This window comes from Streptomyces sp. NPDC057474, assembly GCF_042802555.1.
Lineage (GTDB): Bacteria > Actinomycetota > Actinomycetes > Streptomycetales > Streptomycetaceae > Streptomyces.
In genome coordinates, this window is the sequence record NZ_JBHVDX010000069.1 from 1 (window position 1) to 42,433 (window position 42,433).

The window sequence follows — 42,433 nt, forward strand, 5'->3', positions numbered from 1 at the left end:
GGCGGCCGCCCGGGCCCCGGCCCGGGCGGCGTCCACGACCTGGATCTGCGCGCAGGCGGCGAACAGGGCCCACACCAGCGCCGTCGCGAACAGCAGCATCACGGGCAGGACCATGGCCGCCTCGGCCGTCACGAACCCGCCGTCGCCGCCCAGCACCCCGCGACGCAGCCGTGACCGGCGTGGCTCACGCCCCGCCATTGAGGGCCCGCCCGACGATCTGCTGCAGCTCCGCCTGGACCTGGCCGCTGGTCACCACCTTGTAGAGCACCGCGGCGAAGGCCACCGCCGCGATGATCCCCACCGCGTACTCGGAGGTCACCATCCCCGCGTCCCTCCGCGCCGCCCGCACCCGGCACATCACGGCACACACCACCCGAACCCACACCGCTTCCCGTACCACCTTCACTGCCTTGTACATCTCAACCCCCGTGAGGCTCTGTTCCATCGACTACTGCTGGCTGCTGTCAGCCACTGATTGCTGTCACCACTGATCGCCGGCCGCCGTTGGTCGTCGGCCGCTTCCGGTCATCACCGGTCGGGACCGCGCACCGCTCGTTCAAGTCCGCCCCGTCATCCCCCACCCCCTCCCAACAAGCCGTCCGCCAGCCCGATCACCACCGGCAGCACGCCCACCGCGATGAAGGCGGGCAGGAAGCACAGTCCCACCGGGGCGGTGACCATCACGGCGGCCCGACGGGCTCGCTCCGTCGCAGAACGGCCCCACTCGGCGCGGGCCTCGGCGGCGAGGCGGGCGACAGGGGAGGCGGCCGGCACGCCGGACTCGTCGGCGCGTTCCAGAAGCCGTGCCAGAGCTCCGGCGCCGGGGAGGGTCGCCAACGCGCGCCACGCCTCAGCCGGTTCGCCCCCGAGCCGTGCCTCCGCCGCGCCTCTGGCCAGCCGGGCGCCGACCGGTCCGCCCAGAGCCTCGCCCACGGCCTGCGCGGCCGCCACAGGGCTCGCTCCGGCCGTGATGCAGGCGGCCAGCAGGTCGGCGGAGAGAGGCAGTTGGCGTGCGGCTGCTGCGGCGTCGTACGCCTCTGTCGGTTCGCCGCCCGCGCGCCGAGCCCTCCGCAGCCATAACCAGGCCCCGACGCCGGCAGCCGGCCCCAACAGCAACCCCAGGAAGCCGCCGACGAGCACCCACCCGGCGCAGACCGCCCCGGCGACCGGCAGCCATCGCCGTACGGCACCCCGTGGCACGAGGTTCCGCCGTGGCGGTTCGGCGGTGAGGACGAGCACCTTGGCCAGCCGGGCGCGCAGCCTTCGTTCACGCCGCGCGGTGTCGAGCGACCGGGCCAGCCACCACAGTCCCACAAGCGCGCAGACGACCACCCCCAGCCTGTGGACAACCTCGCCGCTCACGCCGCCTCAGCTCCCCGTACGATCCGCAGCGCCCACCACAGGCCGCCGCCCTCCAGCACCGCACCGACGAGCAGACAGCCCAGTCCGGCCGTGCTGTGCAGCACCACGTGCAGGGGATCGGCGCCGAGCGCGGTGCCCAGCAGGAGGCCCAGGACCGGGAGCCCGGCGAGCATCACCGCCGTCGACCGGGCGCCGGCCAACTGGGCGCGCAGGTCGGCCCGCTGGTCCCGCTCGGCGCGCAGGGCGCCCTCCAGCCGGTCCAGCCCGGCGGCGAGGCCCGCGCCCCGGTCGACGGCCACCTGCCAGCACGCGGCCAGCCCCAGCAGCCCGTCGGCGCCCGGCTGCCGTGCCGCGTCCGCCAGGGCACCCGGTACGTCCCCGCCGAACCGCGCCGCCGCCAGCACCACGGCCTCGGCCTCCCCGAGCCCTCCAGAGTCCCGCGCGGCCCGCGACAGTGCCTCACCCGGCTGCCGCCCGGCCCGCACCTCCCCGGCGAGCGCCGAGCACAGCGCGACCACGGCATCGCCCCGCCTCTCCCGGGCCCGGCGTTCCTCCGCCGCCCGCCGCACCCGCCTCAGCAACGGCACCGCGGCCGCCCCCGCGAGGGCCGGCAGCACCGAGGCTCCCAGCACCGCGATCACCGACCCGGCCACCGGCGCCCACCACTCGGCCCCCAGCCGCCGCACCCGGCCGACCACCCGTTCCCAGGGCGAAGGCCCCACCGCCCCGCCGCCCACCAGCAACAACCGCGCCCGCCGAACCCCGGCGCCGCGCCCGTCACCCGACATCCAGGCCGCCGCCCCGGCGCACGCCACGGCCACCACCCCGACCGACATCTCCCCGACCCCCGTCACTGCCGCCCACTCCCTTCCAGCCCTTCCAGCCCTTCCAGCCCTTCCAGCCCTTCCAGCCCCTCCAGAAACCCCTCGCCGAGCCCCGCCGACGGCCCGTTCCCGAACCCGAACGGCCCCCTGTTCCCCGACTCACCCGGCCCTCCTCCCGCAGGCCGACCCCGAAGCCCGTCGCCTCCACCATGGCCCCCGTCCCGAAGCCCGCCGCCCCGGCCCTGAAGCCCCTCCGGGACCCCGTCGCCCCGGCCGTGCAGCCCGTCCCGAAGCAGCCCCCGCAGCCGCTCCCAGCCCCGCTCGTACACGAACGCCTCCTCGCTCCAGCGAAGCGCCGGCACGGTCACCACCAGCCCCGACCCGTCCCGCTCAAGCACATGTACCTCGGCGATCCGCCGTCGCCCGTCCCGGTCCCGTACGAGGTGCAGGACAACGGACAGCGCGGCCGCCAACTGGCTGTGCAGCGCGGCCCGGTCGAGCCCGGCCGCCGTACCGAGCGCCTCCAGACGGGCCGGCACCTGTCCCGCGGCATTGGCGTGGAGCGTCCCGCAGCCGCCCAGATGAACCGCTTAACCGTCCATGTAGGTTGGTCGGGCGCCAGACGAGAGGGGACAACAGTGCCGACAGTGGTCATCTATGACCGGCTGAGCAGGCTCTTTGCCGAAGAGGCGCCAGACCATCGCATCAGCGAGTGCCGCGCCTACGCCGAGCGCCGGGGCTGGAAAGTCGTCCACGTAGCCACGGACACGAACGTCAGCGGGGCAAGCAAGCTGGAAGATCGACCCGGTATGCGGGAAGTGCTCTCTTGGCTCCCTCGCGCAGACTACGTGCTGGCCGCCAAGCTCGACCGCTACGCGCGCAGTGTGCTGGAGTTTCAGCGGCTACTCGATGCCGCCAAGGCAACCCGCGCGACTGTGGTCACCGCTGACGGAGTTGTGTCGCCGGAAAACTCTTCGATCATCGTCAACGTCCTCGCGAGCTTCGCGGAGTATGAGCGGGAAGTGATCACGGCCCGCATCGTGGCCAGTAAGGAACACTTTCGCCAGCGCGGAAACCATTTGGGCGGTATTGCGCCGTACGGGTACGCCGTAGCCGGGCCAGTGAATGACAAACGCTGGGTGATCGACGAGAGCGCCGCCAGCATCCTGCGTGAGTGCGTAGACAAGCTCGTAAATCACGGTGCGTCGCTGACGGGCCTCACTCGGGAACTGAACGAGCGCGGAGTCCTACCCCCTGCCGAACATGCCCGACAGCGAGACGGCCGGAAGGCACGTGGCCAGCGCTGGCACACCACAACCCTGCGAGACGCGCTGTACACCCCTGCCCTACGTGGCTGGCTCGTACAGGCCACCCCCGGAACCCGTCGCAGCGCGCTGACCAATCAGCCAGTACTCGACGGTACGGGCAACCCTGTGAGCGCCGGACCGCCCATTCTGGACGCGCAGACATGGTCAGCCGTGCGCGCACTGCTGGACGAGCGTGCGATAGGCCGTGGGGCTGAACGCGCGGGCAAGGCTCTGCTACTCCACATCGTCCGCTGTGGCGTCTGCAAGGGCCCCATGTACAAACAGCGCCGAACCGTGGACGGAGCCGACTACAGCCCGTACGTATGCCGCAAAGGCGTGGGCAAGCACGGCGAGCACCGGCCCACCGTGATCACCGGTCGTCACCTCGAAGAGCTTGTGACTGCCGACTTTCTGAAGCGGTTTGGGACCTTCGCGCTTGAACGCTGGGTGGAACCCGACGGGAGCGCAGTGCTTCAACTCTCCGACGTCACGGCGCAGTTGGACAACCTGACAGGGAATCTCGCGCACCTACCGGCGGGCGGGCGAGCGGCGCAGCGTGTCACAGCACAGATCACCGCCCTTGAACAGCGCGTAACAGAGCTTGAGGCCGAAGCTGCGCACGCCGTTGGTCGCTGGGAAGCCACGGGGTCCACCATCGGCGACGCATGGGCGCAGCGGGACGAAGAGGGGCGCCGAAGCCTGCTGCTGGACCTGGGCGCCAGCGTGGAAATCCAACCGCCCGTACCAGGGTCGCCCCGCCGGTTCAACGCGGATCGGGTGGCTGTGCATTTCGCTGGACCCGCATGGTGGCGAGATGCCCACCCGGCTGAGGCGACTTCAGAGTCCGTGCTACTCGAAGAGGCATTGCACAACGCTGAGCGCTAGAAACCACAGATGGGCCATTGGCACGGGAAGTGCCGGACGCCAATCACGAACACTTCCCGTGTCCTTCAACAGAAGGAGCCACCAAGTGTACGACGCGAAAACCCCCCGCGCTGTCGGCAAGGCACTGCGAGAGACCTGCGGTAAGCGCAGGCCTGGTTGGGAAAGCGGCCCGGCCATCGGCCGGCATCGCCAACCGTGTGTTCGCTCCGAGCAGCACAGCGGCGACCACCGTGACGGACTCGGGCAGACGTGGGCCCAGTGCCACACGCAGCCCATACCGGCGGAAGAGCCGATCAGCGAAGCCCGCGCAACGTTCCTGGCCGAGTGCGCCGAGTTCGAGGCAACACTGTTGCGGAAAGCCGAGTGGCGGGCCATCGACGCGAAGCTGACGGCATTGCTCAGGCGCCAACACGACGGCGACACAAGCGAACTCACGAGGCAACGCGTACAGAGATTGGAAGCCTTGCAGGCTGCCCTCTGCGGCTCGCCTGAGGCGCTGGCAGGCGTGGCGCCATCGGTCCGTCCGCTGCGCGCGTAAGCGAGGCCCTGAGCGCCCGCTGAAGCACCTTCCGGCCCCGTCTGGTCCCTGTGACCGGGCGGGGCTGTTTCATGCCCGCTGGAGACCACTCAGAGCCCCGTTATCAATCCGTTACCTTGACCCGCTGACCTGCATGTTTTCCCTTCGCGTTCACCACTCAACAGTTCATCTGTGGAGACGCACAGCGCTTCGCGTCCATGACTCGACAGATACATGGTGAGTGAGCGATCAGCGCTCCCAACCTGCACCACCCGACGGACGGCGAATCTTCCGGGTGGCAGCAATGCGCGGCACATGCCCGCACCCATACTCAGAGCCCCCGGCTCACGTTTCAGCAGCTACAGCGGATTCGCCGTCCGCGCTGTGGTTGCAGACGTGAGCCGGGGGTTTTCTGTTTTCAGCGAAAAGGACGGCGACCCTTGAGCATTGACCTCGACACGTACCGCCCGAAAGTCAGGGCCTTTCTCGTCGACACGAAGTATCCCGATGGCCGGCTGGCAGGGCAAAGCCGAGTAATCTCGTGCCCGTTCTGCGAGCGTGAGCATTCGCACGGCGAGACTCTGGGTGGTCGCACGGCGCATTGCCTGCCAGCGCTGCCCACGCGCGGAGGACATCTCAAGCCTTCAGACGCGTACGGCAACCCCGGATACGAGCTGTGCGACCCGGACGACGCCAGCGTGAATTGGGATCTGGAATTCCTCTACGCGCAGCTCTGGGTGACCCGCAGCAAGTACAGGCGCTTGCGTGCCGAGCATGACCGCATGGACCCTTGGTCAGCGCGAGAGAAGCGCGTGAAGCAGACGCTCGCTGCGCAGGCTGACGAACTCGGCGCCGTTCTGCGCGCTGCTGGGGTGGCTGCCTGATGGAACTGTCTCAGGAAAACCTTGCGCAGCTACTTGCAGCACTACAGAAAGCTCATGGCGCGCCGGAAGCCGACGATATCGGCACGATGAGTGATGACGATCTCGCCATTCACGCGCTGGGCAGTCGCTTCAATGGGTCGCTGGCTCACAGCCGTGCGCGAGGCTGGTTCACGTTCCCCGAAGGGGCGCACCACTGGCACAGCGACAGCGAGGGCGACGACGTAACAGCCACTGTGCAAACCATGCTGCGCGACCTACGGCGCGACGAGAAAGATCAGCGACGCTCGCAGTACCTAGGCAGCAAGCAACGGCGAGACAACGTCGTAGAGATGCTGAAAGGTCTGCCTGAGGCGCGCTACAGCGGCGAGTGGGACGTTGACCCATGGCTACTGGCTGCGCCAAACGGCGTGATTGATCTGCGAACCGGCGCGATGAGCGATGGCACGCCAGACCAGCGGATCACGAAGTCTGTGCGCGTGCCGTACGACGCTGACGCTGAGTGCCCCCGCTGGCTGCGCTTCCTTGACGAAGTCTTCGCGCACGATCCGGAGCTACCGGCCTACGTTCAGCGGCTGTTGGGCTACGGAATTACCGGCAGCACGAAAGAGCAGTGTTTCGCAGTTCTCTATGGCGCAGGGTCTAACGGAAAATCGACGCTGCTGACTACGCTGCGGGAGCTACTCGGCGACCACGCTGCGACCGTGCCATTCGACGCTTTCACGACCAGCGGTAAGGCGCGGGGCGGACCTGAGGCCGAATTGCTCGTAGGCGCACGGCTGGCACTGGCGTCGGAGACTAACCGGTCAGCCGTGCTGGATTCCGCAGCGATCAAGAATGCGACCGGCGGCGAAGAGATCACGGTTAACCCGAAGTACCGGAAGCCTTATGCGTTCAAGCCTCAGGCGCTCATTCTGCTCGCCAGCAACTACAAGCCGATCGTCCGCGAGCAAGACACAGGCACGTGGCGCCGGGTGAAGCTCATCCCCTTCATGCAGCGCTTCGATGGCGCAGCGAAGGACTTGCACCTTGAAGACACGCTGAGAGCCGAAATGCCGGGCATTCTCGCTTGGTTGGTCCGTGGCGCTGTCGACTGGCATGCCTACGGGCTGAGCGATCCGGCCAGCGTGAAGGCTGCTGTCGAGGAATACCGCGAGGAGTCAGACACGCTCGCCGGCTTCTTTCCTGGCGTGGTTGTCGCAGACGTGCAGGGGCGCATTACCGGCGCTGACCTCTGGCAGGCGTACAGCGCATGGGCGGAGTCCGAAGGTATGGATGCCTTCAGAACGAAGCGCTCACTCACAACGGCGCTGAAGGAACGGTGTCAGGGCATGGGCACATTCAACTCTCGCGGGGCGCGTGGATTCACGGGTATTCGGCTCGCTGCTCAGCCCGACTACTCGGGGACGCCGGAGTTGTTCCGCCCGTGAGTTGCTCTGTTGTGGCATGTGTTGCCGCTGCGTACCCCTTCTGACCTGGGAAAAGCAACAGAGCAACAGACGAAACAGAGCAAACAGAAACATCTAACTAGTCACCTGACATGGCATTTGGAACTTTGGGCTGGCAACGGTTGTGAGTGTTGCTCCGTTGCCCCCGCCCCTCGACCGCTGTGTCCCGTCCCCAGCCCGTCACATACGAATTTTCTCATGTGCTTGCGAGGCAACCCGTGACCGACGACATTGCACACGCGCTGACTGCGGTCCTTGACCCGGCGCCCGGAGCAACCGTTCCCATACCCGCCATCCATCGCGCCGTGCTGGCTCACCTGGGCACGTCCCACGGGGTGTCGTACAAGGCCCTGAAGGACGTTCTCAGAGCCGTAGGTGTGGTCGTGACAGGCCGAACCGGCAGCACCGAGACGTACGCGCATGGCGTGACCCTGACTTCCGAGCTGCGCAATCCGCGCCGTTCGGCCAGCAACTAGCCTGAAAGGCACATCAGATGACCAACACTCCCGTTGAATTCACCGGTTCTGGCACCGAGGACGACCCCCTACGGTTCGACGCCATGCGCAAGTCAGCGCCCGACCCGGTTGACGTCGCCGTTGCTGGCCTCGCGCGGACTACCCAGGACCATGCGGCTGCGTTCGGCTCGGCTGCTGTCGGTCTGCCCGCTGATCTGCGCGAGATCGTCGGCAACGCGTCCAGCGCCATCACGTCGACGCTGAGCACCGCCGCTAACGCGAGGGCTGAGGCAAACGGCTTCCTGGCTGACGTCAGGATGTACCCGGAGGGCCGCAAGACACTCGCTGGCCAGGCGATCAAGGCAGCAACGGACAAGGTCACAGTGTCGCTGGAAGCGGCTGACGCGCTGATCGACGTTGCGTACGCGGAGACCTACGAAGGTGCCCGTCCGCGCGTCGCACCCGCTGAGGCCATGACCGCCCGCGCTGATCTCCAGATGGCCACACAGCGCCATGTCGGCAGCCCTGGGGCCCTGATCGACACGCTGAAGCGCCTGGCCCAGCGGAGCGACAGCGTGGGCGCGCTGGTGGCGGATCCGACCTATCTCGGAGACTTCCTGAGTGCCAACGGGGTCGAGGCCGAGACGCGCGAAGCGGCGCTGACCCTCGTACGCAGTGAGGTCGTGAAGGCTGCGGCACAGAGCGGCGACCAGAACCGCGCGGTGGCGGGCAAGGCCAACTTGGCGCTGATCGAGCTGAAGAAGGCTCGTATCGCTGCCACGTCGTACACGCGCCACGTGCTCGGCCGCTGACGCTGCGATTGGGGGCCTGAGCATCGATGCTCAGGCCCCTCGCGGAAGGGAGCAAACCCATGCGCCTTCGAGTCGCTTTCGGCAGACGGTTCGAATTGGCCGGCGAGACCTATTACAGCGGCGATGACATCGAGTTGGCGGATGACGTGGCGTTGACGCTGATGCGAAGCGGCCTAGCTGTCCCCGCTGACGGCATATACCCGGACGGCTGGCACACAGCCCCTGAGCCTGTCTCCGCGCCAGCGGCCAAGCCTGGTGAGTTCGTGCCACATGCGCCGTGTGAGCCTGGCGAACATCCCACGGGCAAGCGGTCAGCGATGGCGGTCTGTCCCACGGTCGGATGTCCATGCCAGACATGGAACGGCCCCTGTGTCGAGTGCAAGCGGGCGCGTGGCAGACAGCGCAACAGCTCGGCACACCAGCGCGCTTACCGGGAGAAGAGATGGCAGGACACGCGCCGTGCCTTCCTGCGTGAGCATCCGCTGTGTGAGTGCGAGGAATGCACGCAGATCGCCGAGCCACTGCGCCCCGCTGCTCAGGTCGTTGACCACATCGACGGACTAGGGCCGCTGGGTCCGCGAGCACACGACTGGGCCAACCTGCGCAGCATGACAACTGCGCACCACAACCGACGAACGGCACGAGATCAGGGCAACAGAATGTAACCATCGACGTTCACCGTGAGTGTCGACCCGTCACAGAGGGTGGGGGGTGGACCCGAGTGCCCCGGACCGCTGAGGCGCGGGGGAGGTCGTTCGGAGGTCCGCTCGGGCGGGAATTCGGAGACGCGTTCAAAACCGCCTCCCGTTACCACTCCGTAATCAAGCGAAGGTGACTCACCGTGAATACCGAGAATCTGCGGCGGGGCCGTTCACGCCCAGGTGCAGCGCGCACGATCCTACCCGCTGGGTGCGACCTACCAGCGCCCATGCCGCCCGCCCGCGCGGAAGACTGGACCGACGATCAGCTAAAGCGCTGGCTCGAACTGTGGCAGGGGCCGAGCGCGAACCTCTGGGACGATTCGGCGCGGGGAATGGTCGCGCTGCTGATCGAACTGGAAGCGCTCGGCACAGGCGTAAATGCTGCGCAGCTCACCGAAGTTCGCCGCATATCCGAGACGCTACTTCTCACGCCCGGTTCGCTGGCCGCCGCTGGCTACGCGCTCCCTGGGTGGCCAACATGAGTGCGCGTCGCCGGGCAATAGCCGCGCGGAATGCTCAGCCGGCCAAGGACTCCGGGGCGCCGAGCCACGGCCCCTGGAATGAGCGCGATCCGTCGGACTGGAAAGTGTGCGAAACCCACGACCAAGGGATTCAGCCTGGCACTCGCTGCCTGCGTTGCCGTCTCGCTGCGATGGACTGAGCGCGCTGCGCAAGAATCCGTACCTGATGGGCCCCGGTTGTGAATCAGCTGGGGCCCATTCATATCTGAAAGAGCGTCAGATGCCGAAGAACAGAGACTTACTCGGGTCGGCTGCGCTGCTCGCTGCACTGGTCGCCACGGCTTCCGCCGAGTACGAGTTGGCGCGCGCAGTCGGGTACGGCGAATGGGTCGCGGGATGCGTGCCTGCGGCCCTAGATGTGTATGCGCTGCGTGCATTCGCTGTGCGTCGCGATGTACCCGCTGTGGTCTGCGCGCTGATTCTGACGAATGCGCTGGCGCACTTGGTCAGTTCGGGCATGCTGCCGGTCGGTGTCCCGCTGGTCGTGGCGGTGTCCGCCGTAGCTCCGCTCGTACTCTGGCGCGTGAAGGCTCTGAGCGCCCCGCTGGCGCCCCAGGAAGCCGTTCCGGTAGCTCCGGAGCCTGTGAAGCCTGAACGCCCCACAGAGAGCCCCACAGCCGATCCGCTGCTAGCGCAAGCGCGCGCATTCGCCGAGCAATCGCAGCGGGCAACCGGCAAGCCTCCCTCGCTGCGGGAGTTGCAGGCGCAGTTTCGTATCGGACAGTCCCGCGCCCAGCGCATTCGCACCGCACTCGCTGCCACCCCATGACCCATGCCCCTGCACTCGCTGCCGCAACGGTGGTCGGTGCGGGGGCTTCCTATGTTGGTCATACGTATAACGTCAGGCGGCCGAAGGGTCGCGCAAGTTTGTGCAAGTTGGTGGCGCTGAGAGGTTATTCGGCGCAAGCTCGGTCATGTCGATCGCCACCGATGACGCGGGAGGACACCATGACGCTGCACCGACTCGGCAAGGACCCCGACAGCCCCAACAACGGCTCACCGACTGTCTACTTTGACGACGAGACGGGGCACTACATCCTGCAAGGCTGGCGGGTCACGGACGCTGAGCGGCTGGCTCAGATGAACATCCCGGATCATGAGACCGTGATCGAGTTCCCCAGGCGCATGATGCAGTTCTTCCCGGAGGTGACAGGTGACGACGTTTGAGGGTCTGTTCCGCGCTGCTCAACACAGCGCCGTTCACTTGGAGTTGAGGGATGTGTACGGCCTTGACGACGACTACCGAGAGTGGACAGCGGGCAACCGGTTCGATCCGGCGGAGCGCTGGCCATGGTGGATCGATCTCGTCTCAGCGTCCGTGGCCCGTGGCGTGGCTGTGCACCGTGCGCGCGTCGTCTCGGAACCGATCTCCCCGTACGTGCGGTACGAGTACGAGCTGACCAGCGGCCACAACGTCAAGGCCGGCGAACGCGTGCGCTGGCTGCCCCGCAGGCAGGCTTCCGGGATCGCCCTGCCTGGTAACGACTTTTGGCTGTTCGACGGCACATCGGTTCTGTTCAACCACTTCGCTGGCGACGGAACGATGACCGGCGAAGAACTGGTCACCGACCCTGCCGTCGTGAAGCTGTGCGCGTCCGCATTCGCTGCTGTCTGGGATCGCGCGATTCCGCATGAGGATTACCGGCCGGTCTGAACGTGACTTCGTCCAGCGTTCAGCAAGCCCGAGAGGCACTAGGCAAGCGGCTGCGAGAGATCCGGCAAGACTCGGGTCTGACAGCTCGCGAGCTTGCCTCTCGGGCCGGTTGGCATGAGAGCAAGTGCAGCCGCATCGAGAACGGGCGCACGGCCCCGTCAGACGACGACCTACGCACGTACACGCTGCACTGCGACGCTGCGGCCCAGACAGACGACCTGATCGCCACAGCGCGGAATATCAGCGGCGCGTACGTCGAATACCGGCGCATGGAACGCTCAGGCCTGCGCCGAGCCCAAGAGTCGGTCATTCCGCTGTGGGAGCGCACGCGACACTTCCGGGCCTACTCGTCGTGGCTCATCCCTGGGCCGTTCCAGACTCGCGCGTACATCGAAGCGATACTCAGGGCGATTCGCGACCGGCGCGCGCTGCCCGATGACCTGAGCGAAGCAGTGCAAGTACGCGTCGACAAGCAACGTGTCCTGCACGAGGGGCCACGGCGCTTTGCTGTACTGCTCGAAGAAAGCGCGCTGCGGCACCGAATCGGCGGGGCTGACACCATGGCTGGCCAACTTGGTCATCTGCTCTCGCTGGCGACGCTCCCGAACGTCAGCCTGGGAGTTATCCCGCTGAGCGCCGATCGCACCGCGCTGTGGCCCGTCGAAGACTTTTGGATCTTTGACGATGCTCAGGTCAATGTCGAACTGGTCTCTGCGTTCCTGACGATTACGCAGCCGCATGAGGTCGGTGTGTATGCGCAAACCTTCGCCGACTTGGCCGAGTTGGCTGTTTACGGGGCGCCCGCTCGCTCGCTGATCACGGCAGCCATTGACTCTCTCGGGTGATGCTGCGCAAGTTCGTGCAAGGTGCTGTGAGTCCGCGTGTCGCGGTTCTTAGCGTGGTTGGCCGGAACCACGTAAAGGGGACGGCATGGCGACGAGACAGCTCAGCGAGACAGGCGCCCTACTCGAACCGGTCGGCGTGCAGGGTTGCGCCACATGCTCCGCGCTGGCTGAGTCACGGGAAATCGCCCGGAGCGCCAGCGACATTGCAGCAGTGCGGAGCGCCAGCGACGAGATTGCCGAACATCCGCATGCCGCTGTGGCTGCTCGGCGCCCGCGTGTCTGGGGTGTGGTCTCGTGAATCGGTACCCCGAGCCGCCGGTTGTGCTGCCGATCGACGGATGGCTCTTCGAAGCGAAGCCGCAAGCTGGCTGTGTCACGTGCCAGAGCGCCGCCAGAGCCATGCGCAGCGCGAAACAGCGTGGCGACGTCAGAGCGAGGGCAGAGGCCGCGCGCAAGATCAGGGCTCACCCGCACTGATGCCCGCCCCGAAGCCCCGCGCCGGCCGCAGACCGTTCGACCCTGCGCCCCCGCCGACCGTGCTCGACCTCTTGGCGGAGCTGTCTTCCCACTGCGGCACATGCATCGGCAAGCGCGCTGTCTGGTGCCCAAGCTGCGGGGGGTTCGGAGGATGCATCACCTGCGCGCAGACCGGTGAAGTGGCGTGCCCCGCGTGCGCTGGGGGTGACCTCGAACCGTTCCACTGGTGAAGACCGCCCCACTCGTCTGCTCTCCCCCGTACTGGCAGACGAGTGGGGCTTCACGCTGCCATCTATGTATGTTTTACTCGTTCACGCGCCCTCGTGGCCGGTGTTCAGGGCGGCCAGCAGGGACACGACCTCGGGCCCCCGCACCTCGCCGACCACCAGCCGGTCCGGGCGCATCCGCAGCGCCTGGCGCACCAGGTCCTGCAGTTCGACGAGGCCCACACCCTCCTGGTTGGCCGGTCTGCCCTCCAGCCGCACCACATGCGGATGGTCGGGCCGCAGCTCCGCCGAGTCCTCGGCCAGCACGATCCGCTCACCGGGGTCGACCAGGCCGAGCAGCGCGCTCAGCAGCGTGGTCTTGCCGGTCCCGGTCCCGCCGCTGATGACGTACGACAACCGGGAGCGGATCAGCGCCCGCAGCACGCGGTCTCCGCCGGGCGGCACCGTGCCCGCCGCCGCCAGTTCGGCGAGGGTGAAGGCCCGGGGCCGTACGACCCGCAGGGACAGGCAGGTGGAGCCGACGGCCACCGGAGGGAGCACCGCGTGGAGCCGGGTGCCGTCCGGAAGCCGGGCGTCCACCCAGGGCCGGGCGTCGTCCAGTCGGCGTCCGGCGACGGCCGCCAGGCGCTGCGCGAGCCGTCGTACGGCTGCGGCATCCGGGAAGGAGATCCCGGTCAGCTCCAGGCCGCCGCCCCGGTCCACCCACACCCGGTCCGGCGCCGACACCAGCACATCGGTGACCGACGGGTCGGCGAGCAGCGGCTCCAACGGCCCGCTCCCCACCAGCTCCGACCGCAACCGCTCGGCCGCCCCGAGCACCTCGGCGTCCCCGAGCACCCGCCCCCGCTCCCGCAGCGCCTGCGCCACCCGCGCGGGCGTCGGCTCGGCCCCGCTCTCGACGAGCCACTGCCGAACCCCGTCCAACAGGCCGTCGTCGGGCATTCCGTTCATACGGCCTCGCCCCCGATCGGAAACCGCCCGCAAGTCCCGTCTCGCCAAGGCATTTCGCCGCCCGGCAGCCCGTTGCAACGCACCCGGTTCACGCCGTCTCACCCCTGACCGCCACCCGCTCCCAGAAGCCTTCGCAGAACCGCGCGAGTGGTCCGCGTGGGATGCCTCCCGGTGGTTTGCCGCCGTCCCGCAGCCCGACCTCGGTGGGTACTTCGCCCGCGAGCGGCAGCCCCAGCAGGCGGGCCACCTCATGGTCGTCGAGACCGGGGGAGTACGGCCCCCGCACCGCGACGCGGAGGTCACGGAGGACCATCCCCAAGGCGGAGGCGACGCGGGAGGCGGCGGCGACGGCGCGCAGTTCGGCGGGGACGACCAGAAGTCCGAGGTCGAGCTGGGCGAGGGCCTCGGCGACGGCTTCGTCGATGCGGCGCGGCAGGTCGACGACGACCGCGCCGCCGCGCCGCCGACCCGCGGCCAGGACCGCGCGCACGGCCTGGGGCGGGACGACGACAGCGTCGCCGCGGTCCCAGCTGAGGACGCGCAGGGAGTGCAGTTCGGGCAGCGACTCCTCCAGGGCGCCGCCGCCGACCCGGCCGCGCGAGGCGGCGAAGGCCGGCCAGCGCAGTCCGTCGGCGCTCTCGCCGCCGAGGAGGACGTCCAGGCCGCCACCCAGCGGATCGGCGTCCACGAGAAGGGTGCGCGTGCCCTGTCGCGCGGAGGTGACGGCGAGAGCGCAGGCCAGTGTGGACGCGCCGGCGCCGCCTCGGCCGCCGATCACACCGACGGTGAGCGCGGGCCTGCCGACCCCTTCCGCCACGTCGGCGATGCGGTCGACGAGCCACTGCTCGCCGTCCGGCAGCATCAGGACGTGGTCGGCGCCGATCTCCACGGCCCGCTGCCAAACTCCGGAGTCGTCCTGGTCCTTGCCGACGAGCACCACTCCTCGTCTGCGCGCGGCCCCGCGCAGCCGCCGCGCCGCATCGTCCCCGACGAGCACGAGCGGCGCCGTCTCCCACCGGCCCCGGCCCTCCGGCACACCGTGGTGGACCTCCGGCCGGGCGCCCGCGGCCGCGCACAGGCGCAGCAGGTCGTCCAGCAGTTCCACGTCCTCGGTGACGATCAACGGCCTGCCCTGCCGCCCCTCGGCGGCGGACGGCCGGTCGTTGGTGATGGCTCCCGCCACGATCTCCAGCCCCCTTCGCTGCGTTCACACGGGCGCCCGGCGTTCCGGGCGCCCGTGTGCAAGTCCTGTGTGTGGACCGGCGACGGCCGCCATATGGGCGGCCGACGGAAACCGGCCCTACGCATCCGGCAAACAGAACCGGCCACGAACTCGCCGCCGTCGGGACGCGCTGGAATCACGGTGCAGCGATCCCGGAAATCGTGTGGATCTTGGTCGATTACTGTGGACAACTCGACGCTTGTGGATATCGCCGTCACCCGCACAGGCGACACCTGTGCGACTTCCGCAGCGCAGCCCGCCGACTACGGGCGGTGACGGATCCTGTGCCGGGGCAGAGGAAAGCCCACGAGGGCCAGGAAGCGCCTCGCGGGCTGGGGAGAAGTGGGGAAAATGCACCCGGACATGCGACGACCCCCACCGGGGGGGAGAGTGGGGGTCGTCTCCACGGCCGACTCGGGGGGGGGAGGAGCCGGACCGCGTTAGCACGGTCGCGAACGATCCGTGACTTCCATGGTGTACCCGAGAGGCCTCTCAGGCAAACCCACACGCCCCACACTAGCCCGAATGGCGGGCGCATATGCTCGGCCTCGTGGAAAACCACTCCTTGCCCCGCACAGCGGCCTTCTTCGACCTGGACAAGACGGTCATTGCGAAGTCGAGCACGCTCACGTTCAGCAAGTCGTTCTACCAAGGTGGCCTGATCAACCGCAGGGCTGCCTTGCGGACGGCGTACACCCAGTTCGTGTTCCTGGCGGGCGGCGCCGACCACGACCAGATGGAGCGGATGCGGAAGTACCTTTCCGCGCTGTGCCGGGGCTGGAACGTCCAACAGGTGAAGGACATCGTCGCCGAGACCCTTCACGACCTGATCGACCCGATCATCTACGACGAGGCCGCCTCCCTCATCGAGGAGCACCACATCGCCGGGCGGGACGTCGTCATCGTCTCCACCTCCGGCGCCGAGGTGGTCGAGCCGATCGGCGAACTCCTCGGCGCGGACCGGGTGGTGGCGACCCGGATGGTCGTCGGCGACGACGGCTGTTTCACCGGCGAGGTGGAGTACTACGCCTACGGTCCGACGAAGGCCGAGGCGATCCGGGAGCTGGCCGAGTTCGAGGAGTACGACCTCGCGCACTGCTACGCGTACAGCGACTCGGCGACCGACCTGCCGATGCTGGAGGCCGTGGGGCACCCGCACGCGGTGAACCCGGACCGGACGCTGCGCAAGGAGGCCCTCGCGCGCGGGTGGCCCATTCTCGACTTCCACCGCCCGGTGCGCCTCAAGCAGCGACTGGCCGTACGGCCGCGGCCCGCCCTTCTCGCGGCCGCCGCCATAGGCGCCGCGGCGGCCACCGCGGGGCTCGTCTGGTACGCGAGCCGGCGCCGGGTGGCGACCGCCTGACCTGGGGTCGATACATCGACGGCCGATTCACCCTCTTTGAACCTAAAAGTAAAGAAGCACATCAAGGGGTTCCGCTTGCCCCGGTCCTGGAGTAGAAAGGATTCAAGGCCCGCGAGACCAAAGGACATCCGAGAGGATCACCTTTAAAACTCATTTTGGCCCCACGGACCCAGCATGAACACCGGGCACCCACGCGACGTCGACCCGTCGATTACGGGCCAGCCGCACCAGGTCACGGGCCACAGTTCCCGGCCTGATGGGCATATATCGAGGACGCTTGGTAACCGGGTGGACATGCCAGCGGCGGTACGAATTCTCGTACCGCCGCAACCCTTTTCCGGGGGTTCTTCGCCGCCAGACTTCTCACCCGACTTCTCAGGCTCCTACGCCGCCCCGCGCTGCAGCGCCTCGCACACCGCCGTCGACTCGCGCGCGCCCAGTTCGATCGCTCTGCCGCAGTGGGCGATCCAGGCGGCCATGCCCTCCGGGGTACCGGAGACATAGCCGTCGAGGGCGGCCAGATAGGCGGCGCGGCCGAGCTCCGCGTGACCGACCTCCGCCGGGCAGACCGACTTGGGGTCGAGGCCACTGCCGATCAGGACGATCCGCTCGGCCGCGCGCGCGACGAGGCCGTTGTGGAAGCCGAAGGGCCGCAGGGCGAGCAGCTCGCCGTGGACGACGGCGGCGGTCACCAGGGCGGGGGCCGAACTGCCCTTGATGATCAGCTCGGAGAGGCCGTCGAGACGGCCGGCGACCTCGGCGGCGCCCGGTAGAGGCAGCTCGACGAGCGGCTCGTCGACGGGCTCCCCGTCCTGTCGGGGCCGTCCCACGCGCGCGTCGTCATGGCCGGCCGCCACCAGGTGCAGCCGGGCCAGTACCCGCAGGGGCGACTGCCGCCAGATGGACAGCAACTGGCCCGCCTCGGCGGTCAGCCGAAGCGCAGCCCCCATGGCGTGCGCCTCGTCGTCGCCGTCCTGGCCGCTGAAATCCGAACGACGGCGCACCTCTTCGAGGGCCCAGTCGGCGCCGGACAGCGCCGCCGAGCCGCGCGCGCCGCGCAGGGCCGCCTCGGAGGTGACCGCGTTGCTGCGGCGCCGCATGACGCGGTGGCCGTAGACCCGGTCCACGGCCCTGCGCACGGACTCCACGGACTCGGCCACACCGGGAAGCTCTCCCAGGGCCGCGAGCGGATCGGCGGCCGCACCAGTCGTACTCATGAGTACGACCCTACGCGCGCCCGCCCGTCGCCCGACCGCCACCCCTCATCGAGCTGACGCGCCCCTTCCTTTGACCGACCCCTCGAAGGAGTGGTCTTCCACCGCCGCATGAACACCACCGGCACTCGCCCCACTACCGTTAGTGAACATGAAAATTGCTTTCGTCGGGAAGGGCGGGAGTGGCAAGACCACACTGTCCTCTCTGTTCATCCGCCATCTCGCCGCCTCCGGAGCGCCGGTCGTCGCCATCGACGCCGACATCAACCAGCACCTGGGCGCCGCCCTCGGCCTCGACGAGTCGGAGGCCGCCGAACTGCCCGCGATGGGCGACCGGCTGCCACTGATCAAGAACCATCTGCGCGGCTCCAACCCGCGGATCGCCTCCGCCGAGACGATGATCAAGACGACCCCGCCCGGCGACGGATCACGCCTGGTGCGGGTCTGCGAGCCCAACGCGATCTACGACGCCTGCGCCCGCCCGGTGGAACTCGACGGCGGGGCCGTCCGTTTGATGGTCACCGGCCCCTTCACCGACGCCGACCTGGGGGTCGCCTGCTACCACTCCAAGACGGGAGCGGTGGAGCTGTTCCTGAACCACCTGGTGGACGGCCGCGACGAGTACGTGGTGGTCGACATGACGGCCGGTTCGGACTCCTTCGCGTCCGGCATGTTCACCCGCTTCGACATGACGTTCCTCGTCGCCGAGCCGACCCGGAGGGGTGTCTCCGTCTACCGCCAGTACAAGGAGTACGCCAGCGACTACGGCGTCGCCCTGAAGGTCGTCGGCAACAAGGTGCGGGGCGACGACAACAACGACGACCTCGACTTCCTCCGCGCCGAGGTCGGGGACGACCTGCTCGTCACCCTCGGGCACTCGGACTGGGTGCGCGCCCTGGAGAAGGGCCGCCCGCCCCGCTTCGAGCACCTGGAGGAGACCAACCGCCGTTCCCTGCGCACCCTTCACGAAGCCGCCGACGCCACGTACGAGCTGCGCGACTGGGAGCGCTACACCCGTGAGATGGCGCACTTCCACCTGAAGAACGCCACCAGTTGGGGCAACGAAAGGACCGGGGCCGACCTGGCCGCGCAGATCGACCCCGAGTTCGTGCTCGGCGTGGGGGTCGCCGCCGCCGTGTGAGTGCGGCTACGGCCTGGCCGCCGGGGCCCCGGGAACCCCCTTGGGGGCCGGTGCAGGTCCGGCGGACAGGAAGGTCTTCCAGCCCTTCTTGGGGGACTGACCGACCTCCAGGGCGCGCAGCCTGTCCAGGACCTTCGGGTCCTGGGCGTCGAGCCAGTCGGCGAGTTGACGGAAGGAGACGCAGCGCACCTCGGCCTTGCCGCACACCGCCTCGACGGTCTCCTCGACGGCGCGCATGTAGACGCCGCCGTTCCAGGACTCGAAGTGGTTGCCGATGATCAGGGGCGCACGGTTGCCCTTGTAGGCGCGCTCGAAGCCCGCGAGCAGACCGTCACGGAACTGATCGCCCCAGTACTCCCGCTTGGCCGGAGTCCCGGCCCGGGCACCGGACTGGTTCATGTAGAAGTTGTAGTCCATGGTCAGCGTCTCGAAGTCCCGCCCCGGGACGGGGACGAGCTGCATCGACAGGTCCCACAGCCCGTCCTTCTTCTCTGGCCAGACCTGGTTCTTGACTCCGCTGGTGTCATAGCGGAAGCCCAGTTCGCGGGCGGCCCGCATGAAGTTCGCCTGTCCTTCCAGACAGGGTGTGCGGGCGCCGATCAGCTCCTTGTCGTAGTCGAAGGGCAGCGGCTCGGCCTGCTCCGTGCCGGTGTTGGTCTTCCATGCCTTCACGAACGACTTGGCCTGGGCGATCTCGCTCTTCCACTCCTCGACCGACCACTCGCCGACCCCACCGCCGGGGCCGCAGAAGTGGCCGTTGAAGTGCGTGCCGATCTCGTTGCCCTCCAGCCACGCGCCGCGCAGTTGGTCCACGGTGTCCTTGATTCCGCGTACGTCGTTGAAGCCGATGTCAGAGCGGCCCGGTGAGTGCTGGGGCGGGCGATACAGGTCCCGCTTCTCCTCCGGCAGCATGTACACACCGCTCAGGAAGTACGTCATGGTCGCGTCGTTGGCCCGGGCCACCTTGCGGAAGTGCGAGAAGAGCCGCTGGCTGTCCTCCCCCGCGCCGTCCCAGGAGAACACCACGAACTGCGGGGGTTTCTGACCGGGCTTCAGCCGTTCGGGGCTGGGCAGGTGCGGCTGCGCACCGGTGTACGAGGTGGAGCCGTCGCCGATCAGCCGGACCGCGGCCTTCGGCGGCGCCGGGACGCCCTCTTTCGTGGCCGGTACGCCCTGCCGGCCCTCCTTCTCCGTTTTTTTCGCGCCAGGTGGGCCGACGGTTCCTGTCGGCCCACCGATCCCGCATCCGGCGATCGCCGCGGCGCAGGTCGCGGCGAGCGTGACGCCGGCGGCGATCCTCTGGGTGACGGCCATCTTCCGCCCACCTTCTTCCTTCACTCAGGGGCAGGGCAGCCAAGGTCACACAGAGTTCAGATCATAATTAATACGACAAGCCGATGAAAAGCTTCATTCATCCTCACGAGTGATCTAATGACCTATTTGCGGCTAATGTTCTTGCATATCCTTTACCCTGCATTACGATTCGTTTACTGAGCGTTGAGAAATCCCGCCACTGAACGCCGTGCCCCACGGCCGCGACCCGACGCGACCGCGTAGCCCCGGAGGAGACGGGAGAACATGTCCGCCTGCGTCCCCACCCACGCCACCGACCCGGACTCGAACCGGACGGAGCGTGATCACCAACCGCATAGCCCCCCGGAGAAACCGCGCCGCCGGTTCCGTGTCTCGGCCGCCGATCTGTCCGCCTCCATCGCGGTCTTCCTGATCGCCCTCCCCCTGTCCCTGGGAATCGCCCTCGCCACCGACGCCCCGCTCCAGGCCGGCCTCGTCGCCGCCGCCGTCGGCGGTCTCGTCGCCGGACGCCTGGGCGGCTCCCCCCTCCAGGTCAGCGGCCCGGCGGCCGGTCTCACCGTCGTCACCGCCGACCTCATCCACCAGTACGGCTGGCGCACCACCTGCGCCATCACCATCTTGGCCGGCCTCACCCAACTGGGCCTGGCCCACCTGCACGTGGCCCGCTCGGCGCTCGCCGTCAGCCCCGCGATCGTGCACGGCATGCTCGCCGGCATCGGCGTCACCATCGCCGTCGCCCAACTCCACATCGTGCTCGGCGGCACCCCGCAGAGTTCGGTCAGCGCCAACATCGGCGCCCTCCCCGCCCAGTTGGCGCACCTGCACCCCGCCGCGGTCTCCGTGAGCGCGCTCACCCTCGTCCTGCTGCTCGCCTGGCCCCGGCTCCCCGGCCGCCTCGGCCGGCAACTGCGCACCGTCCCGGCCGCCCTCGTGGCCGTCGCGGGCGCCACGGCGACGGCCGCGCTCGCCGCGCTGAGCCTGCCCAAGGTCGACCTGCCGTCGTGGCGGAGCCACGCCCTGGCCGGAGTGCCCGACGGGCCGACGCTCGGCCTCGTCGCGGCCGTCCTCACCACCACATTGGTGTGCAGCGTGCAGTCGCTCCTCGGCGCCGTCGCCATGGACAAGCTGGCGGCGGGACGGACCGACGTAGGCCGCTCGGACCTCGACCGCGAGTTGCGCGGCCAGGGCGCGGCCAATGTCGTCTCCGGCGTCCTCGGCGGCCTGCCGATCGCCGGAGTCGCGGTCCGCAGCACGGCCAATGTCCGCGCCGGCGCCACCAGCCGGAACTCCACGATGTTGCACGGCGTTTGGGTAGTGGCGGCCGCACTGCTTCTGATCCCCGTTCTGGAGCTGATCCCCCTCGCCGCACTCGCCGCCCTGGTGATGGCCGTCGGGGTCCAGATGGTGTCCCTGCACCACATCCGCACGGTCACCCGCCACCGCGAGGTGCTGGTCTACGCCGTCACCACCTTCGGCGTCGTCATCCTCGGCGTCCTGGAAGGCGTCGCGCTCGGCATCGCCGTGGCCGTCGGCGTCGCTCTGCACCGCCTCACCCGCACCCGCATCACCCACGAGGAGAAGGAAGGAGTCCATCACGTCCACGTACGAGGACAGTTGACGTTCCTCGCCGTGCCCCGCCTCAGCCGCGCCCTGCACCAGGTCCCTCAGGGGGCCGCCGTCGTCGTGGAGCTGGACGGGTCGTTCATGGACCACGCGGCGTACGAGTCGCTGCAGGACTGGCAGCACGCGCACCACGCGCGGGGCGGCTCCGTGGAGATCACCGGCCGCGCCGGCACCCGCATCGCCGAACCCGCCGGCACCTCGACGGCCGGCTGCCGCTGCCGGCCCTGGACGCCGTGGCGCAACCACCAGTGCGAGGCTCCGGCCACCCCGACGCGAGGCACACCGCAGGAGGAGGCGGCCGAAGGTCCGAACGGTCATCAACTGGCGCGCGGCATCAGCGCGTTCCAGCGCAACACAGCGCCCCTGGTCCGCGGTGAGCTGGCCCGGCTCGCGCGCGAGGGGCAGCAGCCCTCGCAGCTCTTCCTGACCTGCGCCGACTCCCGGCTCGTCACATCGATGATCACCTCCAGCGGCCCCGGCGACCTCTTCGTCGTACGCAATGTCGGCAACCTCGTGCCGCTGCCCGGCGAGGAGAGCGGCGACGACTCGGTGGCGGCGGCGATCGAGTACGCGGTGGACGTGCTGAGCGTACGGTCCATCACGGTCTGCGGGCACTCCGGCTGCGGCGCGATGCAGGCCCTGCTCAAGACCGACCCGCACGGCGCCCAGACCCCCCTCAAGCGCTGGCTGCGGCACGGCCGACCCAGTCTGGACCGCGCGACCGACAAGAACCGCCCCTGGGCCCGCCTCGCCGCCCGCGAACCGGCCGACGCCGTCGAACAGCTCTGCCTGACCAACGTCATCCAGCAACTGGAACACCTGAGAGCCCACGACTCCGTCGCCCGCGCCCTGCGCGAGGGCGCACTCGAACTGCACGGGATGTACTTCCACGTGGGCGAGGCACAGGCGTACCTGCTCACCGAGGAAGCCCCGGACGGCGGAGTCTTCGACCAGGTCGCCGGAACGACCGGGACGGCCGACCCGACCGGGACGGTCCTGCACGACACGCGCGCGTGAACCGATTTCCGTCCCGGTCCGTGGGAACGGGTGGCGTCCTGGCCACCGAGCCACCCGCCCACAGGTCTAAACCAATCCGAGGAAGGCCCTTGTCATCGGGGGTCCGGGTCTGATGAGCTGTGGCCTGGGACACAACGGTCGCCCCGGCAAAGCACCGTAAGGGAGATGTCGTGAGCAACGAAAGCCTGGCCAACCTCTTGAAGGAGGAGCGACGCTTCGCGCCGCCCGCTGACCTGGCCGAGAACGCCAACGTCACGGCCGAGGCGTACGGGCAGGCCAGGGCTGACAGGCTCGGCTTCTGGGCGGCACAGGCCCGGCGGCTGACCTGGGCCAAGGAGCCGACCGAGACGCTGAACTGGTCGAACCCGCCGTTCGCCAAGTGGTTCGAGGACGGTGAGCTCAACGTCGCGTACAACTGCGTCGACCGGCATGTCGAGGCCGGGAACGGCGACCGGGTCGCCATCCACTTCGAGGGCGAGCCCGGGGACAGCCGGGCCATCACCTATGCCGAGCTCAAGGACGAGGTGAGCAAGGCCGCGAACGCCCTGCTGGAGCTGGGCGTCCAGGCGGGCGACCGGGTCGCGGTCTACATGCCGATGATCCCGGAGACGGCCGTGGCGATGCTCGCCTGTGCCCGGATCGGCGCCGCGCACTCCGTCGTGTTCGGCGGCTTCTCCGCGGACGCGCTCGCGACCCGTATCCAGGACGCCGACGCCAAGGTGGTCATCACCTCCGACGGCGGTTATCGGCGAGGCAAGCCCTCCGCGCTCAAGCCCGCCGTCGACGACGCGGCCGACCGCGCCGGCAATGTCGAGCACGTCCTCGTCGTCCGCCGCACCGGCCAGGACGTCGCCTGGAACGACTCCCGTGACGTGTGGTGGCACGAGATCGTCGACCGGCAGAGCGCCGAGCACACCCCGCAGGCGTTCGGGGCCGAGCACCCGCTGTTCATCCTGTACACGTCCGGCACGACGGGTAAGCCCAAGGGCATCCTGCACACCTGCGGCGGCTACCTCACCCAGACGTCGTACACCCACCACGCCGTCTTCGACCTCAAGCCGGAGACGGACGTGTACTGGTGCACGGCCGACGTCGGCTGGGTCACCGGCCACTCGTACATCGTGTACGGGCCGCTGGCGAACGGCGCGACGCAGGTCATGTACGAGGGCACGCCGGACACCCCGCACCAGGGGCGGTTCTGGGAGATCGTGCAGAAGTACGGGGTGACGATCCTCTACACGGCACCCACGGCCATCCGTACGTTCATGAAGTGGGGCGACGACATCCCCGCGAAGTTCGATCTCAGCAGTCTGCGTGTCCTCGGGTCCGTCGGTGAGCCCATCAACCCCGAGGCGTGGATCTGGTATCGCAAGCACATCGGGGGCGACACGACGCCGATCGTGGACACCTGGTGGCAGACCGAGACGGGCGCGATGATGATCTCGCCGCTGCCGGGTGTGACGGCGACCAAGCCGGGATCCGCACAGACGCCGCTGCCGGGCATCTCCGCGACCGTCGTCGACGACGAGGCGAACGAGGTGCCGAACGGCGGCGGTGGCTATCTGGTCCTCACCGAACCGTGGCCGTCGATGCTGCGCACCATCTGGGGCGACGACCAGCGGTACCTCGACACGTACTGGTCGCGGTTCGAGGGCAAGTACTTCGCCGGTGACGGGGCGAAGAAGGACGACGACGGGGACATCTGGCTCCTCGGGCGCGTCGACGACGTGATGCTCGTGTCGGGCCACAACATCTCCACCACCGAGGTGGAGTCCGCGCTCGTCTCGCACCCGTCGGTGGCCGAGGCCGCCGTGGTCGGCGCGGCCGACGAGACCACCGGTCAGGCGATCGTTGCGTTCGTGATCCTGCGCGGTACGGCGAACGCCGAGGACGAGGGCCTCGTCGCCGACCTCCGGAACCACGTCGGCGCCACTCTCGGCCCGATCGCCAAGCCGAAGCGGATCCTGCCGGTGCAGGAGCTGCCGAAGACCCGCTCCGGGAAGATCATGCGGCGACTGCTGCGGGACGTGGCGGAGAACCGGCAGCTCGGTGACGTCACGACGCTGACCGACTCCACGGTGATGGACCTGATCCAGGCCAAACTGCCGGCGGCGCCGAGCGAGGACTGAGATGCCGTACGTCCCCCACGGGAGGGCGTACGTCCGCGAAGGGCACCCGGCGGCGAGCCCGCCGGGGTGCCCTTTGGCTAAAGTAAACAAAAGGTGCGCCGGGAAGTCTGGTCGGCAAGCGTTCCGTCCTGCCCACCGACCGGAGGTCCCCACCGTGGCCGCGCCCCGCACCACCCCCACCCGCAAGGTTCTCGGACGACTCTCTCTGCCCGAGCGGACCTTCGTGGCGGACGCGCTGCGCACGGAGACCGTCGGCGGTGTGCTGCTGCTCCTGGCCAGCGTCACCGCGCTGGTCTGGGTCAACGTCCCAGCGCTGCACGACAGCTACGAGAGCGTCAGCCACTTCCGCTTCGGCCCCGAAACGCTCGGCCTCGACCTGTCCGTGGCGCACTGGGCGGCCGACGGGCTCCTCGCGGTCTTCTTCTTCGTCGCCGGCATCGAACTCAAGCGCGAGCTGGTCGCCGGTGACCTCCGGGACCCCGGGACGGCCGCACTGCCCGTGGTCGCCGCGCTGTGCGGCATGGCCGTACCGGCGCTCGTGTACGCGCTCACCAACCTCATCGGCGGCGGCTCCCTGGCCGGCTGGGCGGTGCCCACGGCGACCGACATCGCGTTCGCGCTGGCCGTGCTCGCCGTCATCGGCACGTCCCTGCCGAACGCGCTGCGGGCCTTCCTGCTCACCCTCGCCGTCGTCGACGACCTGTGCGCGATCCTGATCATCGCGGTGCTCTTCACCGACGATTTCGACTTCGCCGCGCTCGGCGCCGCCTTCGCCGGTCTCGCCGTCTTCTGGCTGCTGCTGAGGAAGGGCGTGCGCGGGTGGTACGTGTACGTTCCGCTCGCGCTCGTCGTCTGGGGGCTGATGTACAACAGCGGTGTGCACGCCACCATCGCCGGCGTCGCGATGGGGCTGATGCTGCGCTGCGCCCGGCGCGAAGGCGAGGACCGCTCCCCCGGCGAGCACATCGAGCACCTCGTACGCCCCCTGTCCGCCGGTCTGGCGGTGCCGTTGTTCGCCCTGTTCAGCGCGGGTGTTGCGGTGTCGGGCGGTGCGCTGGGGAAGGTGTTCACCCAGCCGGAGACGCTCGGGGTGGTGCTCGGGCTGGTCGTCGGCAAGGCGATCGGGATCTTCGGCGGGACCTGGCTGACCGCCCGCTTCACCCGGGCCTCCCTCTCCGAAAACCTGGCCTGGCCGGACGTGTTCGCGGTCGCCTCCCTCGCCGGCATCGGCTTCACCGTGTCGCTGCTCATCGGCGAACTGGCCTTCGAGGGCGACCGGGTGCTCACCGACAGCGTCAAGGCGGCCGTCCTCACCGGTTCCCTCGTCGCGGCGGTCCTGGCGACCGTCCTGTTGAAGGTGAGGAACGCCAAGTACCGGGCGCTGTGGGCCGCCGAGGAGCGCGACGACGACCTCGACGGCATCCCCGACGTCTACGAACAGGACGACCCGGCGTACCACCTGCGCATGGCCGCGATCTACGAACGCAAGGCCGCTGAGCATCGCAGGCTTGCCGAAGTGGCGGGCGGGGCAGGCGACGGCGACGACGGTCCGGCATGATCTGACAGGACCGTACAAACGCATATGAGGGAGACCCCGATGAGCGCACCCGACGGCAGCCCGGTCGGAGCCGAACGCAGCGTCGGCCAGTTGTTCGCCTCGGCGACGGCCGAGATGTCCGCCCTGGTGCACGACGAGATCGCGCTGGCCAAGGCTCAGCTCAGGCAGGACGTCAAGCGAGGCGTGGTCGGCGGCGGGGCGTTCGCGGCGGCCGGCACGGTGCTGATCTTCTCCCTGCCGATGCTGAGTTTCGCCCTGGCGTACGGCATCCGTACCTGGAGCGACTGGAACCTGGCGATCTGCTTCCTGCTGTCGTTCGCGGCGAACGTGGTGGTCGCCCTCGTGCTGACGCTCATCGGCGTCGTCTTCTCGAAGAAGGCCAAGAAGGGGCAGGGCCCGCAGAAGGTCGCCGCGTCCATGAAGCAGACGGCGGGCGTGCTGCAGAACGCCAAGCCGCACCCCCGTCGGCCCGCCCCGGCCGACGACGCCATCGAGGCTGTGGCACGCTCGACGTCATGACCGACCCCGCGACCACCCCGGCCGCCCCCTGGAATCAGCCCGCGTCTCCCGTACGACTCGACGTGCCCGGCGCCAAGGAGCTGATCCACCGGGACGTGGCCGCCAACGGCGCGCGCTTCCACATCGCCGAGGTGGGCGACGGGCCGCTGGTGCTGCTGCTGCACGGCTTCCCGCAGTTCTGGTGGACCTGGCGGCACCAGTTGGTCGCCCTCGCCGACGCGGGCTTCCGGGCCGTGGCCATGGACCTGCGTGGGGTCGGCGGCAGCGACCGCACACCCCGGGGTTACGACCCCGCGAACCTCGCCCTCGACATCACCGGAGTCGTACGGTCCCTCGGCGAGCCCGATGCCGCCCTGGTCGGCCACGACCTGGGCGGCTATCTGGCGTGGACGGCGGCCGTGATGCGCCCCAAGCTCGTACGGCGGCTCGCGGTGTCCTCGATGCCGCACCCGCGGCGCTGGCGCTCGGCGATGCTCTCCGATGTCAAGCAGACGGCCGCGGGGTCCTACATCTGGGGATTCCAGCGGCCCTGGATCCCCGAGCGGCAACTCACCGCCGACGACGGCGCCCTGGTCGGCCGGCTCATCCGGGACTGGTCGGGGCCGCGGCTGCCCGACGACGAGGCCGTAGAGGCGTATCGGCGGGCGATGTGCATCCCGTCGACGGCGCACTGCTCGATCGAGCCGTACCGGTGGATGGTGCGGTCCATGGCCCGCCCGGACGGCATCCAGTTCAACCGCCGGATGAAGCGCCCGGTGCGGGTGCCCACCCTCCACCTGCACGGTTCACTGGACCCGGTGCTGCGGACGCGCAGCGCGGCCGGGTCCGGTGAGTACGTCGAAGCGCCGTACCGTTGGCGGCTGTTCGACGGCCTGGGACACTTCCCGCACGAGGAGGACCCGGTGGCGTTCTCGGCCGAACTCATCAACTGGCTGAAGGACCCCGAGCCCGACCGGTGAACGGCGGTTGGGCCGACCTCGGCCGGAGGTCCCGGGGGCCCGCGGCGGAGCCGCCGTTGTCACGTTTCCCGGGAAGGCACGGCCCGGACGTGAACACCTGTTCCATGAACAGCCACTTGCCCGGCGCATAGGCCAATTGGGGGGCGTGGGGGCGGTTATCGACCTTGGGGCGGGGGCACACGTCGGGGTATGGGCTGGACGCACGACTACAGTGACGCAGCACGCAACCGCCGCTCGGCCGCGGGCCTGAGCTCCCACCAGAGGGGCGCCCCGCAACTGCCGGGCACGGATCCCCGGCTGGGTATTCCGCGCATCCTGCGCCGTCGGGCCCGCTGGGTCTCGGCCCGGCTGCGCCATCCTCGTCCCTGACCCACGCGGGGCGACCCGCACAGGACCTCACCACACCGGCCCCGCCCGGCTTCAGAGCGCGCAGCTGTCGCTGTCCACCTGCTGGTTGGCCGTACGGCCCTTGGCGATGTCCTCCTCGACCTCGTCCGCGGTGAGCGCGTAGCCCGTGTCCGGGTCGTCGAGGGACTTCGCGAAGACCACGCCGTAGACCTTGCCTTCGGGCGTGAGCAGCGGGCCGCCGGAGTTGCCCTGGCGGACGGTCGCGTAGAGCGAGTAGACGTCGCGGTGGACGGTGCCGCGCTTGTAGATGTCGGCGCCGTTGGCCGTGATGCGACCGCGTACGCGCGCGGGGCGGACGTCGTACGAGCCGTTCTCCGGGAAGCCCGCGACGATCGCGTCGTCGCTGCTGACAGCGTCCTTGGTGGTGAACTCCAGCACGGGCGCCTTCAGACCCGGCACGTCCAGTACGGCGATGTCGCGTTCCCAGTCGTAGAGGACGACCTTGGCGTCGTACTTGCGGCCCTCGCCGCCGATCTGGACGGTGGGTTCGTCGACTCCGCCGACCACGTGCGCGTTGGTCATCACACGGCGCTCGCCGAAGACGAAGCCGGTGCCTTCGAGGACCTTGCCGCAACTCTGGGCGGTGCCCATGACCTTGACGATGGACCGCTTGGCGCGCTGGGCGACCGCGCTGTTCGCGAGCGCCGGGTCGGGGGGCTGGACCTCGGTGATCGGCTCGTTCGAGAACGGGCTGAAGACCTGCGGGAAGCCGTTCTGCGTGAGGACCGAGGAGAAGTCCGCGAACCAGGTGTCCGCCTGGTTGGGCAGGGCCCCGGCCACGCCCTGCAGCACCTTGGAGTTGCGGACCTCCTTGCCGAGCGTCGGCAGCGTCGTCCCGGCGAGTGCGGAGCCGATCAGCCAGGCGACCAGGAGCATCGCCACGACGTTGACGAGAGCGCCGCCGGTGGCGTCCAGGGCGCGGGCCGGGGACCAGGTGATGTAGCGACGCAGCTTGTTGCCGAGGTGGGTGGTCAGGGCCTGGCCCACGGAGGCGCAGACGATCACGATGACCACCGCGACGACGGCGGCGGCCGTGCTCACCTCGGAGTTGTCGGTCATCCAGTCCCAGATGACGGGCAGGGCGTAGACCGCGACGAGGCCGCCGCCGAGGAAGCCGATCACCGAGAGGATGCCGACGACGAAGCCCTGTCGGTAGCCCACGATCGCGAACCAGACGGCGGCTACCAGCAACAGGATGTCCAGCACGTTCACCGCTTCAAGCCTCGCCTCGTCACTTCGCGATCACTACAGACCGGCCGGGGTCCGGTCCGACGCGCGGCGACATGGGGACCCGACAAGCCCCAAAAGACGCAGCACGGCAGACACCCTGTCATGAGCGCCAGTCGAGCGGGACCTGCTTCTCCCGGTCCCAGGGGCGCTCCCAGCCTGCGTAGTGCAGCAGACGGTCGATCACTCCGGCCGTGAAACCCCACACCAGGGCTGATTCGACCAGAAATGCCGGACCTGCGTAGCCGCGGGGGTGAATGGCGGTGGCTCTGTTGGCCGGATCCGTGAGATCCGCCACGGGGACGGTGAAGACGCGGGCCGTCTCGTTCGGATCGACGACCCGGACCGGGGTCGGCTCCCGCCACCAGCCCAGAACGGGGGTCACGACGAAGCCGCTGACCGGGATGTACAGCTTGGGCAGCACACCGATGAGCTGGACGCCGGCGGGGTCGAGGCCGGTCTCCTCCTCGGCCTCGCGCAGGGCTGCGCGCAGCGGACCGTCGGTCTGCGGGTCGCCGTCCTCGGGGTCGAGGGCGCCGCCGGGGAACGACGGCTGTCCCGCGTGCGATCTGAGCGAGCCGGCGCGCTCCATGAGCAGCAGCTCGGGCCCGCTCGCACCCTCGCCGAACAGGATCAGGACCGCCGACTGCCGCCCCGAGCCGTTCTCCGGCGGCAGGAAGCGGCTCAGCTGCAGTGGCTCGACCGTCTCGGCGGCGCGCACCACCGGGTCCAGCCAGGTGGGCAGGCCCGCCTTGTCCAGGCTCACGTGCCCGTCCCGCGTGTGGTGCCCGCTGTCGGTGTCCGTGCCGCCGTCCGTCCGGCTCACGCGTGTCATAGCCACCCCCGTCGTTCTTCCGGTCCCAACGCCCGGGAGACCGCTGATCGTTCCGCTAGGGCCTCGCGTCCCTCTTGTGGGTGGCGGGTGGAAGGGTGGCGAGCGTACGCGTCGGGGTGGGGCCGGCGGGCGGCAGGGTGCGCGCCGGAGGGGAAGCGCGCGGCAGGGTGCGTGATGGAGCGGAGGCGCGCGGTGGTGTGCGCGCCCGGTCGCCTCGTGCGGTCCGTCATCCGGCGGCTCCCAGGGGCGGGGCCGGGATGCCGCCCGCGTCCAGGTAGGACTGCGGGGGCTTGAGGCGCTGACCGGGGAAGCCGCCCTTCTCGTACTTCAGGAGTTTCCTGGCCTTGTCCGGGTCCGTCTCGCCCTCGCCGAACGCCGGGCAGAGCGGGGCGATGGGGCACGCGCCGCAGGCCGGTTTACGGGCGTGGCAGATGCGGCGGCCGTGGAAGATCACGTGGTGCGACAGCATCGTCCACTCGCTCTTCGGGAAGAGCGCGCCGATGGCCGCCTCGATCTTGTCCGGGTCGGTCGCCTCGGTCCACCGCCAACGTCGTACGAGCCGCTGGAAGTGCGTGTCCACGGTGATGCCGGGCCGGCCGAAGGCGTTGCCCAACACGACGAAGGCGGTCTTGCGGCCGACGCCGGGCAGTTTGACGAGGTCTTCGAGACGGCCGGGGACCTCGCCCCCGTGGTTCTCCACCAGGGCTTTCGACAGCCCCATCACCGACTTCGTCTTGGCCCGGAAGAAGCCGCACGGCCGCAGGATCTCCTCGACCTCCTCCGGGTCGGCCGCGGCCAGGTCCTCGGGGGTCGGGTACTTCGCGAAGAGCGCCGGTGTCGTCTGGTTGACCCGCAGGTCGGTCGTCTGGGCGGACAGGACCGTCGCGACGACCAGTTGGAAGGAGTTCTCGAAGTCCAGCTCCGGGTGCGCGTACGGGTACACCTCGGCGAGTTCGCGGTTGATGCGACGGGCACGGCGGACCAGGGCGGTCCGGGACTCGGCCTTGGGAAGCTTGGCGGCAGTCGTGGGTGCGGTGGTGGTCCCGTCCGCCGAGGCCGCCCTTCGCGCCGCGGCCGCCGTCTTCACCGCCGTCGCCTTTCGGGCTGTGGCGGCCTTTCCTGCCGGTACGGCCTTCTTCGCCGGGGCCGTGGCCTTCTGGGCCGGGTTCTCCGCTGCTGATGGATCAGACACCTTCGTCGCCTTTGCCGTTTTGTTCGCTCCCGCGGGACGCTGTTCGCCCACAGCGGAATCCCGCCGTACAACCACCCGCCCAGCCCCCTTGGCCTGTGCTCTCACCGGCGATTTGGACACCCGGCCAGCCTAAAGCCCGGCACCGACAACCGCCCCGGGCCCAGAAGATCGGCCCCCAATTGGACCCCTGACGCTTACCCCGGGACATGTGTGCGGCATCCTTGTGACAGATCACACTGTTTGGTCCGTCCGGCAAGATGGGGAACACGGTCCCCTGGTAGTACGGGGAGCAAGATCCCCTGAGCAGGTCGACAAGGAGAGAACTCGTGGACGACGTTCTGCGGCGCGCCCCGCTCTTCGCGGCGCTCGATGACGAGCAGGCCGCGGAGCTCCGCGCCTCCATGAGTGAGGTGACCCTCGCGCGCGGTGACGCTCTCTTCCACGAGGGCGACCCGGGTGACCGCCTCTATGTGGTCACCGAAGGCAAGGTCAAGCTGCACCGCGCGTCACCCGACGGCCGCGAGAACATGCTGGCCGTGCTCGGCCCCGGTGAGTTGATCGGCGAGCTGTCGCTGTTCGACCCGGGTCCGCGGACGGCGACCGCCACGGCGCTGACCGAGGTCAAGCTGCTCGGCCTCGGCCACGGCGACCTCCAGCCGTGGCTGAACGTGCGGCCCGAGGTGGCCGCAGCGCTGCTGCGTGCCGTCGCGCGGCGTCTGCGCAGGACCAACGACCAGATGTCCGACCTCGTGTTCTCGGACGTTCCCGGGCGGGTCGCTCGCGCGCTGCTGGACCTCTCGCGGCGGTTCGGTGTGCAGTCGGAGGAGGGCATCCACGTGGTGCACGACCTCACGCAGGAGGAGTTGGCGCAGCTGGTCGGTGCGTCGCGGGAGACCGTGAACAAGGCGCTGGCGGACTTCGCGCAGCGGGGGTGGCTGCGGTTGGAGGCTCGCGCGGTGATTTTGCTGGACGTGGAGCGGCTGGCCAAGCGGTCGCGCTGACACGGTTCGGCCGTACGCCGGTTCGACCTGTGCGGCCTTTCGTACGTCGATGGGGTTCGTCCCGTTCGCGGGGCGGGCCCCATTGTCTTCGCCCCAGCCGCCCTTACCCGTTCCCATCCCCAGGGGCCGCCGCCCCTTCGACCCCGCCCGGACAGGGTTCCGCCCCGGACTGCGCCAGGGGCGCTGCGCCCCCTGGACCCCCGCCCGTGCATGTGGCCCCCTGCCACGCAGATGGCCTGCCCCCGCGCGCCTCTCCGGGCACAGTGGCCGTATGGCCGAAATGGGGCGTCGAAGAGGGCTGGACAGCCGGGGGTACATCGAGCGGGAGGGGGCGCTGGGGCGGGTACCCGGGGTGTTCCGGCCGGTGGTGGCGGCGGCCCGGGATCGGATTTTGAACGTGTTCGGGGCTGGGCTGCACAGTGCGTATCTCTATGGGTCGATTCCCCGGGGCACGGCTCGTCCGGGTCGCAGTGATCTCGATCTGCTGCTGGCGTTGCGCGAGGAGCCCACGGAGGCGGACCGGGCCGGGACGCGGGTGCTGGACGAGGCGCTCGACAGGGAGTTTCCGCAGATCGACGGGGCCGGAACGCTGCTGGTCAGCCGGGCGCAGGTGCTCAGCGACCTGGAGCGGTACGACCTGGGCTGGTTCGTGGCCTGTCTGTGCACTCCTCTGCTGGGCGAGGACCTGGCGGAGGACCTGCCCCGCTATCGGCCGGACTCCCTCCTCGCCCGCGAGACCAACGGCGACCTCGCGCTGCATCTGCCGCGCTGGCGGGAACGGGTCGCGGAAGTCACCGGCGACGACGCCCGTCGGGCGCTCGTCCGCGGCTACTCCCGGCGGCTGGTTCGGACCGGGTTCACCCTCGTCATGCCCCGCTGGAACGGCTGGACCAGCGATCTGCACGAGATGGCCGAGGCGTTCGGCGAGTACTACCCCGAGCGCGCCGCCCAGATGCGCGCGGCGGCGGTGGCCGGGTACGAACCGGGTGCCGGCGCGGGCGGGCCGGATGAGTCGGGTGCCCGTGTCGCCGTTCTGCGGTCGTACCTGGACGATCTCGGGCCCTGGCTGGCCGAGGAGTACGCGCGCGTGCACGGCGTCAAAGCGCCACGTCCCGGAGACCGGTGAGGGGGAAAGGCGGCCCCTGGGGCGATGAGGCTCTGAGCGCGCCGGAGAGGGCCCCTGGACGTCCCTGGGAGGGTGCTACTGAGGCCCAGGAGGCCTCTGAGCCGCCCGGTGAGGCACCTCGGGCGGCCGTGACCCCGGAGACGGCCGCTGAGGCTCGGGGCGGATCAGATCAGGCCGTGCTCGGTCAGGTACTCCAGCTGGGCCCGTACCGAGAGTTCCGCGGCCGGCCACAGGGAGCGGTCGACATCGGCGTAGACGTGGGCGACGACCTCGCCGGGGGTGCCGTAGCCGTTCTCGACGGCCGTCTCGACCTGGGCGAGCCGGTGGGCGCGGTGGGCGAGATAGAACTCGACGGCGCCCTGGGCGTCCTCCAGGACGGGGCCATGGCCGGGGAGGACGGTGTGGACGCCGTCGTCGACCGTGAGGGACCTGAGGCGGCGGAGGGAGTCGAGATAGTCGCCGAGACGGCCGTCGGGGTGGGCCACGACCGTCGTACCGCGCCCCAGGACGGTGTCGCCGGTGAGGACGGCCCGGTCGGCCGGGAGGTGGAAGCAGAGCGAGTCGGCGGTGTGGCCGGGGGTGGGTACGACGCGGAGCTCCAGGCCGCCGACCGAGACGATGTCGCCCGCGCCGAGTCCTTCGTCGCCGAGCCGCAGCGCCGGGTCGAGGGCCCTCACGTTCGTCCTGGTCAGCGCTCCGAAGCGGGCGGCGCCCTCCGCGTGGTCCGGGTGTCCGTGCGTGAGCAGGGTCAGCGCGACCCGCTTGCCGGCCATCTCCGCCGTGTCGACGACGTTGCGCAGGTGGGCGTCGTCCAGCGGACCCGGGTCGATCACGACCGCCAGCTCGGAGTCCGGCTCGGACACGATCCAGGTGTTGGTCCCGTCCAGCGTCATCACGGACGCGTTCGGCGCGAGCACGTTGACCGCGCGCGCGGTGGCGGGCCCCGACAGGACGCCGCCCCTGGGCTGGCCGGGGAGGGCTGCTGCGTCGGTCATACGGAGGCGCCTTCCAGCGGGATGGGCAGAGCGTCACGTCGTCGGTCGGAGGCACGCGCGGCGTCTCGACGCCCGCGAAGCGGTGCGAGGGGCGTTCGAGGGACCGGGTCCCCGCCGCTCGACCGGCCCGGGAGAGCGGTCGCGTCCGTCATGCGGAGTCTCCGGCGGCCGATATGCGCTTGATGAACTCGGCGTGGCCGGGCCAGGAAAGGACCACGTCGTCGTTCTCCAGGCGGGCTTGGGCGAGGACGGGGGTCAGGTCGCGGGCGGGCGCGGCGGCGAGCGCGGCGGCGGCCGTGTCGTACTCCGCGAGCCGGCGCAGGGTCGCGATGGTGGGCGGCATCATCAGCAGCTCGCCCTTGTCGTAGCCGTCCGCCGCGTCCCTGGGGCGGATCCACACCGTCCGGTCGGCTTCCGTGGAGGCGTTGCGGGTGCGCTGGCCCTGCGGGAGAGCGGCCACGAAGAACCAGGTGTCGTAGCGGCGGGACTCGAACTCGGGAGTGATCCAGCGGGCCCAGGCGCCCAGCAGGTCGGACCGCAGGACCAGCCCGCGGCGCTCCAGGAACTCGGCGAAGGACAGCTCCCGGGCGGCCACCGCCGCGCGGTCCGCCTCCCAGTCGTCGCCCGTGGTGTCGCCGACCACGGTGTCGGAGCCGGGCCCGGCGAGCAGGACGCCCGCCTCCTCGTACGTCTCCCGTACGGCCGCGCAGACGATCGCCTGGGCGTCGGTCTCGTCGACGCCGAGTCTGGACGCCCACCACGCGCGCGTGGGGCCTGCCCAGCTGATCTGGTGGTCGTCGTCGCGCGGGTCCACACCGCCGCCCGGATACGCGTACGCGCCCCCGGCGAAGGCCATGGAGGCGCGTCTGCGCAGCATGTGCACGACCGGGGTGTCGGCCGTGTCCTTGAGCAGCATGACGGTGGCGGCCCGCTTGGGGGTCACCGGTGTCAGCGTGCCGGCCGCGAGTGCGCGGATGCGGTCCGGCCACTCGGCTGGGTACCACTGGCCGTTTGCCATGGGCGGAGGCTAACTCGTAACCGGCGGATGTTCGAGTGAGCCTCCGCGATCTTGGTGACCGCTACCCGGCGGTGAGTTCCACCTGGAGCTCCACCTCGACCGGCGCGTCCAGCGGCAGTACCGCCACACCGACCGCGCTGCGCGCGTGGACACCCTTGTCGCCGAAGACGGCGCCCAGGAGTTCGCTCGCACCGTTCAGCACGGCGGGCTGGCCCGTGAAGTCGGAGGCCGAGGCCACGAAACCGACGACCTTCACCACGCGCGCGACACGGTCCAGGTCGCCCGCCACCGACTTGACGGCGGCCAGGGCGTTCAGCGCGCAGGTGCGGGCGAGCTCCTTGGCCTCCTCGGGGGTGACCTCGGCGCCGACCTTGCCGGTGACGGGCAGCTTGCCGTCCACCATGGGCAGCTGCCCGGCGGTGTACACGTACACGCCGGACCGGACGGCCGGCTGGTACGCGGCGAGCGGCGGGACGACCTCGGGCAGGCTCAGCCCGAGTTCGGCGAGCTTGGCCTCGACGGCGCTCACGGCTTGGGCCGCTTCAGGTAGGCCACCAGCTGCTCGGGGTTGTTCGGCCCGGGCACGACCTGGACGAGCTCCCAGCCGTCCTCGCCCCAGGTGTCCAGAATCTGCTTCGTGGCGTGGACGAGCAGCGGCACGGTTGAGTATTCCCACTTCGTCATGTGGCCGACTTTATCCGCTGCCCGGCCGCTGTCCGGCACGGGTTCCACCGCTGTCCCGGTGGGCATGACGGCCTGGACAGTCCGGGGCCGACAGGCGGGGAGGGCACAAGTTGTCCACAGCCTCCCGCGTATGCCGCGCGCGGACTGGTTAGGCTCGAATACGTGAGCAGGCTCCAGGTCGTCAGCGGCAAGGGCGGGACCGGAAAGACCACGGTCGCCGCCGCACTCGCGCTCGCCCTCGCGACCGAGGGGAAGCGCACCCTCTTGGTCGAGGTCGAGGGCAGACAGGGCATCGCGCAGCTCTTCGAGGCGGAGGCATTGCCGTACGAGGAGCGGAAGATCGCGGTGGCTCCCGGGGGCGGGGAGGTGTATGCGCTGGCCATCGACCCCGAACTGGCCCTGTTGGACTACCTCCAGATGTTCTACAAGCTCGGCGGGGCGGGCCGGGCTCTGAAGAGGCTCGGCGCCATCGACTTCGCGACCACCATCGCGCCCGGTCTCCGGGACGTGCTGCTGACCGGCAAGGCCTGCGAGGCGGTGCGCCGCAAGGAGAAAAGCGGCCGGTTCGCGTACGACTACGTGGTGATGGACGCGCCGCCCACCGGGCGCATCACCCGCTTCCTGAACGTCAACGACGAGGTCGCGGGCCTCGCCAAGATCGGTCCGATACACAATCAGGCCCAGGCCGTCATGCGGGTCCTGAAGTCCCCCGAGACGGCCGTGCATCTGGTCACGCTGCTCGAGGAGATGCCCGTCCAGGAGACGGCGGACGGTATCGCCGAGCTGCGTGCCGCGAAGCTGCCGGTGGGGCGGATCATCGTCAACATGGTGCGGCCCGAGGTACTGGACGCCGACGAGCTGGAGTTCGCGCGCGCGGTGCCGCGTACGGCCGTCGCCAAGTCCCTGTCCACGGCGGGTCTGGGCGGCGCGCGGCGCGGCGGCAACGCCGAGCGCCTGGTGGAACCGCTGCTCACGCAGGCCGAGGAGTACGCCGAGCGGTACACCCTGGAGCACGACCAGCGGAGCGTACTGGGCGAACTGGGCCTGCCGCTGCACGAACTGCCGCTGCTCGCCGAGGGAATGGACCTGGCGGGCCTGTACGAACTGGCCACGGAACTGCGTCAGCAAGGGATCTCATGACTCCGGACCCGGCCGCCACGCACAATTCGGCCCACATGCACGACTCGGCCCACGCGCCCGAGGGACACAGCGCGATCAGCGCGCCTCGACTCCTCGCGGTCGATCCGCTGCTCGACGATCCGAAGACCCGCATCGTGGTGTGCTGCGGCGCCGGCGGTGTGGGCAAGACGACCACGGCGGCGGCCCTCGGGCTGCGGGCCGCCGAGCGCGGCCGCAAGGTGGTCGTGCTCACCATCGACCCGGCCCGGCGGCTCGCCCAGTCCATGGGCATCGACTCGCTGGACAACACCCCGCGGCGCGTGAAGGGCATCGACGGGGACGGCGAACTGCACGCCATGATGCTCGACATGAAGCGCACCTTCGACGAGATCGTCGAGGCGCACGCGGACCCCGACCGGGCCTCCGCGATCCTGAGCAACCCCTTCTACCAATCGCTCTCGGCGGGCTTCGCAGGCACGCAGGAGTACATGGCGATGGAGAAGCTGGGTCAGCTGCGGGCCCGGGACGAGTGGGACCTGATCATCGTCGACACCCCGCCGTCCCGCTCGGCGCTGGACTTCCTGGACGCCCCGAAGCGGCTCGGCTCGTTCCTCGACGGCAAGCTGATCCGCGTACTGCTGGCGCCCGCGAAGGTCGGCGGGCGGGCCGGGATGAAGTTCCTGAACGTCGGCATGTCGATGATGACGGGCGCCCTGGGCAAGCTGCTCGGCGGTCAACTGCTGAAGGACGTACAGACGTTCGTGGCCGCCATGGACTCCATGTTCGGCGGCTTCCGTACGCGCGCGGACGCCACGTACAAGCTGCTCCAGGCGCCCGGCACGGCCTTCCTGGTGGTGGCCGCGCCGGAGCGGGACGCGCTGCGCGAGGCGGCGTACTTCGTGGAGCGGCTGGCGGCCGAGGACATGCCGCTGGCCGGGTTGGTGCTCAACCGCGTCCACGGCAGCGGCGCGGCCCAGTTGTCCGCCGAGCGCGCGCTCGCCGCCGCGGAAAATCTTGACGAGCCCCGCATTGTGGATCAGATGGACGGGAAAGCAGTTCGTAACTCTCCCGACACGTACGGCAGTTCAGGCAGTCCAGGATCTCCCGCAACGACCGGTACCCAGGACGGCTCCCCCGCCCCGGACCAGCAGAACCAGGCCGTTGCCGACCAGGCCGACACTCCGGACCTGACCGTGGAACAGCTCACGGCAGGACTGCTCAGGTTGCACGCCGAGCGGATGCGGCTGCTCTCCCGCGAGCAGCGCACGCGTGACCGTTTCACCGCGCTTCATCCCGAGGTGGCCGTGGCCGAAGTGGCCGCGCTGCCCGGTGATGTCCACGACCTGACGGGTCTGCGGGACATCGGGGACCGGCTCGCGGCCATAAGGCCGGAGCTGCCCACCTCCGACGACTGAACGTCTGCCGCACGACGAACCTCTGCCGCACGACTGATCTTTCGACGACCACCCGAGGACCGAACGACCCGCCCGAGGACCGTACGGCCGGCCGAGGACCGAACCATGCCCGAATGCCGATCCACGCCTTGGGGCACCCGAGAGCCGGCACACCTGCCCGACGCGCCGACACCTCAAGGGCGCCCTCGACCGACGTGGCCCGGAAGGGGCCTCGCCCTCAGCTCACCGCCGCGTAGTTCTCGTACATCTCGTCATCGTCGAGCGGCAGAATGCCCGCGCCACGCTCGTACTCCGTGCGCGCGGTCTCCAGCAGCCTGCGCCACGACGTGACGGTCGGACGCCTGCGCAGCAGTGCGCGGCGCTCGCGCTCCGTCATTCCTCCCCACACGCCGAACTCGACGCGGTTGTCCAACGCGTCCGCCAGGCACTCCGTGCGTACCGGGCATCCGGTGCACACCGCCTTGGCCCTGTTCTGCGCTGCTCCTTGAACGAACAGTTCATCCGGATCGGTAGTGCGGCAGGCAGCCTGCGCACTCCAGTCGGTTACCCAGCCCATACCGGCGCCGTCCTCTCCCGAATCGAGGCTCCCCCACGGCGGCAGCGGCATATTCACCGCCGCCAGTTGAGGACGTTACGGAAGGTGGGCACAGCGCAACACCCCCTTCGGGCCCAATCTTGAATGGCCCGAACGGACTATGCGTAAGCGGCAGATCACCCGCGGGAGTGACCTGAGGACATACGTGACTATCCCGACGGAACAGGACAGTTGACACGCGTCACAACGGACACCGAATGACACACGAGGCGGATTCGGACACGGCACCGGAAAAAAATCGGAAGAACGTCAGAACGATTCGGGCTCGCTGGACGTACTTGATACAAGGGCCTACGGCTGTGACAGTTGAGAGCAGCTTAGGCCAAGGCCTGCGCGTGTGTCCGGCGAATGAGAACGTAGACAACCGTTCACGTTTTCCTCACGTCTCGATGCCGTGAGGAACTGATGTCGCGAGCAACGGATGTCACGATCCGGCACTTGTGCCTCTGCGGAGGCACCCGCTCCTTCGGGACGGTCATCACGACGGATTAGGCTGCCCTCATGCCAAACAAGCGCTCGGGTGGTGGTCTGTCCGCCACACAGCAGGCCGCCAAGTTCCTAGGTGTCAGCGTGCTCGCCGGTGCCGTCATGGCGGGGATCGCCCTGCCCGCGGTCGGCGCCCTGGGGCTGGCGGCCAAGGGGTCGGTCGAGGGGTTCGACGAGCTCCCCGCCAACCTCAAGCAGCCACCGCTGAGCCAGCGCACCACGATCCTCGACAGCAAGGGCGACTCGATCGCCACGGTGTACAGCCGCGACCGTACGGTGGTCGATCTCAAGGAGATCTCGCCGTACATGCAGCAGGCGATCATCGCGATCGAGGACGCCCGTTTCTACCAGCACGGCGCGATCGACCTGAAGGGCGTGCTCCGCGCGGTCAACCGCAACGCACAGGAGGGCGGCGTCGCCCAGGGCGCGTCCACGCTGACGCAGCAGCTGGTGAAGAACGTCGCGGTGGAGGAGGCCGGTGACGACCCGACGAAGGTCCAGCAGGCCATCCAGCAGACCCTCGGCCGGAAGATCAACGAGCTGAAGAAGGCGATCCAGCTCGAAGAGGAGCTGGGCAAGAAGAAGATCCTCGAGAACTACCTGAACATCACGTTCTTCGGCCAGCAGGCCTACGGCGTCGAGGCCGCCTCCCAGCGCTACTTCTCGAAGTCCGCCAAGGACCTGGACGTCGAGGAGGCCGCCCTCCTCGCCGGCATCGTGCAGTCGCCCAGCCGGTACGACCCGGTGAACGACCCGCAGGAAGCCACCAAGCGGCGCAACACCGTGCTGCAGCGCATGGCCGACGTCGGCGACATCTCGCAGGCGGAGGCCGACAAGGCCAAGGACAAGCCGCTCGGCCTCGACATCAGCAAGCCGAAGAACGGCTGCATCACGGCCGTCAAGGGCGCGGGCTTCTTCTGCGACTACGTGCGTGAGGTGTTCCTGAACGACCCGATCTTCGGCAAGTCCAAGGAGGCCCGGGCCAAGATCTGGAACCAGGGCGGCCTGACGATCCGGACGACGATGGACCCGAAGGCCCAGAAGTCGGTCCAGGCCTCCGTCAAGGAGCACGTCAGGCAGAAGGACGAGGTGGCCACCGCCGCCACCATCGTGGAGCCCGGCACCGGCAAGATCCTCGCCATGGGCCAGTCCAGGCCGTACGGCCTGGACACCAAGAAGAACGAGACGTCGATCAACCTCTCGGTCGACGAGTCCATGGGCGGCGGAGCGGGCTACCAGCCCGGTTCGACGTTCAAGCCGATCGTCGCCGCGGCGGCCATCGAGGACGGCATGTCCCCGGGGAAGATCTACTCCGCGCCGTACCAGATGGCCTACCCGAGCCCGATCTCCGCCTGTGACGGCGCCACCTGGCGGAACGGTACCGGCAGCACCGCCGCGAAGCTCGAGAACGAGAGCGCGTCCGAGGTCGGCCCGTATTCGATGGAGAAGGCGACCGCGCTGTCGGTCAACACCTACTTCGTGCAGATGATCGCGGACATCGGCATCTGCCCGGTGACGAAGATGGCCGGGAAGATGGGCGTCGAGCGGGCCGACGGCCGCAAGATGGACCAGGCCCCGTCGATCGCGCTCGGCACGCAGGAGATGTCCCCGCTGACCATGGCGAACGCGTACGCGACCTTCGCCGCGCGCGGTATGTACTGCACGCCGGTCGCCATCGAGTCCATCACCCAGCGGGTCGGCGACAAGTCGAAGTCACTGGAGGTGCCGAAGTCGACGTGCTCGCGCGCCATGTCCGAGAAGACCGCCGACACCATCAGCACCCTGCTGGAGGGCGTGGTCGAGGACGGTACGGGTACGGAGGCCGGCCTCGGCCCCAGCCGTCCCAGCGCCGGTAAGACCGGTACGACGGACTACCGTTACGCGGCCTGGTTCGTGGGCTACACCCCGAACATGGCCGGTGCCGTCTGGGTGGGCGACCCCGCGCACGAGCGCCGCATGGTGAACATCAGGATCGGCGGCGTGCTGCACGACAAGGTCTTCGGCGGCAAGGTCCCCGGCCCGATCTGGCGCGACATGATGACCGGCGCGCTGGAGGGCAAGGACAATCCCGACTTCAACCGTGTCTACATCCCTGACGAGCGGCCGGACCGCGGCCGCGGCGACGACAATGGGAACGGCAACGGCGACGGGAACGACGACGACAACGGCAATGGTGACGACGGCGACAACGACGACGGGTTCATCGGCGGCACCGACGGCGGCACCACCTTCCCGACCCCGGAGTTCTCCATCCCGGAGAACTGGATCCAAGGCCAGACGAACGGCGGGAACAACGGGAACGGCAACGGTGGCGGATTCGGCTGACAGCCACTGAGTGCCCGATCAGATGATCTCTGATCGGATGAGTCTCTGATCCGCATGGATACGGCGGTGGGGGCGCCCCTC

General features: G+C 69.4%; 38 protein-coding genes and 2 pseudogenes. 23 read left to right on the top strand and 17 right to left on the bottom strand.

What is annotated here, in order from left to right:
- The 5 genes and pseudogenes from ACFU53_RS20650 to ACFU53_RS20670 all read right to left on the bottom strand — a co-directional run.
- Positions 1-198: TadE family type IV pilus minor pilin (locus ACFU53_RS20650; protein WP_383994169.1), on the bottom strand; the 198-nt coding region annotated here is incomplete at its 3' end.
- Positions 185-418, bottom strand: a complete 234-nt coding sequence (locus ACFU53_RS20655) for a DUF4244 domain-containing protein (protein ID WP_383994172.1) — start codon at positions 416-418, stop codon at positions 185-187. The genes ACFU53_RS20650 and ACFU53_RS20655, both read right to left, overlap by 14 nt.
- A 152-nt stretch (positions 419-570) precedes the next feature.
- On the bottom strand, positions 571-1,362 hold the full coding sequence (locus ACFU53_RS20660) for a type II secretion system F family protein (protein ID WP_383994175.1): 792 nt from the start codon (positions 1,360-1,362) through the stop codon (positions 571-573).
- Complete coding sequence (locus ACFU53_RS20665; protein ID WP_383994265.1) at positions 1,359-2,198, bottom strand: type II secretion system F family protein; 840 nt, start codon at positions 2,196-2,198, stop codon at positions 1,359-1,361. The genes ACFU53_RS20660 and ACFU53_RS20665 overlap by 4 nt, the downstream gene beginning before the upstream one ends.
- A 251-nt stretch (positions 2,199-2,449) precedes the next feature.
- Positions 2,450-2,770, bottom strand: a pseudogene (locus tag ACFU53_RS20670) (ATPase, T2SS/T4P/T4SS family); the annotation flags it as partial.
- 63 nt (positions 2,771-2,833) lie between these two features.
- Here ACFU53_RS20670 and ACFU53_RS20675 point away from each other — a divergent pair.
- From ACFU53_RS20675 to ACFU53_RS20720, 10 genes are all read left to right on the top strand, one after another.
- Positions 2,834-4,378 carry a recombinase family protein gene (locus ACFU53_RS20675; protein ID WP_383994178.1) on the top strand — a complete coding sequence of 515 codons (1,545 nt, stop codon included), beginning with the start codon at positions 2,834-2,836 and terminating at the stop codon, positions 4,376-4,378.
- 85 nt (positions 4,379-4,463) lie between these two features.
- Positions 4,464-4,916, top strand: a complete 453-nt coding sequence (locus ACFU53_RS20680; protein WP_383994181.1) for a hypothetical protein — start codon at positions 4,464-4,466, stop codon at positions 4,914-4,916.
- Positions 4,917-5,335: 419 nt separating this feature from the next.
- Positions 5,336-5,779 (top strand): hypothetical protein, encoded by a 444-nt coding sequence (locus ACFU53_RS20685; RefSeq protein WP_383994183.1) that lies wholly within the window; start codon positions 5,336-5,338, stop codon positions 5,777-5,779.
- A complete protein-coding gene (locus tag ACFU53_RS20690) occupies positions 5,779-7,206 on the top strand; it encodes a phage/plasmid primase, P4 family (RefSeq protein ID WP_383994186.1) in 1,428 nt (475 codons plus the stop codon). The genes ACFU53_RS20685 and ACFU53_RS20690 overlap by 1 nt, the downstream gene beginning before the upstream one ends.
- Before the next feature lie 511 nt (positions 7,207-7,717).
- Positions 7,718-8,491 carry a hypothetical protein gene (locus ACFU53_RS20695; RefSeq protein ID WP_383994189.1) on the top strand — a complete coding sequence of 258 codons (774 nt, stop codon included), beginning with the start codon at positions 7,718-7,720 and terminating at the stop codon, positions 8,489-8,491.
- Positions 8,492-9,419: 928 nt separating this feature from the next.
- Positions 9,420-9,674 (top strand): hypothetical protein, encoded by a 255-nt coding sequence (locus tag ACFU53_RS20700; protein WP_383994192.1) that lies wholly within the window; start codon positions 9,420-9,422, stop codon positions 9,672-9,674.
- A 259-nt stretch (positions 9,675-9,933) separates the two neighbouring features.
- Positions 9,934-10,482, top strand: coding sequence for a hypothetical protein (locus tag ACFU53_RS20705; RefSeq protein WP_383994195.1), 549 nt, complete (start codon positions 9,934-9,936; stop codon positions 10,480-10,482).
- A 179-nt stretch (positions 10,483-10,661) separates the two neighbouring features.
- Complete coding sequence (locus ACFU53_RS20710; RefSeq protein ID WP_383994197.1) at positions 10,662-10,880, top strand: hypothetical protein; 219 nt, start codon at positions 10,662-10,664, stop codon at positions 10,878-10,880.
- Positions 10,867-11,367 carry a DUF6879 family protein gene (locus ACFU53_RS20715; RefSeq protein ID WP_383994200.1) on the top strand — a complete coding sequence of 167 codons (501 nt, stop codon included), beginning with the start codon at positions 10,867-10,869 and terminating at the stop codon, positions 11,365-11,367. Before ACFU53_RS20710 ends, ACFU53_RS20715 begins: the two co-directional genes overlap by 14 nt.
- The gene (locus ACFU53_RS20720) at positions 11,364-12,212 is read left to right on the top strand and encodes a helix-turn-helix domain-containing protein (protein ID WP_383994268.1); all 849 of its coding nucleotides are present in this window, start codon (positions 11,364-11,366) and stop codon (positions 12,210-12,212) included. The genes ACFU53_RS20715 and ACFU53_RS20720 overlap by 4 nt, the downstream gene beginning before the upstream one ends.
- Positions 12,213-13,006: 794 nt before the next feature.
- Here ACFU53_RS20720 and ACFU53_RS20725 read toward each other — a convergent pair.
- Positions 13,007-13,867, bottom strand: a pseudogene (locus ACFU53_RS20725) (TadA family conjugal transfer-associated ATPase); the annotation flags it as partial.
- 88 nt (positions 13,868-13,955) lie between these two features.
- Entirely contained in the window at positions 13,956-15,050 is a 1,095-nt protein-coding gene (gene ssd, locus ACFU53_RS20730) for a septum site-determining protein Ssd (RefSeq protein WP_383994203.1), read from the bottom strand.
- Positions 15,051-15,627: 577 nt separating this feature from the next.
- Between ssd and ACFU53_RS20735 the strand changes: the two genes are divergently transcribed.
- Positions 15,628-16,452, top strand: a complete 825-nt coding sequence (locus tag ACFU53_RS20735; RefSeq protein ID WP_383994206.1) for an HAD family hydrolase — start codon at positions 15,628-15,630, stop codon at positions 16,450-16,452.
- 383 nt (positions 16,453-16,835) lie between these two features.
- Here ACFU53_RS20735 and ACFU53_RS20740 read toward each other — a convergent pair whose 3' ends face one another.
- On the bottom strand, positions 16,836-17,669 hold the full coding sequence (locus ACFU53_RS20740; protein WP_383994209.1) for an oxidoreductase: 834 nt from the start codon (positions 17,667-17,669) through the stop codon (positions 16,836-16,838).
- A 148-nt stretch (positions 17,670-17,817) separates the two neighbouring features.
- Here ACFU53_RS20740 and ACFU53_RS20745 point away from each other — a divergent pair, with 148 nt between their 5' ends.
- Positions 17,818-18,807, top strand: a complete 990-nt coding sequence (locus ACFU53_RS20745; RefSeq protein WP_383994212.1) for an ATP-binding protein — start codon at positions 17,818-17,820, stop codon at positions 18,805-18,807.
- Positions 18,808-18,813: 6 nt separating this feature from the next.
- On the opposite strand, the gene ACFU53_RS20750 is transcribed toward ACFU53_RS20745, so the two are convergent.
- Positions 18,814-20,121, bottom strand: coding sequence for a hypothetical protein (locus tag ACFU53_RS20750; RefSeq protein WP_383994215.1), 1,308 nt, complete (start codon positions 20,119-20,121; stop codon positions 18,814-18,816).
- Positions 20,122-20,385: 264 nt separating this feature from the next.
- Between ACFU53_RS20750 and ACFU53_RS20755 the strand changes: the two genes are divergently transcribed.
- The 6 genes from ACFU53_RS20755 to ACFU53_RS20780 all read left to right on the top strand — a co-directional run bounded on the left by ACFU53_RS20755 (position 20,386) and on the right by ACFU53_RS20780 (position 28,295).
- Positions 20,386-22,761 carry a SulP family inorganic anion transporter gene (locus ACFU53_RS20755; protein ID WP_383994218.1) on the top strand — a complete coding sequence of 792 codons (2,376 nt, stop codon included), beginning with the start codon at positions 20,386-20,388 and terminating at the stop codon, positions 22,759-22,761.
- Positions 22,762-22,931: 170 nt separating this feature from the next.
- A complete protein-coding gene (gene acs / locus ACFU53_RS20760) occupies positions 22,932-24,890 on the top strand; it encodes an acetate--CoA ligase (RefSeq protein WP_383994221.1) in 1,959 nt (652 codons plus the stop codon).
- A 154-nt stretch (positions 24,891-25,044) separates the two neighbouring features.
- Positions 25,045-26,448 carry a Na+/H+ antiporter NhaA gene (gene nhaA / locus ACFU53_RS20765; protein ID WP_383994224.1) on the top strand — a complete coding sequence of 468 codons (1,404 nt, stop codon included), beginning with the start codon at positions 25,045-25,047 and terminating at the stop codon, positions 26,446-26,448.
- A 39-nt stretch (positions 26,449-26,487) separates the two neighbouring features.
- Positions 26,488-26,967, top strand: a complete 480-nt coding sequence (locus ACFU53_RS20770) for a phage holin family protein (RefSeq protein WP_383994226.1) — start codon at positions 26,488-26,490, stop codon at positions 26,965-26,967.
- Positions 26,964-27,926: an alpha/beta fold hydrolase gene (locus ACFU53_RS20775; protein WP_383994229.1), complete on the top strand. Its 963-nt coding sequence runs from the start codon at positions 26,964-26,966 to the stop codon at positions 27,924-27,926. The genes ACFU53_RS20770 and ACFU53_RS20775 overlap by 4 nt, the downstream gene beginning before the upstream one ends.
- Positions 27,927-28,115: 189 nt before the next feature.
- A complete protein-coding gene (locus tag ACFU53_RS20780; protein WP_257542638.1) occupies positions 28,116-28,295 on the top strand; it encodes a hypothetical protein in 180 nt (59 codons plus the stop codon).
- Positions 28,296-28,346: 51 nt separating this feature from the next.
- On the opposite strand, the gene ACFU53_RS20785 is transcribed toward ACFU53_RS20780, so the two are convergent.
- The 3 genes from ACFU53_RS20785 to nth form a co-directional block, all read right to left on the bottom strand.
- The gene (locus ACFU53_RS20785; RefSeq protein WP_383994233.1) at positions 28,347-29,546 is read right to left on the bottom strand and encodes a MarP family serine protease; all 1,200 of its coding nucleotides are present in this window, start codon (positions 29,544-29,546) and stop codon (positions 28,347-28,349) included.
- Positions 29,547-29,664: 118 nt separating this feature from the next.
- Entirely contained in the window at positions 29,665-30,396 is a 732-nt protein-coding gene (locus ACFU53_RS20790; protein ID WP_383994236.1) for an NUDIX hydrolase, read from the bottom strand.
- A gap of 226 nt (positions 30,397-30,622) precedes the next feature.
- Positions 30,623-31,588, bottom strand: a complete 966-nt coding sequence (nth, locus tag ACFU53_RS20795; RefSeq protein ID WP_383994239.1) for an endonuclease III — start codon at positions 31,586-31,588, stop codon at positions 30,623-30,625.
- A 326-nt stretch (positions 31,589-31,914) separates the two neighbouring features.
- On the opposite strand from nth, the gene ACFU53_RS20800 reads away from it, so the two are divergent.
- Both ACFU53_RS20800 and ACFU53_RS20805 read left to right on the top strand, forming a co-directional pair.
- Entirely contained in the window at positions 31,915-32,589 is a 675-nt protein-coding gene (locus tag ACFU53_RS20800; protein ID WP_383994242.1) for a Crp/Fnr family transcriptional regulator, read from the top strand.
- A 271-nt stretch (positions 32,590-32,860) separates the two neighbouring features.
- Positions 32,861-33,715 carry a nucleotidyltransferase domain-containing protein gene (locus ACFU53_RS20805; RefSeq protein WP_383994245.1) on the top strand — a complete coding sequence of 285 codons (855 nt, stop codon included), beginning with the start codon at positions 32,861-32,863 and terminating at the stop codon, positions 33,713-33,715.
- A gap of 164 nt (positions 33,716-33,879) precedes the next feature.
- Here ACFU53_RS20805 and ACFU53_RS20810 read toward each other — a convergent pair whose 3' ends face one another.
- The 4 genes from ACFU53_RS20810 to ACFU53_RS20825 form a co-directional block, all read right to left on the bottom strand.
- Positions 33,880-34,710 (bottom strand): MBL fold metallo-hydrolase, encoded by an 831-nt coding sequence (locus ACFU53_RS20810; protein ID WP_383994248.1) that lies wholly within the window; start codon positions 34,708-34,710, stop codon positions 33,880-33,882.
- 148 nt (positions 34,711-34,858) lie between these two features.
- Complete coding sequence (locus ACFU53_RS20815) at positions 34,859-35,728, bottom strand: NUDIX hydrolase (protein ID WP_383994250.1); 870 nt, start codon at positions 35,726-35,728, stop codon at positions 34,859-34,861.
- 61 nt (positions 35,729-35,789) lie between these two features.
- Positions 35,790-36,257, bottom strand: a complete 468-nt coding sequence (locus ACFU53_RS20820; RefSeq protein WP_383994253.1) for a RidA family protein — start codon at positions 36,255-36,257, stop codon at positions 35,790-35,792.
- The gene (locus ACFU53_RS20825) at positions 36,254-36,412 is read right to left on the bottom strand and encodes a DUF4177 domain-containing protein (protein WP_005476015.1); all 159 of its coding nucleotides are present in this window, start codon (positions 36,410-36,412) and stop codon (positions 36,254-36,256) included. Before ACFU53_RS20825 ends, ACFU53_RS20820 begins: the two co-directional genes overlap by 4 nt.
- A 162-nt stretch (positions 36,413-36,574) precedes the next feature.
- On the opposite strand from ACFU53_RS20825, the gene ACFU53_RS20830 reads away from it, so the two are divergent.
- Both ACFU53_RS20830 and ACFU53_RS20835 read left to right on the top strand, forming a co-directional pair.
- Entirely contained in the window at positions 36,575-37,552 is a 978-nt protein-coding gene (locus ACFU53_RS20830) for an ArsA family ATPase (protein ID WP_383994256.1), read from the top strand.
- Positions 37,549-38,946 (top strand): ArsA family ATPase, encoded by a 1,398-nt coding sequence (locus ACFU53_RS20835; RefSeq protein ID WP_383994259.1) that lies wholly within the window; start codon positions 37,549-37,551, stop codon positions 38,944-38,946. The genes ACFU53_RS20830 and ACFU53_RS20835 overlap by 4 nt, the downstream gene beginning before the upstream one ends.
- Positions 38,947-39,163: 217 nt before the next feature.
- Here ACFU53_RS20835 and wblA read toward each other — a convergent pair whose 3' ends face one another.
- The gene (gene wblA / locus ACFU53_RS20840) at positions 39,164-39,502 is read right to left on the bottom strand and encodes a transcriptional regulator WblA (protein ID WP_033524587.1); all 339 of its coding nucleotides are present in this window, start codon (positions 39,500-39,502) and stop codon (positions 39,164-39,166) included.
- A gap of 540 nt (positions 39,503-40,042) precedes the next feature.
- Here wblA and ACFU53_RS20845 point away from each other — a divergent pair.
- A complete protein-coding gene (locus ACFU53_RS20845) occupies positions 40,043-42,352 on the top strand; it encodes a transglycosylase domain-containing protein (RefSeq protein ID WP_383994262.1) in 2,310 nt (769 codons plus the stop codon).
- The last annotated feature ends 81 nt before the right edge of the window (positions 42,353-42,433 follow it).

Excerpts from the sequence above, each read along its gene's own strand:
- ACFU53_RS20655 (WP_383994172.1), bottom strand. The coding sequence starts at position 418 with ATGTACAAGGCAGTGAAGGTGGTACGGGAAGCGGTGTGGGTTCGGGTG.
- ACFU53_RS20665 (WP_383994265.1), bottom strand. The coding sequence starts at position 2,198 with ATGTCGGTCGGGGTGGTGGCCGTGGCGTGCGCCGGGGCGGCGGCCTGG.
- ACFU53_RS20690 (WP_383994186.1), top strand. The coding sequence starts at position 5,779 with ATGGAACTGTCTCAGGAAAACCTTGCGCAGCTACTTGCAGCACTACAG.
- ACFU53_RS20695 (WP_383994189.1), top strand. The coding sequence starts at position 7,718 with ATGACCAACACTCCCGTTGAATTCACCGGTTCTGGCACCGAGGACGAC.
- ACFU53_RS20700 (WP_383994192.1), top strand. The coding sequence starts at position 9,420 with ATGCCGCCCGCCCGCGCGGAAGACTGGACCGACGATCAGCTAAAGCGC.
- ACFU53_RS20705 (WP_383994195.1), top strand. The coding sequence starts at position 9,934 with ATGCCGAAGAACAGAGACTTACTCGGGTCGGCTGCGCTGCTCGCTGCA.
- ACFU53_RS20710 (WP_383994197.1), top strand. The coding sequence starts at position 10,662 with ATGACGCTGCACCGACTCGGCAAGGACCCCGACAGCCCCAACAACGGC.
- ACFU53_RS20735 (WP_383994206.1), top strand. The coding sequence starts at position 15,628 with ATGCTCGGCCTCGTGGAAAACCACTCCTTGCCCCGCACAGCGGCCTTC.
- ACFU53_RS20740 (WP_383994209.1), bottom strand. The coding sequence starts at position 17,669 with ATGAGTACGACTGGTGCGGCCGCCGATCCGCTCGCGGCCCTGGGAGAG.
- ACFU53_RS20745 (WP_383994212.1), top strand. The coding sequence starts at position 17,818 with ATGAAAATTGCTTTCGTCGGGAAGGGCGGGAGTGGCAAGACCACACTG.
- ACFU53_RS20750 (WP_383994215.1), bottom strand. The coding sequence starts at position 20,121 with ATGGCCGTCACCCAGAGGATCGCCGCCGGCGTCACGCTCGCCGCGACC.
- ACFU53_RS20755 (WP_383994218.1), top strand. The coding sequence starts at position 20,386 with ATGTCCGCCTGCGTCCCCACCCACGCCACCGACCCGGACTCGAACCGG.
- ACFU53_RS20770 (WP_383994226.1), top strand. The coding sequence starts at position 26,488 with ATGAGCGCACCCGACGGCAGCCCGGTCGGAGCCGAACGCAGCGTCGGC.
- ACFU53_RS20775 (WP_383994229.1), top strand. The coding sequence starts at position 26,964 with ATGACCGACCCCGCGACCACCCCGGCCGCCCCCTGGAATCAGCCCGCG.
- ACFU53_RS20780 (WP_257542638.1), top strand. The coding sequence starts at position 28,116 with ATGGGCTGGACGCACGACTACAGTGACGCAGCACGCAACCGCCGCTCG.
- ACFU53_RS20790 (WP_383994236.1), bottom strand. The coding sequence starts at position 30,396 with ATGACACGCGTGAGCCGGACGGACGGCGGCACGGACACCGACAGCGGG.
- ACFU53_RS20805 (WP_383994245.1), top strand. The coding sequence starts at position 32,861 with ATGGCCGAAATGGGGCGTCGAAGAGGGCTGGACAGCCGGGGGTACATC.
- ACFU53_RS20810 (WP_383994248.1), bottom strand. The coding sequence starts at position 34,710 with ATGACCGACGCAGCAGCCCTCCCCGGCCAGCCCAGGGGCGGCGTCCTG.
- ACFU53_RS20815 (WP_383994250.1), bottom strand. The coding sequence starts at position 35,728 with ATGGCAAACGGCCAGTGGTACCCAGCCGAGTGGCCGGACCGCATCCGC.
- ACFU53_RS20825 (WP_005476015.1), bottom strand. The coding sequence starts at position 36,412 with ATGACGAAGTGGGAATACTCAACCGTGCCGCTGCTCGTCCACGCCACG.
- ACFU53_RS20835 (WP_383994259.1), top strand. The coding sequence starts at position 37,549 with ATGACTCCGGACCCGGCCGCCACGCACAATTCGGCCCACATGCACGAC.
- wblA (WP_033524587.1), bottom strand. The coding sequence starts at position 39,502 with ATGGGCTGGGTAACCGACTGGAGTGCGCAGGCTGCCTGCCGCACTACC.
- ACFU53_RS20845 (WP_383994262.1), top strand. The coding sequence starts at position 40,043 with ATGCCAAACAAGCGCTCGGGTGGTGGTCTGTCCGCCACACAGCAGGCC.